61 protein-coding genes, 2 tRNA genes and 1 pseudogene (2 of these 64 only partly in view) are annotated in these 56,753 nt (G+C 31.6%); 26 read left to right on the top strand and 38 right to left on the bottom strand.

Annotated features, from left to right (window positions below):
- The 3 genes in view from DZ67_RS0106420 to DZ67_RS0106430 are tightly spaced (at most 12 nt apart) and all read right to left on the bottom strand, a layout consistent with a single transcriptional unit that may run on beyond the window.
- Positions 1–384 carry the 5' portion of a hypothetical protein gene (locus DZ67_RS0106420; protein WP_024787836.1) on the bottom strand. It extends 33 nt beyond the left edge of the window, so 384 of the gene's 417 nt are visible here — the first part of the coding sequence; it begins with the start codon at positions 382–384; its stop codon lies off the left edge, out of view.
- Positions 374–2,095, bottom strand: coding sequence for a M3 family oligoendopeptidase (locus DZ67_RS0106425; RefSeq protein WP_024790914.1), 1,722 nt, complete (start codon positions 2,093–2,095; stop codon positions 374–376). The genes DZ67_RS0106420 and DZ67_RS0106425 overlap by 11 nt, the downstream gene beginning before the upstream one ends.
- Positions 2,096–2,107: 12 nt before the next feature.
- Positions 2,108–2,689, bottom strand: a complete 582-nt coding sequence (locus DZ67_RS0106430; protein WP_024790915.1) for an aminotransferase class IV — start codon at positions 2,687–2,689, stop codon at positions 2,108–2,110.
- 89 nt (positions 2,690–2,778) lie between these two features.
- Between DZ67_RS0106430 and glnA the strand changes: the two genes are divergently transcribed.
- Positions 2,779–4,245 (top strand): type I glutamate--ammonia ligase, encoded by a 1,467-nt coding sequence (glnA, locus tag DZ67_RS0106435; RefSeq protein WP_024791905.1) that lies wholly within the window; start codon positions 2,779–2,781, stop codon positions 4,243–4,245.
- Between the two features lie 20 nt (positions 4,246–4,265).
- On the opposite strand, the gene DZ67_RS0106440 is transcribed toward glnA, so the two are convergent.
- The 3 genes from DZ67_RS0106440 to cmoB all read right to left on the bottom strand — a co-directional run bounded on the left by DZ67_RS0106440 (position 4,266) and on the right by cmoB (position 7,139).
- Complete coding sequence (locus DZ67_RS0106440; protein WP_024787840.1) at positions 4,266–5,222, bottom strand: aminodeoxychorismate synthase component I; 957 nt, start codon at positions 5,220–5,222, stop codon at positions 4,266–4,268.
- Between the two features lie 7 nt (positions 5,223–5,229).
- Complete coding sequence (locus tag DZ67_RS0106445) at positions 5,230–6,102, bottom strand: aspartate carbamoyltransferase catalytic subunit (protein ID WP_024787841.1); 873 nt, start codon at positions 6,100–6,102, stop codon at positions 5,230–5,232.
- A 146-nt stretch (positions 6,103–6,248) separates the two neighbouring features.
- A complete protein-coding gene (gene cmoB, locus DZ67_RS0106455) occupies positions 6,249–7,139 on the bottom strand; it encodes a tRNA 5-methoxyuridine(34)/uridine 5-oxyacetic acid(34) synthase CmoB (RefSeq protein WP_024787842.1) in 891 nt (296 codons plus the stop codon).
- Between the two features lie 239 nt (positions 7,140–7,378).
- Here cmoB and DZ67_RS0106465 point away from each other — a divergent pair, with 239 nt between their 5' ends.
- The 4 genes from DZ67_RS0106465 (at position 7,379) to DZ67_RS0106480 (ending at position 11,295) form a co-directional block, all read left to right on the top strand.
- A complete protein-coding gene (locus DZ67_RS0106465; protein WP_035907196.1) occupies positions 7,379–8,563 on the top strand; it encodes a M20/M25/M40 family metallo-hydrolase in 1,185 nt (394 codons plus the stop codon).
- Between the two features lie 73 nt (positions 8,564–8,636).
- Positions 8,637–9,017, top strand: coding sequence for a DUF6394 family protein (locus tag DZ67_RS0106470; RefSeq protein ID WP_024787844.1), 381 nt, complete (start codon positions 8,637–8,639; stop codon positions 9,015–9,017).
- 2 nt (positions 9,018–9,019) lie between these two features.
- Positions 9,020–10,651: a potassium channel family protein gene (locus DZ67_RS0106475; protein ID WP_024790917.1), complete on the top strand. Its 1,632-nt coding sequence runs from the start codon at positions 9,020–9,022 to the stop codon at positions 10,649–10,651.
- 20 nt (positions 10,652–10,671) lie between these two features.
- Positions 10,672–11,295, top strand: a complete 624-nt coding sequence (locus DZ67_RS0106480) for a carbonic anhydrase (protein ID WP_024787846.1) — start codon at positions 10,672–10,674, stop codon at positions 11,293–11,295.
- Here the strand turns inward: DZ67_RS0106480 and DZ67_RS0106485 are convergent.
- From DZ67_RS0106485 to DZ67_RS0106540, 12 genes are all read right to left on the bottom strand, one after another.
- Complete coding sequence (locus tag DZ67_RS0106485) at positions 11,292–12,560, bottom strand: N-acetylmuramoyl-L-alanine amidase family protein (RefSeq protein ID WP_024790918.1); 1,269 nt, start codon at positions 12,558–12,560, stop codon at positions 11,292–11,294. The genes DZ67_RS0106480 and DZ67_RS0106485 overlap by 4 nt on opposite strands.
- Positions 12,557–13,648: a nitronate monooxygenase gene (locus DZ67_RS0106490; RefSeq protein WP_024787848.1), complete on the bottom strand. Its 1,092-nt coding sequence runs from the start codon at positions 13,646–13,648 to the stop codon at positions 12,557–12,559. Before DZ67_RS0106490 ends, DZ67_RS0106485 begins: the two co-directional genes overlap by 4 nt.
- Positions 13,645–14,850, bottom strand: coding sequence for a tyrosine--tRNA ligase (gene tyrS / locus DZ67_RS0106495; protein ID WP_035907202.1), 1,206 nt, complete (start codon positions 14,848–14,850; stop codon positions 13,645–13,647). The genes DZ67_RS0106490 and tyrS overlap by 4 nt, the downstream gene beginning before the upstream one ends.
- Before the next feature lie 96 nt (positions 14,851–14,946).
- Entirely contained in the window at positions 14,947–17,067 is a 2,121-nt protein-coding gene (locus tag DZ67_RS0106500) for a RelA/SpoT family protein (RefSeq protein ID WP_024790919.1), read from the bottom strand.
- Positions 17,064–17,267, bottom strand: coding sequence for a DNA-directed RNA polymerase subunit omega (locus DZ67_RS0106505; RefSeq protein WP_024787851.1), 204 nt, complete (start codon positions 17,265–17,267; stop codon positions 17,064–17,066). Before DZ67_RS0106505 ends, DZ67_RS0106500 begins: the two co-directional genes overlap by 4 nt.
- Before the next feature lie 12 nt (positions 17,268–17,279).
- Entirely contained in the window at positions 17,280–18,002 is a 723-nt protein-coding gene (gene pyrH / locus DZ67_RS0106510) for a UMP kinase (RefSeq protein ID WP_024787852.1), read from the bottom strand.
- A 46-nt stretch (positions 18,003–18,048) separates the two neighbouring features.
- A complete protein-coding gene (locus DZ67_RS0106515) occupies positions 18,049–19,209 on the bottom strand; it encodes a murein hydrolase activator EnvC family protein (protein ID WP_024790920.1) in 1,161 nt (386 codons plus the stop codon).
- Positions 19,206–19,991, bottom strand: coding sequence for an FtsX-like permease family protein (locus DZ67_RS0106520; RefSeq protein ID WP_024791408.1), 786 nt, complete (start codon positions 19,989–19,991; stop codon positions 19,206–19,208). The genes DZ67_RS0106515 and DZ67_RS0106520 overlap by 4 nt, the downstream gene beginning before the upstream one ends.
- On the bottom strand, positions 19,978–20,643 hold the full coding sequence (locus DZ67_RS0106525) for a cell division ATP-binding protein FtsE (protein WP_024791409.1): 666 nt from the start codon (positions 20,641–20,643) through the stop codon (positions 19,978–19,980). Before DZ67_RS0106525 ends, DZ67_RS0106520 begins: the two co-directional genes overlap by 14 nt.
- On the bottom strand, positions 20,636–21,739 hold the full coding sequence (gene trmB, locus DZ67_RS0106530; protein WP_024791907.1) for a tRNA (guanosine(46)-N7)-methyltransferase TrmB: 1,104 nt from the start codon (positions 21,737–21,739) through the stop codon (positions 20,636–20,638). The genes DZ67_RS0106525 and trmB overlap by 8 nt, the downstream gene beginning before the upstream one ends.
- Entirely contained in the window at positions 21,739–22,926 is a 1,188-nt protein-coding gene (locus DZ67_RS0106535; RefSeq protein ID WP_024791908.1) for a fibronectin type III domain-containing protein, read from the bottom strand. Before DZ67_RS0106535 ends, trmB begins: the two co-directional genes overlap by 1 nt.
- Positions 22,865–23,800: an RluA family pseudouridine synthase gene (locus tag DZ67_RS0106540; RefSeq protein WP_024791412.1), complete on the bottom strand. Its 936-nt coding sequence runs from the start codon at positions 23,798–23,800 to the stop codon at positions 22,865–22,867. Before DZ67_RS0106540 ends, DZ67_RS0106535 begins: the two co-directional genes overlap by 62 nt.
- A gap of 126 nt (positions 23,801–23,926) precedes the next feature.
- Between DZ67_RS0106540 and rho the strand changes: the two genes are divergently transcribed.
- Both rho and murI read left to right on the top strand, forming a co-directional pair.
- The gene (rho, locus tag DZ67_RS0106545) at positions 23,927–25,243 is read left to right on the top strand and encodes a transcription termination factor Rho (RefSeq protein WP_024791413.1); all 1,317 of its coding nucleotides are present in this window, start codon (positions 23,927–23,929) and stop codon (positions 25,241–25,243) included.
- Complete coding sequence (murI, locus tag DZ67_RS0106550; protein WP_024791414.1) at positions 25,240–25,986, top strand: glutamate racemase; 747 nt, start codon at positions 25,240–25,242, stop codon at positions 25,984–25,986. Before rho ends, murI begins: the two co-directional genes overlap by 4 nt.
- Before the next feature lie 5 nt (positions 25,987–25,991).
- Here the strand turns inward: murI and DZ67_RS0106555 are convergent, their stop codons facing one another.
- Positions 25,992–26,915, bottom strand: coding sequence for a spore photoproduct lyase family protein (locus DZ67_RS0106555; protein WP_024791909.1), 924 nt, complete (start codon positions 26,913–26,915; stop codon positions 25,992–25,994).
- 236 nt (positions 26,916–27,151) lie between these two features.
- Between DZ67_RS0106555 and DZ67_RS10600 the strand changes: the two genes are divergently transcribed.
- Positions 27,152–27,307, top strand: a complete 156-nt coding sequence (locus DZ67_RS10600; protein WP_156919579.1) for a hypothetical protein — start codon at positions 27,152–27,154, stop codon at positions 27,305–27,307.
- Positions 27,308–27,480: 173 nt separating this feature from the next.
- Positions 27,481–27,801 (top strand): hypothetical protein, encoded by a 321-nt coding sequence (locus DZ67_RS0106565; protein WP_024791910.1) that lies wholly within the window; start codon positions 27,481–27,483, stop codon positions 27,799–27,801.
- On the opposite strand, the gene DZ67_RS0106570 is transcribed toward DZ67_RS0106565, so the two are convergent.
- A complete protein-coding gene (locus DZ67_RS0106570; RefSeq protein WP_024791911.1) occupies positions 27,782–28,501 on the bottom strand; it encodes a hypothetical protein in 720 nt (239 codons plus the stop codon). The genes DZ67_RS0106565 and DZ67_RS0106570 overlap by 20 nt on opposite strands.
- Positions 28,502–28,526: 25 nt before the next feature.
- Between DZ67_RS0106570 and DZ67_RS0106575 the strand changes: the two genes are divergently transcribed.
- On the top strand, positions 28,527–28,808 hold the full coding sequence (locus tag DZ67_RS0106575) for a DUF309 domain-containing protein (RefSeq protein ID WP_024791912.1): 282 nt from the start codon (positions 28,527–28,529) through the stop codon (positions 28,806–28,808).
- Here DZ67_RS0106575 and DZ67_RS0106580 read toward each other — a convergent pair.
- The gene (locus tag DZ67_RS0106580) at positions 28,805–29,227 is read right to left on the bottom strand and encodes a phosphoribosyltransferase (RefSeq protein ID WP_024791913.1); all 423 of its coding nucleotides are present in this window, start codon (positions 29,225–29,227) and stop codon (positions 28,805–28,807) included. The two genes, DZ67_RS0106575 and DZ67_RS0106580, sit on opposite strands and share 4 nt — an antisense overlap.
- Before the next feature lie 77 nt (positions 29,228–29,304).
- On the opposite strand from DZ67_RS0106580, the gene DZ67_RS0106585 reads away from it, so the two are divergent.
- Together DZ67_RS0106585 and DZ67_RS0106590 are read left to right on the top strand one after the other, a co-directional pair.
- Positions 29,305–29,381, top strand: a tRNA-Ile gene (locus DZ67_RS0106585).
- Positions 29,382–29,384: 3 nt separating this feature from the next.
- Positions 29,385–29,460, top strand: a tRNA-Phe gene (locus DZ67_RS0106590).
- 183 nt (positions 29,461–29,643) lie between these two features.
- Here the strand turns inward: DZ67_RS0106590 and DZ67_RS0106595 are convergent.
- From DZ67_RS0106595 to ribA, 8 genes and pseudogenes are all read right to left on the bottom strand, one after another.
- Positions 29,644–30,723, bottom strand: a complete 1,080-nt coding sequence (locus DZ67_RS0106595) for an FtsW/RodA/SpoVE family cell cycle protein (RefSeq protein ID WP_035907208.1) — start codon at positions 30,721–30,723, stop codon at positions 29,644–29,646.
- The gene (locus DZ67_RS11310) at positions 30,711–31,187 is read right to left on the bottom strand and encodes a CZB domain-containing protein (protein WP_442911236.1); all 477 of its coding nucleotides are present in this window, start codon (positions 31,185–31,187) and stop codon (positions 30,711–30,713) included. The genes DZ67_RS0106595 and DZ67_RS11310 overlap by 13 nt, the downstream gene beginning before the upstream one ends.
- 24 nt (positions 31,188–31,211) lie before the next feature.
- A pseudogene (locus DZ67_RS11315) lies at positions 31,212–32,066 on the bottom strand (methyl-accepting chemotaxis protein); the annotation flags it as partial.
- Positions 32,056–32,589 carry a PAS domain-containing protein gene (locus DZ67_RS0106605; RefSeq protein WP_024791422.1) on the bottom strand — a complete coding sequence of 178 codons (534 nt, stop codon included), beginning with the start codon at positions 32,587–32,589 and terminating at the stop codon, positions 32,056–32,058. The gene DZ67_RS0106605 and the pseudogene DZ67_RS11315, both read right to left, overlap by 11 nt.
- Positions 32,586–32,963, bottom strand: coding sequence for a hypothetical protein (locus DZ67_RS0106610; RefSeq protein WP_024791423.1), 378 nt, complete (start codon positions 32,961–32,963; stop codon positions 32,586–32,588). The genes DZ67_RS0106605 and DZ67_RS0106610 overlap by 4 nt, the downstream gene beginning before the upstream one ends.
- Positions 32,950–33,144 carry a PP0621 family protein gene (locus tag DZ67_RS0106615; protein ID WP_024791916.1) on the bottom strand — a complete coding sequence of 65 codons (195 nt, stop codon included), beginning with the start codon at positions 33,142–33,144 and terminating at the stop codon, positions 32,950–32,952. Before DZ67_RS0106615 ends, DZ67_RS0106610 begins: the two co-directional genes overlap by 14 nt.
- A complete protein-coding gene (gene rsmG / locus DZ67_RS0106620) occupies positions 33,132–33,668 on the bottom strand; it encodes a 16S rRNA (guanine(527)-N(7))-methyltransferase RsmG (protein WP_024791425.1) in 537 nt (178 codons plus the stop codon). Before rsmG ends, DZ67_RS0106615 begins: the two co-directional genes overlap by 13 nt.
- A gap of 22 nt (positions 33,669–33,690) precedes the next feature.
- Positions 33,691–34,248, bottom strand: coding sequence for a GTP cyclohydrolase II (gene ribA, locus DZ67_RS0106625; RefSeq protein ID WP_024791917.1), 558 nt, complete (start codon positions 34,246–34,248; stop codon positions 33,691–33,693).
- Positions 34,249–34,300: 52 nt separating this feature from the next.
- Here ribA and argF point away from each other — a divergent pair, with 52 nt between their 5' ends.
- From argF to DZ67_RS0106645, 4 genes are all read left to right on the top strand, one after another.
- Positions 34,301–35,230 (top strand): ornithine carbamoyltransferase, encoded by a 930-nt coding sequence (gene argF / locus DZ67_RS0106630; RefSeq protein ID WP_024791918.1) that lies wholly within the window; start codon positions 34,301–34,303, stop codon positions 35,228–35,230.
- On the top strand, positions 35,215–35,586 hold the full coding sequence (locus DZ67_RS0106635) for a DUF2603 domain-containing protein (protein WP_024791919.1): 372 nt from the start codon (positions 35,215–35,217) through the stop codon (positions 35,584–35,586). Before argF ends, DZ67_RS0106635 begins: the two co-directional genes overlap by 16 nt.
- A gap of 97 nt (positions 35,587–35,683) precedes the next feature.
- Complete coding sequence (locus tag DZ67_RS0106640; protein WP_024791920.1) at positions 35,684–36,439, top strand: peroxiredoxin; 756 nt, start codon at positions 35,684–35,686, stop codon at positions 36,437–36,439.
- Between the two features lie 70 nt (positions 36,440–36,509).
- On the top strand, positions 36,510–36,917 hold the full coding sequence (locus DZ67_RS0106645) for a Fur family transcriptional regulator (RefSeq protein ID WP_024791921.1): 408 nt from the start codon (positions 36,510–36,512) through the stop codon (positions 36,915–36,917).
- Between the two features lie 119 nt (positions 36,918–37,036).
- Here DZ67_RS0106645 and pyk read toward each other — a convergent pair whose 3' ends face one another.
- Together pyk and aroF are read right to left on the bottom strand one after the other, a co-directional pair.
- Entirely contained in the window at positions 37,037–38,419 is a 1,383-nt protein-coding gene (gene pyk, locus DZ67_RS0106650; RefSeq protein ID WP_024791922.1) for a pyruvate kinase, read from the bottom strand.
- A 209-nt stretch (positions 38,420–38,628) separates the two neighbouring features.
- Complete coding sequence (aroF, locus tag DZ67_RS0106660; protein ID WP_024787877.1) at positions 38,629–39,687, bottom strand: 3-deoxy-7-phosphoheptulonate synthase; 1,059 nt, start codon at positions 39,685–39,687, stop codon at positions 38,629–38,631.
- 143 nt (positions 39,688–39,830) lie between these two features.
- Between aroF and DZ67_RS11080 the strand changes: the two genes are divergently transcribed.
- Together DZ67_RS11080 and DZ67_RS11085 are read left to right on the top strand one after the other, a co-directional pair.
- A complete protein-coding gene (locus tag DZ67_RS11080; protein ID WP_255327594.1) occupies positions 39,831–40,283 on the top strand; it encodes an exonuclease domain-containing protein in 453 nt (150 codons plus the stop codon).
- The gene (locus DZ67_RS11085) at positions 40,243–40,581 is read left to right on the top strand and encodes an exonuclease domain-containing protein (RefSeq protein ID WP_255327595.1); all 339 of its coding nucleotides are present in this window, start codon (positions 40,243–40,245) and stop codon (positions 40,579–40,581) included. The genes DZ67_RS11080 and DZ67_RS11085 overlap by 41 nt, the downstream gene beginning before the upstream one ends.
- Here DZ67_RS11085 and DZ67_RS0106670 read toward each other — a convergent pair.
- Positions 40,571–42,232 (bottom strand): GGDEF domain-containing protein, encoded by a 1,662-nt coding sequence (locus tag DZ67_RS0106670; protein WP_024790924.1) that lies wholly within the window; start codon positions 42,230–42,232, stop codon positions 40,571–40,573. The genes DZ67_RS11085 and DZ67_RS0106670 overlap by 11 nt on opposite strands.
- Positions 42,229–44,661 (bottom strand): HD domain-containing protein, encoded by a 2,433-nt coding sequence (locus tag DZ67_RS0106675; protein WP_024790925.1) that lies wholly within the window; start codon positions 44,659–44,661, stop codon positions 42,229–42,231. The genes DZ67_RS0106670 and DZ67_RS0106675 overlap by 4 nt, the downstream gene beginning before the upstream one ends.
- A 45-nt stretch (positions 44,662–44,706) precedes the next feature.
- Here DZ67_RS0106675 and mqnE point away from each other — a divergent pair, with 45 nt between their 5' ends.
- Entirely contained in the window at positions 44,707–45,771 is a 1,065-nt protein-coding gene (gene mqnE / locus DZ67_RS0106680; RefSeq protein WP_024787879.1) for an aminofutalosine synthase MqnE, read from the top strand.
- Here mqnE and DZ67_RS0106685 read toward each other — a convergent pair.
- The 5 genes from DZ67_RS0106685 to DZ67_RS0106705 are packed head-to-tail and all read right to left on the bottom strand — an operon-like array spanning position 45,762 to position 50,983.
- Complete coding sequence (locus DZ67_RS0106685) at positions 45,762–46,118, bottom strand: response regulator (RefSeq protein WP_024791427.1); 357 nt, start codon at positions 46,116–46,118, stop codon at positions 45,762–45,764. The genes mqnE and DZ67_RS0106685 overlap by 10 nt on opposite strands.
- On the bottom strand, positions 46,118–49,204 hold the full coding sequence (locus DZ67_RS0106690; protein ID WP_024787881.1) for an ATP-binding protein: 3,087 nt from the start codon (positions 49,202–49,204) through the stop codon (positions 46,118–46,120). Before DZ67_RS0106690 ends, DZ67_RS0106685 begins: the two co-directional genes overlap by 1 nt.
- Positions 49,201–49,581: an SEL1-like repeat protein gene (locus DZ67_RS0106695; protein ID WP_024787882.1), complete on the bottom strand. Its 381-nt coding sequence runs from the start codon at positions 49,579–49,581 to the stop codon at positions 49,201–49,203. Before DZ67_RS0106695 ends, DZ67_RS0106690 begins: the two co-directional genes overlap by 4 nt.
- The gene (locus DZ67_RS0106700) at positions 49,578–50,558 is read right to left on the bottom strand and encodes an Hpt domain-containing protein (protein WP_024787883.1); all 981 of its coding nucleotides are present in this window, start codon (positions 50,556–50,558) and stop codon (positions 49,578–49,580) included. The genes DZ67_RS0106695 and DZ67_RS0106700 overlap by 4 nt, the downstream gene beginning before the upstream one ends.
- Positions 50,558–50,983: a PAS domain-containing protein gene (locus DZ67_RS0106705; protein WP_024787884.1), complete on the bottom strand. Its 426-nt coding sequence runs from the start codon at positions 50,981–50,983 to the stop codon at positions 50,558–50,560. The genes DZ67_RS0106700 and DZ67_RS0106705 overlap by 1 nt, the downstream gene beginning before the upstream one ends.
- A gap of 78 nt (positions 50,984–51,061) precedes the next feature.
- On the opposite strand from DZ67_RS0106705, the gene rplI reads away from it, so the two are divergent.
- The 7 genes in view from rplI to DZ67_RS0106740 are tightly spaced (at most 8 nt apart) and all read left to right on the top strand, a layout consistent with a single transcriptional unit that may run on beyond the window.
- Complete coding sequence (gene rplI, locus DZ67_RS0106710; protein WP_024787885.1) at positions 51,062–51,502, top strand: 50S ribosomal protein L9; 441 nt, start codon at positions 51,062–51,064, stop codon at positions 51,500–51,502.
- Positions 51,502–52,053, top strand: a complete 552-nt coding sequence (gene hslV / locus DZ67_RS0106715) for an ATP-dependent protease subunit HslV (protein WP_024787886.1) — start codon at positions 51,502–51,504, stop codon at positions 52,051–52,053. Before rplI ends, hslV begins: the two co-directional genes overlap by 1 nt.
- Positions 52,050–53,363: an HslU--HslV peptidase ATPase subunit gene (hslU, locus tag DZ67_RS0106720; protein WP_024790926.1), complete on the top strand. Its 1,314-nt coding sequence runs from the start codon at positions 52,050–52,052 to the stop codon at positions 53,361–53,363. Before hslV ends, hslU begins: the two co-directional genes overlap by 4 nt.
- An 8-nt stretch (positions 53,364–53,371) precedes the next feature.
- Entirely contained in the window at positions 53,372–54,253 is an 882-nt protein-coding gene (gene era, locus DZ67_RS0106725; protein WP_024787888.1) for a GTPase Era, read from the top strand.
- Entirely contained in the window at positions 54,250–55,815 is a 1,566-nt protein-coding gene (locus DZ67_RS0106730) for a hypothetical protein (RefSeq protein ID WP_024787889.1), read from the top strand. The genes era and DZ67_RS0106730 overlap by 4 nt, the downstream gene beginning before the upstream one ends.
- Positions 55,812–56,426, top strand: a complete 615-nt coding sequence (locus DZ67_RS0106735) for a hypothetical protein (protein WP_024787890.1) — start codon at positions 55,812–55,814, stop codon at positions 56,424–56,426. The genes DZ67_RS0106730 and DZ67_RS0106735 overlap by 4 nt, the downstream gene beginning before the upstream one ends.
- On the top strand, positions 56,423–56,753 hold the 5' portion of the coding sequence (locus tag DZ67_RS0106740) for a hypothetical protein (protein WP_156919581.1). It continues 92 nt past the right edge of the window; the window shows 331 of its 423 coding nt (coding positions 1–331); it begins with the start codon at positions 56,423–56,425; its stop codon lies beyond the right edge, outside the window. The genes DZ67_RS0106735 and DZ67_RS0106740 overlap by 4 nt, the downstream gene beginning before the upstream one ends.

The following is a 56,753-nucleotide window of genomic DNA, read 5'->3' on the forward strand; positions in this document are numbered from 1 at the left end:
TATTGCAAACGGATTTTTCGGCTTTTGCGGTTTTGGAAGCGTGGCGGCAATATTTATAAATAAAGGAGATTCCCCTTCGGTTATTTGAATAATATTTTCAACAGGAACGCTTACAACACTTCCGAAATTCTCTTCTCCGAATCCGGCTTCGAAAATTAATTTTTCATTTTCGATATATGAACTTTCGAGTGTATAATTTGCCAAAGTAAATATTATTACCTCTTTAAATACACTTGAGATATGTTCCGGAAGGGCAGGATTAAAGTTTATGCCGTTTAAAGAGCATAAGATATTAAAAGGTCTGTTTATTTCAAGCAAAAGAGATAAAATTTCTTTTGCATGTTTTGTTTTTAAATTTCTAAATTCCCGTGTTTCAATTATCATCTATAAGCCTTTCAAATTCGTTTAACATATCTTTTACGAATTCAATTCCGTTTTGCCAGAAACTTTCATCTTCTATATTCAGATCAAACATTTCCAGCTGTTTTTTCGGAGGTATGCTTCCCCCCTGGGAGAGGAATTTAATATATTTTTCTTCAAAATTATTAAATCCCTCTTTATTTAATTTAAACAGTGTAAGAACAAGCAGCTGGGCATATGAATAAGCATAGCAGTAAAACGGGGAATGAATAAAATGAGGGATATAACTCCACCAGATTTCATAATTTTTGGTAAGTGTTACGCTCTCTTTAAACATTTTTTTATTTTCTTCCATCCATAATTTATTATATTCTTCTTCGGATAATTCATCGGCTTCATGTACTTTTCTTTCGAAATTTGTAAATACAATCTGTCTAAAAAGTGTGGCAAAAATATCTTCGAGTTTACCTGCATAAACCCCGATTAACTCTTCTTTTGTGAGTGAATTTTTAATTTTTTCAAATAAAAGCATTTCAGAAAAAATGCTTGCAGTCTCCGCCGTTGTAAGGGGTGTGTCCTGATTGATATATCCGACTTCCCGTGAGAGATATTGATGAATTGCATGGCCTAATTCGTGAGCAAGCGTAAATACATCCCTTCTTTGGGAAGTGAAATTAAGAAGTACATACGGATGCGCTTTTGGTGTGGCCGAGTGGGAAAACGCACCTCCTCTTTTGCCTTCTTTTGGATATACGTCAATCCATTTTTCTTCGAACGCTTTTTTGGCAATTTCATAAAAAGTGTCCGAAAAATCTTTGAAACTCTCAAGCACCAAATTTTTGGCTTCATCAAAAGTAATTTCTTTTTCTTTTATATTCAAAGGGGCGTATCTGTCATAATCGTAAAGTTTATCTAAACCGAGGAGCTGTTTTTTAATACTGTAATATTTTTCCACAATCCATGTGTTTTCATTAACCGTATTAACCAAAGCGTCAACACTTTTTTTAGAAACTCTGTTACTTAAATGTCTCGGAGCTTCGATGTTTTCATATCCCCTGATTTCCACATATTCTATTTTCCAGTCTTTTTTTATCTGATTGTAAATATAGGCTAAAATATGCTGATGGGGTTTGAGTCCGAGTGTAAGGGCGATTTGTGCCTTTTTTCTTTCATTTCTCTCAGGTGAATAGAGTTTGCTTAATATTTCTTCTTCGCTCAGATATTTGCCGTCAAAAAAGAATTTAAGTTTGCTTAAATGCTCATCAAATAGCCTGGAAAACGCCGAAGAGCTTGTCAAATCTTTTTTCATTAATATTTTTTCTTCTTTTTCACTTAGTTTATAATAACTTTCTTCTTGCAAATGAATTAAATAATATTTGTAAATTCCCGAATTATCAATAAATTTTTGCTGTTTATCAATAGGGAGATGAATAAATTCAAGCTCAAAAAAAACCAGATGTTCCTGTGCTTTTGTGGCAATTTCCTGAAATTTTGATAAAAAACTCCCTTTACTTGTATCGGTTGCAAATATAAGATATATATAAGTTAAACTTCTTCCTATATTTTCCAGAATATCTTCGTATTCCTTTAAGACCTCAATAAATTCATCGGCGGATAATGTATAAAGTCTGTTTTTATATTTTTTTTCAAAATCCGCCGCCCTGAAAGAAGCCTCTTTTAAAAATTCTTCGGCTTCGGGTATTGAATTAAATAGTGCACTTAAATCCCAGTTCATTTTTATCCTTTTTTATCTAATTATATCAAATTCCTCTATTTCCTTAAATCCCAAAATTGCATTGATCATTGCCATTTTTTTAAAATAAAGCAAATCGTAAATATGAATATTTTCTTTTTTTATTAATCCTTTTTCAAGCAGCTCTTGCCTTTTTGTGCCTTTTAGCAAAGGATATTTTGGTGTTATCCATTCACTTCCCGTAAAAAAAGCGAGATTTGAAATGGTGGTATCGGTTATAAGAGAGTTTTTTACTAAAATAAATTCATCAAAATCAATGGAAAATGTAGAGTGGAGAATGGAAAATGCTTTTCTGTTTTTATATTTAAAAGGATAATTAAAACCAATTTCTACAATTTTAAATTTTCTAAAATTTCTTTTTTTTATTGGAAAAACTTCAATATTTCTTATTCCATCATATGAATATGTTATTCTTACTCTTGCATTATCTAAATCATTAAAATTTAACTTTTCACTTTTAATTTTTAATTTTTCACTATTAAAAAAATGTTTAAGTGTTTTTTCCATTCTTTTTAGATGATAATTTAAATTTTGAATTTTTCCGTTTTTAACTAAAACTGTTTCAATAAATTCCATTTTTTCTCCATTGATTAAAATTTATACAAAAAATTTTTCACTTTAAATTTTATTTAAAGTATAATACTAAAAACAAAAAAGGAGAGCAAATGGAAAACGCAAAAAAATTTTTACAAGAATGCAAAGAAAAAGAGATAGAATTTATCGATTTCAGATTTACAGATATAAAAGGGGTGTTGCATCATGTGGCTTATGACATAGACAGCATTGATGCTGAAGTGTTGACACACGGTATTCCTTTTGACGGAAGTTCAATTCCTGCATGGCAGCCTATTAACAATTCAGATATGATTTTAAAACCGGATTTTGAAATAGGAACACATTTTGTGGATCCTTTCACAGCTGACCCTACAATGGTTGTTTTTTGTGATGTTTTAAATACAGACGGGACTCCATATGAAAAATGTCCTAGAAGCATTGCAAAAAACGCATTAAAATATATGGAAGAGCAGGGTATTGCGGATGCGGCTTATTTCGGCCCTGAAAATGAATTTTTTGTGTTTGATAATGTAATTATCAGAGATGAAATCAACTCCCAGTGCTACGAAGTTGATAGCAGTGAGGGTGTATGGAATGACTATGCAGATTTTGGAGATGAACTGAATATTGGTCACAGACCGAGAACAAAAGGAGGATACTTTCCGGTGCCACCGGTTGATTCCATGATGGATTTAAGAGCTGAAATGGTGAAAGTTTTAAAAGAAGTAGGACTTGAAACATTCGTTGTTCACCATGAAGTCGGACAGGCTCAGGGAGAAATAGGTGTTAAATTCGGAACATTGGTAGAAGCTGGGGACAATGTTCAAAAACTTAAATATGTTGTAAAAATGGTTGCCCATTTAAACGGAAAAACAGCCACATTTATGCCAAAACCTTTATACGGAGATAACGGTAACGGAATGCATACGCACCAGTCTTTATGGAAAAACGGTAAAAATCTTTTCTATGACGCCAACGGATATGCACATTTAAGCGATGTGGCTAAAAAATATATAGCGGGTGTGTTCGAACATGCGAATGCGGTTGCTGCGTTTACAAACGCTTCTATGAATTCATACAAAAGACTTCAACCTGGATTTGAAGCGCCTAATATTTTGGCTTTCAGTGCAAAAAACAGAAGCGCAAGCTGCAGAATTCCGTGGGGTGCAGGTGAAAAATCTGTAAGAACAGAATTCAGATTCCCTGACAGTACCTCAAACCCTTATTTGGCATTTACGGTAATGATGTTGGCCGGACTTGACGGAATTAAAAATAATCTTGAAATTTATGATGCGGCAAAAGAACCTTTAAATGAAGATTTGTTTGAACTTAGTCTTGATGAAATCAAAGAGAGGGGAATAAGAACGCTTCCAGCGACTTTAAGAGAAGCTATTTATGCCGTTGAAGACGAACTTAAAAATCCCGATAGCTTTTTAAAAGCAAAACTAAAAGACGGAACACAGGTATTCAGCGACGAATTTATAAAAACATATATTGATTACAAATACGAAACAGAAATTATTCCAATTGAAGGAAGACCGCATCCGTATGAATTTATAACTTCATACTCATGCTAATTTTCTCCTTTTTTTCTTTTTTAAAGCGGAATGTAAACTTTATTAATCATCTCTTCATATTCTTGTTTTATATTGCTGTCTATTGTTATTCCGCCGCCGCTTTTATATATATAGTGAGTAGTGAGTAGTGAATAGTGAGTGGTGAGTTGTGAGTTGTGAGTAGTGGGTTGTGAGCTTGGTTTTTCAATATAACGAATTATTACGGCGCTCTCAAGAAATGTTTTTTCATCAGTAATCCCAAAAATTCCGGTATAAAAACCTCTTTCGTAACCTTCAATCCTTTTTATAATTTCAACGGTTTTTTTCTTTGGTGTGCCGCTTATACTGCCGGCAGGAAGTATTTTTAAAATCATTTCAAGCCAGTTTTTCTGCCAGTTATTTAATGTCGCTTCGATTTCGCTGCTAACCTGCAAGAGTTCTTTATCTCCTGCTTTTATTTTATCGATAAAGCGGAATTTATTTACTTTTATATTTTTTCCAATAATACCTAAATCATTTCTTAATAAATCTACAACCATGGTATGTTCGGCCATCTCTTTTTCATTATTTAATATAAGTTTTTTTGCCTGTGGAATATGGGCTTCAATTGTACCTTTCATAGGGTATGTATATATTTTGTTATTTTTTATTTTTATAAATCTTTCAGGAGAAAAACATACAAATTTATTTTTAAAATATAATTTAAAAGGGGCTTTTGCCCAGTAAAATATGCTTAATAAATCCCAGTTTGTCTGAATTTTTGTAGGAAATGTAAGGTTTAAAAGATATGTGTTTCCGTTTTTAATTTCTTCAATTACTTCATTGAAAGCTTTTTTGTATCTATCAAAACTTATCGGATATTTTTTAAAAATAAGTTCTTTTTTTTCAGGTTTTTTAGGCAGTAATTTAAAATTAGGAAAAGTAAAATAGATATTTTTTAAATTTTTAACTTCATCAATAAAAATATTTCCGTCAAAATCTATTAAAAAAAATTTCATTTTTTATTTAACTTAACAAATATTTAAGTATTCCCATTCTCACCGCAACACCGTTTTTTACCTGCTCAAGCACCAAACATCTTTTATCTCTCAACACTTCATCATCAATATCTATATTTCTGTGAACAGGCCCCGGATGCATTATAAAGATATTTTTATCTTTAATTAATTCTTTTGTAATTTTAAAATTCTGGGCATAATCTTCAAGAGAAGCAAATGTGGCGTTTTGATGTCTTTCAGTCTGGGTTCTAAGACTGATTATTGCATCACTTTTTTCAATTGCCTCTTTTAAATTATATGTAGTTTTTAAATGTGTTTTTGGTAAAAACTGAGGGGGACCCACTAAAATAACATTTGCCCCAAACCTACTAAAGAGTTCAATATCGGAATTTGCAACCCTTGAATTTCTGATATCCCCTACGATTGATATTGTTTTGCCTTCAAGTGAATTCCATCTTTGAAGCAATGTAAACAAATCAAGAAGCCCCTGGGTGGGATGCTGGTGGGCTCCGTCGCCCGCATTGATAATGGAGCATTTAACATAACGTGAGAGAATTTTTGGAACACCTGATCGGTTGTGTCTTACCACAATTGCATCTGGTCCCATAGCATCAAGGTTTGCAGCGGTATCGTATAAAGTTTCTCCTTTTGCAGTTGAACTTCTTGCCACATCCAGGTTAACCACATCAGCACCTAATCTTTTTGCTGCAATTTCAAAGCTACTTCTTGTACGGGTGGAATTTTCAAAAAAAATATTTATAATCAGTTTGCCTTTTAAATCGTCTCTTTTTTTTTCATCTAAAAAATTTTTCGCATATGTGAATATTTGTAATATTTCATCTTTTTTTAAATCTTTTGTATGAGTTAAATGTTTTGACATTTAATTCCTTTTTTGTATAATTTTACTATATCTTTAAAAAAAGGAGAAGTTATGGGTTTTGGAACAGTTTTATCAAGTGCATTTATTACAGCTTTAGCTTTTGTTGTTATAATGTATGTTTTACTTTTTAAAAGTTCGCCAGAAAATTAATTTTTCAGTTTTAAATATACGCGCAAGGGGGGTGGATACCCCTCTATTGTTTTACTTTGATCAATACTCAAAAAATGATTTAAACTTTCACCTTCAATCCATTCAGTTTTACGCTGTTCTTTAGTAGTTGTGTATCTTTTCCCTAAAAATTCTATATTTTTAAATTTTGCTTTTTTTAGCCAGTTATAAAGCGTTTTTAAAGTAGGTATAAAATAAACATTTTTCATTTTTGCATATCTTACGGGACTTAGGGCGATTTCTTCTTCTCCTTCAATAATAAGGGTATCCAAAATAACCTCTCCTTTTTCCTTTAGTCCTTTTTTTAATTCTTTTAGCATTGTAATAGGGTCGGGTCTGTGATACAAAACACCCATACAAAATATAGTGTCAAATTTTTTATTATATAATGGGATATGTTCCACTCCTAATAGTTTATATGAAATATCGCTTTTTATAAATTTGTTTATAAATTCAAATTGAAGATTAAATAAAGCACTTGGGTCAAATATTTCTATACTTTTAGGATTCATTTCAAGCATTCTAAAAGCATAATATCCGTTGTTTCCCCCAACGTCTAAAATGTCCTTATTTTCTAAATGTAGATAAGGTTTAATAATATTCCATTTTATATAACTTTTCCATTCTGTATCTATAAAAATATCGTTTATTTTAAACGGCCCTTTTCTCCAGGGCTTTAGCATCTTTGCTATTTCTAAAATTTCTTTATCATCTTTTTCAGTTTCAATTTTAATTACATCATCTAATATATACTTGGAGCTTGGAACTTGAAACTTGGCTACTTTTTCATAAATCGGTTTTATATTTTTCCATTCAAACCATTTTTGCCTTTCTTTTAGTATATCTTCAATATTTAATTTATTATCCATTATACATTCTCCATTAATTGCAGTTTAGACATATTTTTTTCTTTTTATGTTTGAAATTATATATATTGTTATCGCATTTTTTATAATATACTCCATATAAATCATAATTTTCGTGACACTGAGGATAATAATTCAAAGAAACTCCCTCTTTATTTACACATCCAAGGAAAAAAAATGGTAATATAATCAATAGATATTTCATAAAAAAACCTTTTTTTAAATTATACCAAAGGATAAAAATGGAAGTGCTTAAAATATTTGAAAAAATAACAAAAATTCCCCATTGCAGCGGTAAAACAGAAAAATTAAGAGAATTTATTATTGAATATGCAAAAACACAGGGTTATTGTGTAAAAGTGGATAAAGCGGGAAATATTTTGGCTTTCAGTGAAAAACCTGTTATTTGTCTACAGTCCCATATAGATATGGTATGTGTTGGAAAAGCTCCGGATATTGAAATTGAAAGTGACGGAGAATGGATATGTGCTAAAAACTCATCACTCGGGGCTGATAACGGAATAGGTGTGGCAATTATGCTTTATTTAATGAAAAAATATAAAAATATCGAATATCTTTTTACTAATGACGAGGAAATAGGACTTATCGGGGCGTTTAATTTAGAACTTAAAATAAATTCCCCATATCTTCTTAATTTTGACAGCGAAGATGAAAATATTTATATAGGATGTGCCGGAGGGGTTGACGCTGTTATAAACTATCCTTTAAAGAGGGTAAAAAAGAAAGGCTTTTTAGCCGATATCAGTATAGATAATCTCCCAGGTGGTCACAGCGGGGTTGATATACACAAAAATATACCCAACGCCATTAAAGAGCTGGCTTTTGATGTAAATGAAGTTGCGGAAATTAGGGGAGGGGAAAGGAGAAACTCCATTGCCAAAAGCGCGAAGGCAAAAGAATTTTTTGAAAACAGTTACGGCAGAGAAACAGAAATTTTTGACGGGGATTATATAAAATTTTTAAAAAATCTGCCTCACGGGGTTTTGGAATATGACTTTGAATTTAATGTCGTAAATAAATCAATTAATTTAGCAACAGTTGAAAATGAAAAAATAAACCTCTCCCTGCGTGCCAATTCAAATGAAGCTTTAGATGAGGTAAAAGAATATTTAAAATCCAAAGCAGGAGGGGCTGAAATTAAATTTGAAGGAGAATATCCTGCATGGAAACCTGAAATCAGCAAGCTTGCCGAAATGCTAAAAGAACTTACAAATTTTGATTTTAAGGTTATACACGCCGGGCTTGAATGTGCCGTGCTTAAAAATAAATTTCCAGACGTTTCCATGGCATCAATAGGTCCTGTCATAGAAAATCCGCATTCAGTAAGAGAAAGGGTAAATATAAAATCAATTCAAAAAACTGTGGCTACGGTAGAAAAACTGTTACAAAAAGTTACAAAAAATTAAATAAAAATTAATAAAAAACGACCTTTTTTATCTGAAAGAGTATGATAATAATAGAAAATAAAAAAGGTTGCAAATGAATATGTATAAAATTATTTCCGGATTTTTCTTTATTCTTGCCATGACCATCAATTTCGGGTTTTTTTACGGTGACCCCACTGTAATTGAGCAGCACAGCGCCTGGGAGCTTTTTTTTGCAATTATTGTAAATTTAGTCGCCACGACAATGAAACTGGGTGATAAAACTCAGCTAGGAGCTGTTTTGCTTGCAACAAGTCTGGTTGCTGATTTACAGCTTATACTTTCATCCGTGGTTTGGGCTGTATCACTTTACGGTTTTAAAAATTTTGATGTCACGACTGCAGTTACAATAGTGTCACTATCAGGAGGAGCACTGCTTGCAAATATTGTTTCTGTTATTTTATTTATGGCTGATACCATTAAATCAAAAAGATAAAAATGAATAATCAGGCAATCTGGATTATTTTAAAAAAATTAAGGGCTCCTTTTCTGGTTTTACTGCTTACCTTTTCCATTTCTATAGCAGGGCTTATGTTAATTCCTGCGGTGGATAATCAGGGGCATATTTATCATCTTAATTTTTTCGATGCGTTTTATTTTGTAAGTTATATGGCTACTACCATAGGATTCGGGGAAGGTCCGTATGCTTTTACATATCCTCAGAAACTGTGGGTGACTTTTTCAATATATTTAACGGTTATTGGATGGTTTTATGCAATAGGAACCATTGTGGCGCTGATTCAGGACGAATCACTTAAAAAGGCTATTAATATAGGAAAATTTATTAAACAGGTAAAATCTTTAAGGGAAGAGTTTTTTATTGTTTTGGGATATAACAGAATTACAAAAGAGATTATAAACAATTCAGATTTTAGATTTGTTGTTATAGACAAAAGTGAAGTTAAAACAGATGAACTGAATTTGGAAAATTTCAATCCGATTGTGCCTGCTATTGCCGGAGACGCTACAAATGAAATTATTTTAAAATATGCAGGAATAGAGTCAAAATACTGCAGGGGCGTTATATCTCTTTTTGAAAATGATGCAAAAAATATGCAAATAGCCACAATATGTAAACTATTAAATCCAAATGTTGATTTAATTGTAAAAGCCACTTCAAAAAGTCAGGAGGATTATTATAAATCACTTGGGATTAAATATATTAAAAATCCTTTTAAAATAATTTCAGAAAGGATTTTTCTGAATCTCACCAAACCGTATATATGGCTTTTGGAACTTTGGGCTTTCGGGCATAAATTAATGTTGGAAAAAAATGATTTTTTACCCAAAGGCAAATATCTGATTTGCGGATACGGAAGGATGGGACAGGCTTTGGAAAACGGATTAAAAAGAGCGAATATGCAGTTTGATATTTTAAAAATAGAAACAGAAAATTATGAAAAAGAAAAAGGAACGGTAATTTTTGGAGATGAAGAAGACAGAAAATTACTTGAAAAATTAGATATTAAAAATACACAGGCTATAATCGCCGCTACCAATAACGATTTATTGAATTTAACTATTATTAACAAAGCAAAAAAATTAAATCCGTCCATATATACTATTGCAAGGGAAAATTCCCTGGATGATATTACTATTTTTCAGGCTGCTAAAATTGACAGAATCTATGTTTTGGAAAAAATTACGGCCGAATATACAATTACAAATATTTCCAGGCCTTTGGTGGACTCTTTTATTAATGAAATAAGAAAAAAAGAAAACAGCTGGGCCGAGGTAATAGTTAATATGTTAAGAAACATAGCGGGGGACGACCCTCTTTATTACGAAATCACAATAAATAAAGAGAATGCATACGCCCTTATGTTAAAACTTCAAAAAAGAAAAATTACATTAGGCGATATTAGAAAATCAAGGGAAAACAGAAACGAACTTTTACATATTGTTTATCTGCTTTTGAAAAGGGGTGAGAATATTATTCTTATGCCGAGCCCCGATACGGAAATTCAGGAAAACGACAAACTGCTGATTGCTTCCGATAATGAAAATCTGGAAGATTTTGAATATATCATAAATAATATTTATGAGCTTGAATACGTTCTTGGAGAATAAAATTAAAAAAAGGAGAAAAAATGGCAACTAAACTTTTTCAGGGGGTAAAAGAATTTAAAAAAGAGGATTTTGAATCCCATAAAAAACTTTTTAATGAATTAAAAAAAGGCCAGAATCCCCATACTTTTTTTGTCGGGTGCAGCGACAGCAGGGTAGTGCCGAATGTAATTACTAAAACGCTTCCCGGTGAGCTTTTTGTAGTAAGAAATATTGCAAATGTTATTCCCCCCTATAAGGCAAGCGGTGAAACTGCTTACAAATGTACGGCAAGTGCACTTGAATATGCGGTAGAGTATCTGGAAGTCAGAAATATTGTGGTTTGCGGGCACAGTAACTGCGGAGGTTTAAAGGCTCTCTTTTATGATGAGGAAAAATTAAACAAACTTCCTATTGTTAAAAAATGGCTGAGTCTGCTTGATGATGTGAAAAAAAGTGTGGAACATATTGAAGATACAGCTTTTAGGGAATGGGAAATAGAGCATTTGAATATTTTAAAACAGATAGACAATTTAACAACCTATCCGTTTGTTGAAAAACGGTTTAAAGAGGGAAAACTCAAAATTTTTGGCTGGTATTATATAATTGAGACAGGTGAAGTTTACAATTATAATTTTGAAAAAGAAGAATTTGAGCTCATAGTTTAAGGGTTTTTTCTGAAATAATTATATATCCCCATTGCGATTCCTTTTGCAAGATACTGTTCATAAGTAGGATCAAAAAGTCTTTTGGCTTCCAAGGGGTTTGTTAAAAAACCTGTTTCTATGAGAATAGCAGGCATTTGGGTTCCGACTAACACCCAAAAAGGTGCGGGCCTTACGCCTCTATCTATAACGTCTTTGTATTTTTTTCTTAATGAATATAAAACCCCCGCCTGAACGTCTATGGCAAACTTTTGAGACGCTATTATTCTGTCATGATTTAAAAACCCCAAAATTACATTTTGGTCAAGATAATTAAGACCTTTTACCCCTTTGTTTTCTATTTTTGCCACCGAAATAGAACGTTTGTCACGGGTAGGGGAGAGAAAATACGTTGTCACCCCTTTTGTGCTTAAAGAATGATCAGGCGTAATATTACAGTGAATGGAAATAAATAAATCCGCGTGATGGGTGTTTGCAAAATGTGTTCTGTCTCTTAAAGGGATAAAATAATCTCCGTGTCTGGTCAGATATACAATGTAACCCATTTTTTTTAAATCATTATATAAATACTTTGCTATTTTCAAAACCGCAATTTTTTCCATTCTGTGGCCGATTCCTATTCCCCCGCTGTCTTTCCCCCCGTGTCCCGGGTCAATTACTATAATTTTTTGTCTGAATGCTTTTGGCATAACAAGTGTTTTCATTTTTTGCTTTTTATTGTCTGTTAAATAGATAATTAATTTTTTATTTTCTATTTTATATTTGATTTTTTTTGAATAAATGACCACTCTTACCGTAATTTTATTGAACTGCGCCGTTTTTATTTTTATATTTTTTATTTTTTTTGAAAAAGGTTTTGAAATAACAGCATTTGGGATATCGAAAACATTAATATATTTTTTTAAAATAAAATGTTTTACCTTATTGGCCGGTAAAGTAATTATAAAAGGATTTGAAGATATAATTTTTATATAATTTTTTTTTGGTCTGTTATTTGGTGTAATATCTTCTTTTTTTGATTTTTTAATAACTTTTGGCTTTTGGTAGAGTCTTTTATATTTGTTTTCATATTCTTTTACGTCAAAATTCAAATATTTTCCGCATTCAATCAAGTTTTTAAGGGCTTTGATTTCCTGTTTTTTATTATTATCAAGTATAGAGGAAATATAAAGCTGCTGATATTTGTAATAATCTTTGTATGCGCTGTTTACAGAAGAGGTGTTACAGGCGAAAAGAAAAGAAAAAAGAAATATCAAAATAAATTTCATTCTTGAGTGAGCTCTTTTATCAAATCTTTTACATGAATTAATTTATCGGTTTTATATGCGTAAGCACCGCTGAAAAAAAGTCCTAAATTTTCATCACCGAGGTATCCGTCCGCAAGTCTGTCTGCAATACAGTACCCCACTTTTTTTGCCTCTTCACCTCTGTGGCACGGAAAAACACAGTTTGATATACATTTAATTTTTGGCCCTTTTTGTTTTTCAACCAGTTCAATAAGTTTTGTTCTGATTCCCCTTGCCGGGTATCCGACAGGTGATTTCATTAAAACAATATCTTCTTTTTTTGCATTCAAAAGTATTTTTTTCCAGTTTTCACTTGCGTCACATTCATACGTGAGGGCAAATCTAGTCCCCATCTGAACGCCGTTTGCACCTAAATTTAAAAATTTTTCAATATCTTTTTTATCCCATATGCCCCCGGCCGCAATAATAGGAATATTCTTATCCCATTTGTCGACTTCTTCCCTAACATCCGGAACCAGATTTTCAAGCTGGTATTCTTCTTTAAAGCAGTCTTCATATTTGAATCCCTGGTGTCCTCCGCTCAGAGGCCCTTCCACAATTACCGCATCAGGGATTCTTTTATATCTTTTTTCCCATCTTTTGGCTATCAGTCTGAATGCCCTTCCAGTGGAAACTATAGGCACAAGCGCAACATCAGGAAAATCTTTTGTAAATTCTGGCATATCTGTCGGAAGCCCCGCCCCTGTTATTATTATATTGGCCCCGGCAATGCATGAATCGGTTACAACTCTTCCATAATTGTTAATAGCATAAAGCACATTTGCCCCAAGCGGATTACTCCCACATATTTTTCTTGCGTTTTCAAAAATTTTAATCAGACCTTCTTTGGAATAAAAATTTTTTTCATTTAAAGGCCTTCCTTCAACCAGTTCTTTTGCATATTTTTTGTTTTCATAATATCCTGTACCGACAGTGCTTATAACCCCAAGAGCGCCTTCTTTGCTTACATTTCCGGCAAGTTTGTCCCAGCTGATACCAAGTCCCATACCGCCTTGGATAATAGGATGTTTTATTTCCCATTTACCTATTTTAAGAGGCTTTAATTTCATTTGATTCTCACTTTTGCAAATTTTCTTTTTCCTATCTGAAGTATAAATTCCCCGTTTTGTAAATTTATATTGTCATTTATTTTTTCAGAATTTACTCTGACTCCGCCGCCTTTTATATGTCTTCTCGCCTCACTTTTTGAAGAGGCCAGTTTTGTTTGTGTAAGTGCACCGACCACATCAGTAGGATCTAATTCAAATGTCGGTATGTCTTCGGGAATTTCACCTTTTTTGTGAACTTTGTCAAAATGCTCTTTTGCCTTGGTTCCGGCTCCGTTTCCGTGAAATCTGTCAACTATTTCAATTGCAAGCATTTCTTTAATTTCTTTTGGGTTTCTTCCGTTTTTTACTTCGTTTTTTAAGTTTTCAATTTCTTCAATTGATTTGTTGCTTAACAGCTCATACCAATCCCACATCAACTCATCGCTTATTGAAAGAACTTTTGCAAAAATTGTATTTGCATCTTCGGTTATTCCTATATAATTTCCAAGAGATTTACTCATTTTATTAATTCCGTCAAGTCCTACCAAAAGAGGCATCATTATTACGCTTTGCTCTTTGCCTACATTGTATACTTTTTGAAGCCCTCTTCCCATAAGAAGGTTGAATTTCTGGTCTGTCCCGCCTATTTCAATATCGCTTTTAAGTGCAACGCTGTCATATCCCTGGAGCAGTGGATAAATAAATTCGCTTATGGCGATAGGGGCATTGTTTTTAAATCTTTTTTCAAAATCATCACGCTCAAGCATTCTTGCGACCGTGTATGTTGTGGTAAGTTCGACTAATCCTTTTGCACCGAGTCCGTTGAGCCAAACTGAGTTAAAAACAACTTTGGTTTTGTCTTTATCCAAGATTTTAAATACCTGTTCTTTGTATGTTTCGGCATTTTTTTTAACCTCTTCGGGTGTCAGCATTTTTCTTGTTTTGTTTTTTCCGCTCGGGTCTCCTATCTGGGCTGTAAAATCACCAATTAAAAATTGAACGATAGCGCCGTAATTTTGAAAAACCCTCAGTTTTTGCAGGAGTACCGTGTGTCCAAGATGCAAATCCGGGGCAGTCGGGTCAAATCCGGCTTTTATGGTGTAATTTTCACCTTTTTCAAAATAGTTTTTAAGATGTTCTTTTATTCTTTCAAGTCCTATTATTTCGTCACTTCCTCTTTGTATTTCTTTTATGGCGTTTTCCACTTTTTTATCAATATTCATTATTTAATCTCTCCTTTTTTCACTTTGCATTTGTCATCATGGCCGCTCACCACCCCGCCGCTTTGCAATCGGCCGGGCAGACTTTCACCATTTTAATTATTTATTATAGGCATCCTTTTTTGAAACAAATTCTATTATATTGTAATATTTGCTTAATTTTTCTTTTATTGTATCAAAATTTTTTTCGTCAAACACTATTTCGACTTTACAGTTATTTGATTCATTTCCAAGATGGATGGAATGAATAAATATCCCGAAACTTGTTAAAAAATTTATAAATTTTGCAAGTTCCCCTTTTTTATTTTGTAAATTTACAACCAAAATATATCTGTTTTGTTCTTTTTGTATCCATTCCGTAAAAACGGCTTTATCCAGTTTTTTTTCGGCATTATTACAAAATCTGTGATGAATTTCAACTTCTTTCTTGTTAAGTAGGCCTAAAATTTTATCACCGTATTTCGGATGGCAGCAGTAATTAAAAGAAATTTCGTTTATATGTTTGTTTGAAAGAATACGTATATTGCCGAAAATATATTCTTTTAATGTAATATTTTTAAAATAAAGCATATTTCTTTTTCTTATTGTTTTATATATTTTTTTACTTACGTCTTTTAAAAAACTTTCGTCATCTACAATTTTTCCTATATTTTCGCATAAGCCGTTTGCTTTTATCAAAGCCCTTATTTTAATAGTGTCTAAATCAAATATGCCTTTTAGCATGGCAATGGCAAGCTTTCTGTCTATCTCTTTTTCTTTGGCATTGCAAAGTCTTTTTTGTTCGTATTTTGCCTTGCTTGTTTTAAGCGAATTTATCCAGCTGCATCTTGGAATCGGGTTATCGGCTGTTTTTATATTTACAATGTCGCCGGTTTTAAGCTCTGTTAACAAAGAAACCCTTTTTTTATTTATATAGGCTTCAAGAGCCTTGTTGCCTATATCCGTGTGTACGGCATACGCAAAATCAAGTGCCGTGGCCCCCCTTGGAAGGGTGAATGTGTCAAATTTCGGGGAATAAACAACAATGTCTTCGCTGAACAGGTCGTTTTTGGCGAGTTCGTAAAAATCTTCTATGTTTTCGTTGAATTTCAAATCCTCAAGCCATTTTACATTCGGCAAATCGGTGTTCAGTTTATATTTCCAGTGTGCCGCAATCCCAAATTCCGCTTTTTTGTCCATTTTTTGGGTTCTTATCTGAACTTCTATTATAGATGTGCCGTCATATACGGTGGTATGAAGGGTTTGGTATCCGTTTTCTTTTGGAATTGCAATATAATCTTTGAATCTTGAAATTAAAGGTCTGAAATTAAGATGGATAATTCCGAGTGTCTCATAGCATTCAATAGGCTCTTTTACAATAACCCTCACAGCCAGTAAATCAAGAACTTCTTCAATGGAAATGCCTTTTCTCTGCATTTTTAAAAATATTGAATAATAATGCTTTATTCTGCTTTTAATTTCGAAATCCGTTTTTAAAAACCCTTTTTTATACATTAATTCTCTAATTTTAAATGTAAAAGAGTTAAGTTTTTCGTGAAACTCTTCTTTGTGTTTTTTTATATATTCGTCTATTTTATTATATTCTTCGGGTAGTAAATATTTAAAAGACAAATCCTCTATGAGGTTTTTAATAGTGGCAATTCCGAGTCTGTGGGCAATCGGAGCGTAAACCACGAGTGTTTCTTCCGCTATTCTTTTTTGTTTATGGTGTGGCAGGGCCGAGAGGGTTAGCATATTGTGGAGTCTGTCGCAGAGTTTGATAATCAGAACCCTTATATCGTTAACAGAAGTTAAAATCATTTTTCTAAATGTCAGGGCGGATTTTGCAAGTTTTTCATTTGAAGTGGAAGGGGCAAGGGAGTTTCCCCTGATTTCAACTATTTTGGTTAATCCTTCCACAAGTTTAGCAATTTCGTTACCGAATTCATCTTTTATATAATAAATGGTATAATCTGTATCTTCTACAACGTCATGTAAAATCGCAGCGATAATAGGCACTTCTTCATTTATAAAGTAAGCAACCAAAGTAGCCACCAGTATAGGGTGTACAACATAATCCTCACCGCTTTTTCTTTTCTGCCCTGAATGCGCTTTTATTGCGAAATCAAGGGCTTTTCTTATTAGCGGTGTGTCTTTTTTGGATAATAAAAGTTTTTTTGCTCTGTTTACATCTTTTATATTTTTTGCATTTTCAACAAGGTTTAGGAAATCTTCTTTCAAATTTCTTTAACCTTTAAAGCGCCTTTGGCTATTTCAAGTATAGCTATTTCTGTGTATTGTATATTTTTTTTAGGTAAATTTACAAGCGGTTTTGCACCGTTGATGAGTTCTTTTACTCTTTTTGCAATAGCCTGTGATAATAAAAATCTGTCATAATTTACTTTCTCAAGCGCCTCGGCGTTTATTTTTTCTATTCTCATTTTTTTCTCCTTTTACTGTTTTACTATAGAATATTTTGCGTCATTATCATGTTTTAATATCTTTAAGAGATTTCCTTTTTTAAACATATCGCATACGATAATAGGAAGGGAGTTTTCCCTTGCAAGGGCGATTGCCGTATCGTCCATTACCCTGATGTTTTCTTTTAGGGCTTCTTCGTAATTTATCTCTTTTAGAAGTCTGGCATCGGAAAATTTATTGGGGTCTTTATCGTAAATGCCGTCAACTTTTGTGGCTTTTATAATTGCACTTGCCCCTATTTCACTGGCCCTTAAAACCCCGGCCGTGTCCGTTGTGAAAAAAGGGTTTCCCGTACCTGCGGCAAAAATTACCACTCTTCCTTTTTCAAGGTGTCTGATAGCGCGTCTTACTATAAAATTTTCTGCAATTTCCTCCATTTTAATGGCACTTTGAACCCTGACTTCAAGTCTATTGTTTTCAAGGGCTTCCTGCATTGCAACAGCATTAATTACAGTGGCAAGCATACCCATATAATCGCCGGATGTTCTTCTTATAATACCGTCTTTTGCCGCACTTACCCCGCGTATAAAATTACCTCCGCCTATAACAATAGCAACCTCAAAGCCTTCGTTTATTACGCTTTTTATTTCATCTGCAAGATATTTCAGTATTTTTGTGTTTATACCAAAGCCGTCAATTCCGGCCAATGCTTCACCTGAAAATTTTATTAAAATTCTTTTTGTTATTCTTTTCATCGGGGGCCCTTTTTAAAAGTGTATTTTATCATAATTTTACATTTTTTTATCTTAAATTTATTACCTGCAGCGGATTAATAGCTCTGTCTTTGTATGTGACTTCAAATTCAAGTGAATTTTTGACCCTTGCTATGACTTCGCCTTTTTTCACATAACTCCCTTTTTTTATAAGCGGGGATATTTTTGTTAAATTTGCATAAATACTGAATAAATTTCCTTTGTGCTTAATAAAAATTATTTTTTTGTCGCCGTCTTTCCCGACATATATCACTTTACCCGGGAAAATAGTCCTTACAAGGGAATTTGGCTGTGTTTTTATGGTTATTGAATCGTTGTAAATTTTTATTTTGTAAATAGGGTCTATGTATGAACCGAATTTCTTAATTATTCTGCCTTTTACAGGGGGGATTGTTTTAGGGCCTCTATATCTTGTAAGTTTTGGTCTGAAATAGGCACTTCCCACTTTTTTAACGTTTAAAGGTTTTGAAATTTCAATATTGGTGTTTAGCGGTATTTTTTCAGGTATAATTCTCGTTTTTTTTATAATTTTGAGTTCGGCCAGTTTTTTTTGTAAAAATTTTTGTTTTTTAAACATATTCTGGAGTTTTGTCCAATACAATTTTTTTTGTTTTTTCAAAGAGAAAAGAATTTTTAACTGTGTTTTTTTTAAAACAAGCAGTTTTTGCTTTTTCTGCTCTAGCTCTTTTTTCTTTGCCGAAATGTCACTGATTTGTTTATTAATCATATTGATGTTTTTCTGGATGTCTCTGTTTTCTTTTATTAAGTTATTAATTTTTTTTGAATATTTTTTCAGAATTTTTAACGTAAGCGAAGTGTAAATCAAATCGTTTAGCGTATTTATTTTTTTTGAATCTATATAATAATTCTGGCTTATAAAAGAGGTTATTTCGTTATTTATATTTTTCTGTTTTTCCAACAGCCCTTTTTTCAGGTCATTAAGTTCATTTAAAGTTTTGGAGGAATTTTTAAGAGAATTTTGCAAAGTTCCTATCTGTATGTTTAAAGAAGATATTTTTTTATTTATATTATTTAGTTTTTTTTGTGTGTTTATAATAGCCTTTGCGAGTGAATCCAGTTTGAGATTCATTTTTTTTATTGTGTATTTTGTATGGTTAAGGGCTTTTTTGGTCTGGCTCAGATTTGTTGCCTGTAAAAATATAAAAAGAAAAATTAATAAAAATCTCATTTTTTCCTTCCGATAATCACTATAATGGATGATAAAACTGAAATTAATAAAGACACTGCAAACAGCTTTAATAAAATATCTGTAAAACCAATATTGTAATTTATGGACAAATCTTTTATTATTTCATTAAAAAGTGCCGAATTTGTGAAATAATAAATTATTCCGGCACTTATTAAAAATGAAATAAACGAATCTACAAAAGCTATTTTAAAAAGCGCCGCACCTTTAAACCAAAATGGAGCACCGAAAAGCTCCATTATATACATTCTCTCACTGTGCTCGAATTTCCATACTTCAAGCTGCTTGATAATAAGCAAAAATCCCAAAATACCGACTATTATCAAAAAAACATTTGAAACAATTTTTAACAAAAAAAGAAGATTGTATATTTTTGTCTGAGTGGAACGGTATGTCAGCACTCTTTTTATAAACGGCTGACGGGATAAATAATTTTCAATTTCCTCAAGCCTTTTAGGGCTTGGAAGCGTTTTTAGTTTCAGAGAATAAAAATACGGGAATTTAATGCTGTCAAAATCTATGTTTGTAAAATTTTTTTTAAGTTTTTGAATATAGGAGTTTATATTTATAGGCTCTATTTTCTCAATTTCTTTTATTTTTAAGGACTCGACGGGACTGTCGGTTACTATTGCAATGGAATAATTATTTACTATGCTTTTTTGGTATTTTTTTAAAATTTCGGAAAATGTCACATAAAAAAATATACTCAGCAGTATTGAAATTAAAGCTAAAATCAGGCTTATATGGCTTTTAAGAGAGTTCATAAACGTTTCCTTTTTCCAGATGGATATGTTTATATTCTATATTGAATGTCTGGGGAAGCGAATGGGATGCTATTATAACGGTAATTCCCAGTTTGTTTGCCATTATGAAAAGTTCCATTACTAAATTTGCCGAATATTCATCAAGTCCAGAGATAGGCTCATCCGCCAGAATCATAACAGGCTCGTGTATTATCGCCCTTGCAATTGCCGCACGCTGTTGTTCACCTCCGCTGAGTTCAAGCGGATATCTGTCGGCTTTGTGGGAGAGTTTTACTTTCGAGAGCAGATGCATGGCTTTCTCTTCTGCGTCTTCTTTTGAAAAACCGGCTATCAAAAGGGGCAGGGAGACATTTTTTAGGATGTTCCATTCCGGTATTAATCTGAAATCCTGAAAAACAACACCCAGATATCTTCTGAGCTGGGAGAGTTTTGATTTTCTTATTTTATGAAGCTCAAACCCCCCTATGTTTAAAAAACCGGATTCAGGCTTAATTTCCCCGTACATTGATTTAATTAAAGTACTTTTTCCGCTTCCGCTGACCCCCGTTAAAAATACAAACTCCCCACTTCTTATTGAAAATTCGGCGTTTTTTATAACAATTTCGTTTTTATATCCGAGAGTAAGATTTTTTGCAAGAACAAGTTTACCCATGAAACAGCCTTTTTAATTTTAAATGTGCGATATAATTGTCTTTTATGGGGGCGGGAAGTTTAAAATACTCAGGTTTTGCTTTATTCAGGATATATAAATGTTCGGGTTTATTGAAATTTCCTATGGTTGCCCTCAGCAGGGATGAATTTTTATCTATTTTAAATTCTTTTTCTATATGAATAACTGTATTATTGTATATTTTTGGGGTAAAATCGATATTTCTGAGTTTTTTTTCGAAACTGAAATCAAAATTTTCGTTGAGCTTCGGGGAATTTTCCAAAGAATACATATAAATATCATAAATATTTTTTCCCTGTTTAATCCACCTTTCTTCATATTTGCTTGATACGAAATAAGGTATGTTTTTTTTAACTTTCAGTTCGGTTTTTTCAAAATTTAAAAATTCGTTTAAAGAATAGTTAAAATAATTTTCGCTGTCTGTTCTCAGATGTAAAAATCCATGCGGTTTTAGGGTTCTTACAGATTCGTTTATAAAATTTTTGTTTATTACGCGTCTAAGGGGTTTTTTGTCCCATGGAACAGGAAAATGGACATATATTGATTCAAGGGTGTTTGAAGGGATTTTACTTAGGATTATTCTTGCGTCGTGGTTTAAAATTTTCACATTTTGTATATTTTCCAACGTCACTCTTTTTAAAACCTGCTCGATTGAGGGTTTGTGAATTTCTATTCCGAGTATTGTTTTATCCGGGTTTTCTTTTGCTAAATAAAGCAGGTGTCTGCCGCTTCCGAACCCCACTTCCACAATATCAATACCGCTTAAATTATCTGTAATTTTTAAAAGATTAATATCTGGAAGTTTTTCTTTTATTCCTGTTATATTTTCAAAAATTATATTTGAATTATGTAATTTTACAAATGCTAAATACGCTTTTTTTATTTCTTTGATAAGAGGTCTTGTAATTTTATCGTATTTTATTAAAAAGCCGTTTTCTTTTTTTGAAATTTTTATCAAAAACTGGGCATTTTTTGTTTTTACCGCTATTAAATTTTCAGCCTGAAACAAAAATTCCGTATCACCGGTTTTTTGCGGGTATTTTATCTCTTTTAAATTATCAACTACGATATGAGGCATTAAAAAGAAACCTCCACTTTGGCAGGTTTTGAAATAAGCCCGTATTTGTCTATTGCATAAATCTGGTATGTTATTGTCTTGTTTTTATCTATTTGGGTGTCTGTAAATCTGTTGCCGTTTACAAGATATTTTTTTTCTTTTTTGTTAAGTAAATTTCCGAGTTCTTTAACTACCAGATATTTCTCCGCCCTGTTGTCGGGTGAGCTAAAAATAAATTCCACCCCGCTGTTTGTAATATTTGTCGAAACAAGCGGTTTTGCCGGTATATCCAGGGTTTGGCCCATAACTTCCGGGGTTTTGTCAAGCAGTGATTCGGTCTGATGAAGGGTTAGTGCCGTTACTTTATAATATTCCGTGTCACCGTCTTTATCTATTTTGTCTATAAAAAATGTGTTTTTTGTTTTTGCAATCGGCACAAAAATTAAAAATTTTTTCTTATATATTTTATAATATGTCGCACCTTTTACCGGTGACCATGAAAGCTGAATTTTTTTAGGTAAATCGACTGTTGCTTTTATATTCATGACTATCGGAGGTTTGGGATATGTTGAAATTATGAGCTCTTTTGAAGGAGAAGATTTTAAATCATCAAAAGTAACCGCAATAATTCTGTATTTGTAAATTTTACCGTCTTTAAGGCCTTTGTCTATATATTCCACATTATATCTCGGTTTGAGTGTCGCAATATTTTCCCATTTTCCGTTTGTATCGTTAAATCGCTGTATTATATAAGAATTCACTCTTTCATTAGGGTGTGGTCTGAATATTATTTTCACTTCCCCTTTTGTTAAAGGTCTGATTTCAAGAGGAATTACAGGAGCCACGCTCGGAAGGGTTTTTTGCTGGGTTTCCACAGCAAGGGAAGGAATTTTGTTTTTATTGAATGTGGCGATTCTGTATCTATAAAGAGTGTTTGGAGTAAGGTCTGTGTCTACATATAATGTCTGATACGGATTGTTGATAGTAATAATTTTACCCCATTTTTTAGTTTTAAAATTAAATTTCTGTAAAAAATACCCCTTTATTCCTTTTACCGCGTTCCATTTTAAAGCCATTGCGTTTCTGTCGGGATAAGCTTTGAAATTCGTAACTTTCGGTAAATTAGGATTTGATTTTGGAGCCGGTTTATTTACCGCACATCCGGTTATAATCATTAAAGATATCAGCAACAGAGCCCATTTTTTCATAATTAAATCCTTTTGGTAGGTTTTGTTTAAAATCATCAAATATTGGTGCAATTATACTAAGTTTTTTGCCGTTTGGATGAGTCAGGTATAATTCATATGCGTGAAGCATAACCCTTAAGTCCTGATTTTTTGCCCCGTATGTCATGTCTCCGAGTATATATCGTCCAATACGACTCAGGTGAACCCTTATCTGATGGGTTCTTCCTGTAAAAAGTTTTGCGGCGGTTAAATTCTCAAAAACAGGCACAAAAAGCGTTTTGGCGTTTTTACCGTTGTTTATTACAGCCATTTTTATTCTGTTTTTCGGATTTCTTCCAATCGGGGCGTCAATGCATTTTGCTTCTTTTAAAGGTGTGTTTAGAAGCATCAGATAATATCTTCCCATTGATTTGTCTTTTAACTGGGTACTTAAAAATTCGTGTGTTTTATTGTTTTTTGCTATCACCAAAGCTCCGCTTGTTTCTTTGTCGATTCTGTGGACTATTCCGAATCTCTCTTCCCCGGCTATGGTTGAAAGCGAATAATTATTTTGTTTAAGCCAGTCTACAAGAGTTGCCTCTTTTACGCTCGGTGCCGGATGGACCACAATTCCCGGAGGCTTGTTTATAACAATCAAATCATCATCTTCATAAAGAACCGGTATGTCAAAATCGGCTTTTTTTGTTTCTTTTTCCTTTAAAGGTGGGAGTGTAATTTCTATTTTGTCGTTTTGTTTTAATTTAATTCCGCCTTTTTTTGCTGTTTTTTTATTTATTTTAACCAATTCTTTTTTTATTAAACCCTCTACCTGGCTTCTTGAAACATCTAATTTTTCGCTTAAAAATTTATCAAGCCTTTCAACTTTGTCTGCTGTGAAATTTATTAATTTTTCCATTTTCCGTTTTCCATAAATTTTTATTTTACCACTCACATCTCTATAATTATATCAAAACTTGACAAAAAATATAATTTTAATTAAAATCCTGAAAAACTACATTACTACTACCATGCAAGGATATTAATGAGCAATCAGAACAATGTTACCAGTCATAACGGTAATAAACAAAGAACCCATATACCTGTTGAAGGTTATACGATTGAAGAGCTTAGAAGTATGCCGACAGAAGAACTTATAAAAATTGCAAACGGTTTGGGAGTGGAAAACCCTCAGGAATTCAAAAGACAGGATTTAATGTTCGAAATACTTAAAACACAGGTTGCAAAAGGCGGATATTTGCTTTTTACCGGAATTTTGGAAGTAATGCCCGACGGATACGGCTTTTTAAGAAGTATTGGAGGTAATTTTGAAAATTCCGTAAATGACGTGTATGTCTCCCAGACACAGATAAGAAGATTTGCTCTCAGAACCGGGGATATTGTAACAGGTCAGGTAAGACCTCCGAAAGACCAGGAAAAATATTACGCCCTTTTAAAAATAGAGGCGATTAATTATATGCCTCCGGAAGATGCAAAAAAAAGGCCTCTTTTTGACAATTTAACCCCTCTTTATCCAAACGAAAAACTAAAACTTGAATACGAGCCCACAAAACTTACAGGAAGAGTGCTTGATTTGTTTGCACCAATAGGAAAAGGGCAAAGAGGACTTATAGTGGCACCGCCCAGAAGCGGTAAAACAGTGTTTTTAAAAGAAATTGCCCACGGGATTACCAAAAATCACCCCGAAGTGATACTTATGGTGCTTTTGGTGGACGAAAGACCCGAAGAAGTTACCGATATGCAAAGAAGCGTAAAAGGGGAGGTTTTCAGCTCAACTTTTGACAAACCTGCCCAAAATCACGTAAGGGTTGCCGAGCTTGTTATAGAAAAAGCCAAAAGAATGGTGGAAATGGGAAAAGATGTTGTAATTTTACTTGATTCAATCACAAGGCTTGCAAGAGCGTATAATACGGTAACTCCTGCAAGCGGTAAGGTTTTAAGCGGGGGTGTTGATGCAAATGCCCTTCACAAACCGAAAAGATTTTTCGGGGCGGCAAGAAACATAGAAGAAGGCGGAAGTCTGACTATTATAGCAACTGCCCTTATTGATACAGGTTCAAAAATGGATGAGGTTATTTTTGAAGAATTTAAAGGAACCGGTAATATGGAAGCTGTGCTCAGCCGCAGAATTGCCGATAGAAGAATTTATCCTGCAATTGACCTGCTTAAATCAGGAACAAGAAAAGAAGAACTTTTATTGACTCCGGAAGAGCTTGCAAAAGTCTGGGCGATAAGAAACATAATAAGCGAAATGGATGAAATTGAAGCGCTTAAATTAATGTATTCAAAAATGCTTAAAACCAAAAATAATCAGGAATTTTTAAGTGTAATTAATGAATGAAATGCGGAATTTTTGACAGCGGAATAGGGGGGCTCAGCGTCGCCTCTTCCATTTTAAAGGCAAAACTTTTTGATGAGATAATATATTACGGAGATACTGCAAGGGTTCCCTACGGGAACAAAAACGAATCTACAATAATACGCTATTCCCTTGAAGCTATGGAATTTTTAAAAAATTTTAATATAGATTTTTTGATAGTGGCATGCAATACCGCAAGCGCAACAGCTGTGGAAGAGCTTAAAAAAGAGGCTTCTTTTCCGGTGGTCGGTGTGATAGAAGCCGGTGTGAAGGCTCTTGAGAATAAAAACAGAAATTCAAACATTCTGCTTATAGGCACAAAAAGAACCGTTAATTCCGGAAAATATGAAAAACTTCTTAAACAAAAAGGATTTAAAAATATAATTTCAATTGCCACGCCTCTGTTTGTGCCGTTTGTGGAAGAGGGTATAACGGAAGGTAAAATTATAAATGAAGTGTTTGAGCTTTATTTTAAAAATATCGAAAAAGAAAAAATTGATATCGTAATTTTAGGATGTACTCACTATCCTTTTTTATCAAATTCGCTTCAAAAATATTTTCCCAATGCAAAACTTATACACTCAGGTCAGGCAATAGTGGAACTATTGAAAAACGAATATAATCTTACCCCTAAAAAATCCTCTTCAATAAAACTGCTTGCAAGCGACGACCCGGACGGTCTAAGAAACAAAGCAAAAGAATGGCTTGATATAATTGAAAAATAAAAGATTTAATTAAATGATAAAGTCAAGTTTTTTACATATTCAACCAGTTCTTTTTCGTCTTTGTATCTCGCTTCATTGTTTTTTATTTCATACGGATACCATGTTACCTCGCTTAAATGAATCTTTTTAAGACGTTTTAAAAAATCTTTATTCATCCTGAAAGCGCCTGTTTCTATATTGTTTATTTTATTTAAGTTTATATTTTCGCTCAGATATTTTATAAAATTTTTGTAAATTTCTCTGAAGTTTTCTGTTTTTATAATAGGGTCTATTGCAATTTCCACATTATACCCTTTGTTAAGGGTCAAATTCAGGGCTTTTATCCTTTTTTCAAGATTCGGGGCTTTTTTTTCAAATTTTGTTATTTCATTTGGAGAAAGTGAAAATGTCAAAATAAAATTTTTGGGAGGATTGTCAGGAAGTTTTGAAACATTTGCCGATTTTGTGCGGCTTTCTATCAGTAAATCGTCTCTTTTTCTTGCAAGCTCAACCCATTTTTTATGAAACGGGTATATTCCTTCAAACGCCGCCAAATCGCTTTCATAACTTATGGGGATAAATGCGTTTTTCAGTTTTTCGGCTTCTTTTATAAAATCTTCCTCGTTTACAAAAATTACAGGATAACCGCTCGGATACATCCCCCCTATATAGCAGTATTCGCAGTTATAAACGCATCCGAGAATCTGGGTGGAGTAATAAAAATTTTCATAACCTTTTGAATTGCAGAATTTGCTTCCTTTATAAAAGGAAACATTCTCTTTTACTGCCAGAATCAGTCTGTTTTGGGATTTTTGCCAGTTAAAATTTTGACGGCTTCTGTTGAAAATATCTTTATAATGTGTGATTGTTATAACTTTCGGATTGAATTTTTTGATTATATATTCTGTTATTTCATAATTTTGTGCTTTTTTTTCAAGATAAACAATCATCCGTTTCCTTAAATATATATTAATTATTTATGTTATAATAATAGCATAGAAAAGATGTAAAAATAGCAATTTATGATGATAAAAATTTTATTAAATATACTTACAAATGATAATAACAATAAAGTATGTTTAATACAAATAAAGTCTAAAGTATAAAAGAGCGGGTGAAGATTTTAATATAACAATAAAAGCGGTTGATAAAAATTATAATTCTATTAATTCTGGTACAGTTGATAATGTTAAAGGAGTTAGGAAGTGAATTTGCTAAAGTAGATGAAAAAGATACACCAGATAATCAAAGATATATTAAATCTGCTACAACAATTTACGATATAAATGATATAAATAAAACCTGGTTTAAATTTTACTATTTCAGCTTATACAGCAGATAATTATGACACTGCTGTATGGACACCTAATAAAAAAATTAATTTAACAGACGGTAATAATTCATTACAAGAGTGGATTGGAAAAGATATAAATAAAAATATTCAATTCAGATACGGAAGAATAAAAGTAAATAGTATAGCAGGTGTGGAAAAAGAAATTAATACTACCTTTAAATATGAATATTGGAAACGGAGAGCAGAATATTACATTTTCAACCACTCATTCGATTCCTTACGGAGCTAAAATACATTTATCAATTGACAGCTGGTTATGGTATCATCCGTTGGCCAAACCGTATAAAGACCCAAGTTCTTCAAATCTTGACTGTTTAACACATCCTTGTATGAAAATTGATTTTTTAAATGATTCAAGTGCATGGGGAGGTGTGAGTTCCAATGTTGTGGGAAATGAATTCAATGAGTCAAACAGAACCTCAAAAGTCGGTACATCAGAGAAAAATGTTTCTAAAAAAGAGGTTAAAAAATTAAACTGGTAATAAATTCCTGAACCTCTTTTTTGTTTTTTAATACCGGAAAATCTGGAAAATTTTTTTCTTTGATTTTATAAAAGGTTAAAATTTGTTTTAATTTTTCTTTTTGTGATTTTGTAAGTTTCATTTTCTTTTCCGCTTCGCTGAGCGCTGTATAAATATCTTTAAAAAAATCTTCTTTTTTAGGAAGCGTGTCCAAAATTTTTTCTATTGTAGTCAGATGGCTTTTTATTAAAGACGGTATTTCTTTTTCATCAGGTTTTTTTAACGGCGTGTCGCTTACGATTTTGTAAAGCATTATTTCCTCAACGTTTAAAAATTTGTAAGCCGCTTCGAAAAAACCGCTGCTTTCCATATCCACAAGATTATAATAATCCCCTGTTTTATCCACACATATTATTTCAGAGGAGGGTTCTGAGAAGAAATCCGGATAATATTCTTTTTGAGAACATAAATCTTTGATTTTATAAATAAAAAATCCCCGGTTTATTTCGTAACAATTGCTTCCCGCAATACCGAAATTAATGCTGGGATAACGATCTTTTTGTAAAACAACTGCTGTGGAAACAGCGGAATTTATTTTACCGCTTCCTGTGACGGCAAGATTGATGTAACCGTTTCGAAACAAAGAGGAATCAGGCTTTAAACTGAAATGTTTTATAATCTCTTTTGCTTCTATGTAAAGAGCGGTTATAATGTTGAGCATTAAAAAACCTTTTTAAAGGAATTATATGGAAAAACTTGAAATTTTTAAAGAACTGATAATTAAAGAAAAATATTTCGAAGCACATGAAATATTAGAAGCTGAGTGGCATAAAATTAGAAAAAGTGATAATGATTTAAAATGGGCTTTAAAAGGACTTATAAATGCGGCCGTGGCGATGGAGCTTAAAAAAAGAAAAAGAGACGGATATAAGCTGGTTTGGAAAAATTTTGAAAAATATGAAAAATATTACGATTTAGATGAAAATATAAAAAAAACTGCTGAATTTGTCAGAAAATATAAGCCTTAATATTTTTCCCAGAAAAATTCTATCCACTCTTTTGTTTCATGAAAATAAAAGTCAGGTTTGAATTTTGATGCAGGTTTATAAAAAATAGAAACAGATTTGAAAAATTTATCGGGATATTTTGTTTTTAATTTATTCATAACTTCCAAAAAAGTATCACCGCTGTCGCTTATATCATCCACCACTAAAATATTTTTGTAATTTTCCAAATTTGGAATATTCCAGACTTTTGGTTTTGAAAGTTTTGTTGTTTTATCGTAAGAACTTGCATTTATTGTAAAAACTTCTTTAAGATTGAAAATTTCAGCTAAATGATGAGCCAAAGTCATTCCGCCCCTGATTATTGCCACTATTGCATCCGGTTTTGGGATTTGATTTCTTTCTAAATCAATTTTCATTTCTTCATAAGAATAAAATTTCATAAACTTCCTTTTTTTAAAATTATACTATTTTTACCCTTGCATTTAAAAAAAAAAATCGATATAATTTCAATCCGTTTGGGCTCGTAGCTCAGTTGGTTAGAGCAACCGGCTCATAACCGGTTGGTCGCAGGTTCGAGTCCTGCCGAGCCCACCACCTGCCCAGGTAGCTCAGTCGGTAGAGCAAGGGACTGAAAATCCCTGTGTCGGCGGTTCGATTCCGTCCCTGGGCACCACCATTATAATGTAAAATGAAAAGATAAAAATGTAAAATCATTATTTAATATAGTGTCTGGCACTGTATATTGAATAATAAATGATTAATAATGGAAAATGAATAATATAAATAGAATTAGTGTCAATATAGTGTCCTGGTACTATAAAATCAATGAATAATTGATAATGTTATATGCCATTCACTACTTTACCCCGTATGTGTGAATAAAATCTTTTCTTGAGACCAGATTTTCAAGTATTGCAAAAAGTATCATAAAATTAATAAAACTTGTTCCCCCGTGACTTATAAGCGGAAGAGGGACCCCTACCACGGGAGCCAGGTCCATAGTCATTGCCATATTGATAAAAGCATAGGTAAAAATCATTATTCCAACCCCTCCGTACATCACTTTTGCAAAATAATCGTCTTTTAATTTTTCCGCTTTGTCAATAAGATAAGCTATAAGCAGAAAATACAAGCCGATTACAAACAGTGCGCCCAAAAATCCGAATCTTTCAACAAGATAGGCAAAAATAAAATCGCTACTTACAATGGGTAGGAATTTTAAATTTGCCTGCGAGGCGTTTTTTTTGCTTTTGCCTTTAAGCCCTCCGCTTCCGATGGCAATAATCGACTGTTTTACATGGTAACCGGGTTTATTTAGAAAATGTTCGATTCTTTCTTTTTGATAATCCTTCATAAAAAACTTATAATAAACAGGTGCAAATAAAATGCTGAAAATTCCAATGCCGAGCCACACTTTTTTATCTACCCCTATTATAAAAAGAACACCGAAACCTATTATTAAAGTAATAAGAGCGGTTCCCAAATCAGGCTCTTTTACAATTAAAATAAAAGGTATTATTATGTAAACGGACAGCCTTAAAAATTCTTTAAATGAATAAAGAGGCCTGGGCGGGTATTTGTAAATTAAGTATCCCAGCATAAGCAAAAGTGTTGTTTTCATAAATTCTGCGGGTTGAATTGTCGCATTTACCAGTGGTATTCTCAGCCATCTTTTGGCTCCGAGAATTTTTACGCCGAAAATATCAACGGCAATAAGCAACACTACATTCAGCCAGTATATTATCGGGATAAGCCATAAAAGTTTTCTTATCGGTATCAGATATACCGTTATGAATACAAAAACACCTATGCCTATATAAATAAGCTCTTTGTAAAAAAGTTTATGCGAAATTTCGTTTATTAAAACGAGGCTTATTATTATAAAAGGCAGTATTAAAAAAAGAAGAAAAAAATCAAATTTTTTTAAGTATTGCATGGTTTTTCGGAATATTTCTCAAACAGTATATCCATTGTTTTTTCGAGTGATTCGGAGGCATGTTCTATTTCTTTGAAAATTTCTATAATTTTGTCTTTTTGGTTTATGCATGAGTGTTCAGGAATACATTCCGAAGCTCTGTTTGTTAAAGCGTGGATTTTTTTATGCAGTGTGTCTTTAATCTGTTTATATTCAGGATAACAGCCTATTTTGTTTACAGTATCCTGCATTAGCAGCCATCTTCCAAATTCACATTCATTATCTTTTGTTAAAGGAATCTCTTTTTCTTCTACAATTGAATCTTGGGCATTTAACTTATATATCAAATGTGATAATTTGGCTAAATCCATCAATAATCTCAAACTTGCCAAATCCACATATTTTTTGTTTTCAAGCGATTTGTCCCTGAATCCTTCAATCATTGCGGAAACTTCATCCACATCGTCTTTTGACTCTATTGCCATAGATGTTATTTTTTCAGAATTTGACTGAATCTCACTGGTTTCCTGCTGAAGGGTTTTGATTGTTATTGATATTTCGCTTGTCGCCTTTTGTGTTCTCTCAGCAAGTTTTCTTACTTCGTCGGCAACCACCGCAAAACCTCTTCCGTGTTCACCGGCCCTTGCAGCCTCTATTGCCGCATTGAGCGCCAGCAAGTTTGTCTGGTCGGCAATATCGGTGATTAATTCAACAATTTTTCCAATCTCTTCCGTTCTGTTATAAAGCATATTAATGGCTTCGTTTGTATGGGAAATAAAGTTAATAAGTTCATTTAATACATTTGAAAGGTTAATTGTTTTTTGAGAGGATTTATCCGCTCCTTCATAAATTTCGGTTGAAAGGGAATCTATTTTTTGCATAAATTCTTTCAGTTTTTCATCAAGAGAGAGTTTAATTTCGTTTAACTGTTTATTTATTCCTCCCCCTAAATTGTTAAGTTCTATTGCAAGTTCGTTTCTTTTGGTTTCTTTTATTGCCGTTGAGATGGATTTAATCGCTTTGTTTACCTTTTCAACGGTAAATTTGAATTTTCCCTTATATCCTTCAATCGGAATATCCCTGTAATCGATTCCGTTTTCCGCCGCTTCTATGGAATATGAAAGATCTTTTTCAAAAGCCTCAAGCTGATCAAGCAGATTATTCAGTGCCCATGCTGCATCGTGAAATTCTGAATTTTTATTAATATTGGTGATTCTCGGCTGAAAATTTCCGTTTTGTGCTTTTTTTAAAACCTCTTTAATTTTTTCTTTTAAATTATCTTTTTTTTCTTGATTTAAAGTCTGTATTCTTGCCATTATTAAAAAAATCAGTGCAATTAAATAATTTAAAGTTTTAGAGTTCATTGATAATTCCTTTTTGAATTTTTATCATTAATTCATTGAAATTCATATTTTTTGAGCTCAAAAGTTCATTTACGGCATCAACTCCGGCTTCCATCCCCTCGCTTGCTTCAATGGAAAGTAAATTTTGATACAGCGGCTCAATTATATTTTTAAATCCATCTCTTGGCTTTCTTCTTACGGAATAATATCCTATATGGCTTCCGTTAGCGTCAAATGTCGGGGAAATATTTGCCATTACCCAGTAATATCCTCCGTCTTTTCTTAAGTTTTTGACATATCCGAACCATTCTTTTCCGTTTTGAATATGCTCATACAAAATTTTAAATGCACATCTCGGCATATCCGGATGTCTCAGTATATTATGGGGTGAGCCCAATAATTCGTTTTCGCCATATTCGGACAGTTTTATAAATATTTCATTACCGTATAAAATTCTGCTTTTTAAATCTGTTTTACTTACAATAAAATCCTCTTCTTTTAAGATATACTCTTTTTCTATAGGGGTAATTCTTGGCTTTTTCATTTTTCATCCTTTACTTTGATTCCGTCTATTCGGTATTTTACCAAAACTTCTATTTTTTCAAGAGAATCTGCCAAAAAAATTATTTTTGTATCCAATAAATAATTTTCAGCGGTTTTCTGAAAAATTTCAGCTTTTTGCAAACTGTCTGTAAATGCGTATTTTGCGTTTAAATTGGCAATAAAAATCAGCTCTTTTACCGAATTGATTATAACACCGTAGGCAATATCGTTTTTTTTGCAAAAAACAAATGTGTCAATTAATTTATCGTTATATTCAAAAATTATTGTTGTGTTTGAAGGAGTGTTTTTTATTTCTTCAATTGAGCTTACTTTTATAAAATTTTCATTGCTAAAGGGTTTTTCAAGAATCAGCATCGCATTCCCTGCAGTAATATTTTCCGTTTTTAAATTTTGCGTCTTTTTTTAATACAAATGTTTTACACTTTTCACACTGAACGAATTCATTTTCATCATTATCTTTTTTAATTTTTTTATTTGGTCTAAACATATAATAAACAACTCCTATAATAATTAAAAATACAATTATTTTACCCATTGCTTTGCCTTTATAAAAACATAATTTCTGTTTTTTTTATTAATAATTTTAGCATTTATTCCCCCCAGTTCTTCCAAAGCATTGGAACCTTTATATAAAAGTATTGTACCATTTTTATCTAAAAAAGGATTTACCAAATTTAAAAAATCGTCTGTTTTCATAACCGCCCGGCTTGTGATTAAATCCGCTTTGCCGATATCCGATTTTTCCACTCTTTTTGGAATCACTTCCACATTGTTTAAACCTAAGAGTATTTTTATATAATTTAAAAAACTGTATCTTTTTTTTAAAGGTTCAATTAAATACCATTTTGTATTAGGTAAGGCAATTGCTAAGACAAGTCCCGGAAATCCGGCTCCCGTGCCCACATCAGCAGCGGTTTTTGCCTTTTTGATATATTCGAGTGGAAAAAGAGAATCTTCGATTTGGGCAAAAATTTCTTCTTTTGTGGTGTAATTGGTAAATTTATGTGTTTTATTCCATTTTAACAGCTCATTTGCAAATATTTCGTATTTTTTATTCATTTTTTATTATCCTTTTTTTATTTCACAATTTGTGTCCGAGTTTTTCTTTTTTTGTTTTTAAATAAAATTCGTTGTAAGGGTTTGGTTTTACAATTATAGGAATTCTTTCAACCACCTCTATTTCTTTAAAAGCGAATTCTTTTTTTGGATTGTTTGTTAAAAGCCTTATTTTATTAATACCGAAATCTTTTAGGATTTTTTCCACTATACCAAAATCTCTCATATCCGCCTCAAATCCCAACTGATGATTGGCTTCCACGGTATCAAGTCCCGCATCCTGCAGGGCATAGGCGTTTACTTTGTTAAATAACCCTATTCCTCTTCCCTCCTGTCTTAGGTATATTACCATTCCTCCTTTTTCATTTATTGTTTTGAGAGCCTCTTCAAGCTGTTCTCCGCAGTCGCATTTAAGGCTTCCCAGCGCATCGCCTGTTAAACATTCGCTGTGAATTCTTACAATAGGTATTTGGGGTAAATTCTCTGTGAAAATAACCAGATGTTCTTTATCGTTTTCTATGTATGAGCGTATTTTAAATTTTCCGTATCTTGTCGGGAGATTGGCTGTTTGCGAAATTTTCAAAAAAACTCCTTTTTTTGATAAAATTATATCTTAATTCAGATAAAGGATAGAAATGAGACATTTTTTGTGGTTTATAGATTATAAAAAAGAGGAAATAGAAGAAATAATAAAACTGGCGTTTCAGATAAAAAAAGAGACAAAAGCCAAAATTTTTAAACCTTATTTAAAAAATACCCAGCTTGCTATGATTTTTGAAAAAAGTTCAACAAGAACGAGGGTTTCTTTTGAAGCGGGAATAAACCAGCTCGGTGGAAACGGTCTTTTTTTAAGCAGCCGAGATATTCAGCTTGGACGGGGAGAGCCTATAAAAGATACTGCAAGGGTTATTTCAAGAATGGTCGATTTGGTGATGATTAGAACTTTCGGACAGGAAAGGCTTAGCGAATTTGCAAAATACTCACGTGTGCCGGTAATAAACGGGCTTACGGACCTTTGTCATCCGGTTCAGCTTTTAGCCGATTTAATGACTGTGATTGAATTTGAAAAATTTGATTTTCGCAGTCCTGAAAAAATGTTGGTTTCTTATGTGGGGGACGGCAACAATATGGCACATTCCTGGGCAATTTTAGCGGGTATTTTAGGATTTAATTTGAATATAGCGACACCAAAAGGCTATGAAGTGGATAATTTTATTAAAAATAAAGCGCTTGAATTTGCCAAAGTCAGCGGTGCTTTGATTAATTTTTATAATGACCCTAAACTTGCCGTAAAAAATGCAGATGTTGTTACTACCGATACATGGGTCAGTATGGGGCAAGAAAACGAAAAAGAAAAAAGAATAAAAGATTTTAAAGGATATGAGGTAAATAATGAATTAATGACTATGGCTAAAAAAGACGCAATATTTTTACATTGTCTTCCGGCATACAGGGGATATGAAGTGAGCGAAGAAGTGTTTGAAAAATATGAAGAGGCAATATTTGCTGAAGCGGAAAACAGACTTCATGCACAAAAAGGTTTAATGGTATGGTTGAAAAAATAAAAAAAATTTCTCCCAATCCGGCAATAATAAAATGTATGGATTATGAATTAAAAGAAGGCGATAAAAAAAGTTCTCTTTGGATTATAGAAATAGACGATAAAATAAAAGTGGCCCTGAATTTTGAAGAATATATATCATTAATAGAAGGGATGAAAAAACTGTTAAAAGAAAATTTTGATTTAAAACTTGAAAAAGCTATTTTAAGCGAGTTTCCGATTGATTATGACGATGTAAAAGCTGTGGTATTGGAAGAGATGAAGGAACATCCTGATAAAAATATTAATGATGTTGTTAGAAAAATAAAAACAGAACATCCGAATCTGTTTTATGATATAAATGTAGATAATATCTTCTAAAAGAAAAATTTTTTCCTTTTTTTTATTTTTTCCTTGACAAATAAATATTTTTTTAATTATAATTGCAATGTAACAAAAAGTAATAAAGGAGTGCCAAATGGCATGCGAAAAAGATACAAAACAATTGGCTAAAGAAGCCGAAAATAAAACACAAAAAGAGGAGGTAAACATGGAAAATGTTCAAACACAAAGCGGAGTATTGGTATTAAAAGAAATGCCTGAATTTAAAGCGGAAGCTTATAATGCGGAGTCTGGTCATTATACAGAAGTCAGCAGCGAAGATTATAAAGGAAAATGGACAGTAGTATGCTTTTATCCGGCAGATTTTACATTTGTATGTCCAACTGAAATTGCAGCAATGAATGCAGCACTTCCGTTTTTAAAAGAACTTGGGGTAGAGGTATTGGCTGTTTCAACAGATACTAAATTTTCACATAAAAGATTTGTGGAAACCGAACCACTTTTGAAAGATCTTAAACTTACAATTGCTCAGGACCCAACCGGTGAAATCAGTAGAAAATTCGGTGTATTAATTGAAGGTGCGGGACTTGCTCTTAGAGGAAGATTTTTAATCAATCCAGACGGACAAATTGTAGCTGAAGAAGTTCAAGCTCCACCGGTAGGTAGAAGCGTAAAAGAATTTTTAAGACAAATTATTGCTCATCAGCATGCATATAAAACTGGAGAAGTTTGTCCTGCAAACTGGAAACCTGGTAAAAAAACACTTCCTGTTAACACTGATGTAGAACCAATGACAGGAAATGTCGGAGGTTATGTAACAATAGAAGATTTAATAGATGAAAATGATGTAAAAGAAATGGAAGAAATGGTAAAAGCGTTTAAAAACGCTTAATTTCTTCTTTTTCTGTTTTTTAAAAAATATTTCTTTATATGTTTTTTAAAAAACAGAAAGAAAGGTTAATATGAAAAATATAAAAAATATTCTTGATAATTCTACTCTCAAGACAACACCTCAAAGACTCGCTATTTTAAAAGAACTTGAAAATCAGGGGCATGCAAGTATTGAGGAAATTTATGAAAAAATAAAAGAGATGTTTCCAAGCATTTCTCTTGCAACTATTTATAAAAATATTACCTCTTTAAAAGAAGAGGGCATTATAAGCGAAGTTTGCCTGCATCAAAAGCCAAAATACGAATTAAGCAAAGAAGACCATGCCCATTTTATATGTAAAAACTGCGGCAAAGTTATAGATGTGCCTTTGAATAAAAGTATTATAAACGATATAGAGGAAAAATTCCCTGATACACAAAAAGAGCTTTATATTTACGGAATTTGTAAAGAATGCAAAAAAGAAATGAAAAAAAAATAAATTGCCATTGTTTATGCTTCTCATAATGAAAAATTAGCTGGAGAAATTAGAAAAACAATAGAAGAGTTTTTATATAAAAATTTTCCGGAAATAGAATTTTATTTTGATATTGAAATTATTTAAATTTCAATAATCCTTATCATATTTGTAGTTCCTTCTTTTCCCACAATACTTCCCATTGTGACAATAATTTTGTCTTTGGGTCTTAAAATATTGTCCTGTAAAGCAATTTCACGGAATTTATCAATCAATCTTTCAGGATTTTTTATTTTAGGAACTTCAATTATATTTTCAACTCCCCAGACAACTTTTAATTTTCTGCTGGTAACTCTACTGTGCGTTACAGCGATAATAGGAGATTTCGGCCTGTATTTTGCAATACTTTTTACAGTTGTTCCTGAACTTGTGAAACATACAATAGCCTTGGGATTTATACCTTTGTCTAAATCGGAAACACTTGCCGCAATGGCGTCGATGTCTTGGATTTCGTATCTTTTATTATACGGATAAATATATTGGGTTTCAATTATTACTTTTTTCAATGTTTCAACTGCATTAACAGGATATTTCCCAACTGTGGTTTCATCACTGAGCATTACCGCATCGCTTCCGTCCATTACCGCATTTGCCACATCGCTAACCTCGGCACGTGTCGGAAAAGGGGAATTTACCATTGATAAAAGCATTTGAGTTGCCGTTATTACCGGTTTTTTTAATTTATTTGCACGTCTTATTATTTTCTTTTGGATAACGGGGACTTTTTCAAGTCCCACTTCAATTCCCAAATCTCCTCTTGCCACCATAACCCCGTCTGCGACTTCGATTATTTCATCTATATTTTCAACACCTTTTTTTGTTTCAATTTTTGCAAAAACCCAAGGAGATGCATTGTTTTGTTTTAAAATCTGTTTTGCTTTTAATATATCATCTTTAGAGTTTACAAATGAAATGGCGACAATATCTACTTTATTTCTTGCACCAAAAATCAAATCTTTTTTATCTTTTTCGGTAATAGCTGAAATTTTAAGGTCGGAATGAGGAAAATTAACCCCTTTTCTGCTTGAAAGCACTCCTTCATTTTTTACTTCCAGAGTAATGGAATTTTTATCTTTATCTATTACTTTTGTACGGATGCTTCCGTCCGCAAAAAATACATATTCTCCTGTTTTTACGTCATCGATTATTTGAGGATAGCTGATTGTTAAATCATAAACTGTTTTTGGGTTTTTTTTGACAAGTCTTATTTTATCGCCTCTTTTAAGCTCAAGCAAACCGTTAATTTCGCCTATTCTTATTTTGGGGCCGCTTATGTCCTGAAGTATGGCTGTTTTAGAATTTAGTTTTTTTGCAGTTTCCCTTATTTTTAAAATGGAATTTTTATGGGTTTTATGGTCGGCATGGGAAAAATTAAGTCTGAAAACATCAACCCCCTCTTTTATTAAATCTCCGATTTTATCTATCGAAGCAGGGCCGAGTGTCGCTACTATCTTTGCTTTTTTCATTAAAGGCCTTTCATTTGCAGATATTCTTTAATTTCTTTAATAAGTATTTCTTTGGTTCAGGAGCTTTTTTCAGTGCTTCTTTTGCGGTGATTATTGAATCTGTTAAAATTTCCTTTTCCATCACAGACTCCTTTACATAACAGATATTATAACAAAAAATTTTAACAGATTGATATCAAAAATTTATGAAAAAAAAGAAGAAAAAAAGGTTATTTTACTTTTATGCAGTCTGTTTCTTTTTGTGCGTCAAATTCCCACCACTCTTTTTGGCTCCAAGGAATAAGGGTTTTTAGTTTTTTCATTAAAAATTCAAAATCCCTTGGTAATAAAGCCTGGTCTCCGTCGCTTAGGGCTTCTTTCGGACAGTTGTGCATCTCAACAATAAGTCCGTCGGCTCCGACAGCCATACCCGCATAAGCAAGTGCGCTTACGAATTCCCTTTTTCCGGCCGCATGACTCGGGTCTACTATTATAGGCAAATGTGTCATTTTTTGCATTATAGGGACCAGTGTTACATCAATGGTGTTTCTAACACTCGGTTCGTATGTTCTTGTGCCCCTTAGACAGAGGATTACTTTTTCATTACCCTCACTCATAATGTATTCGGCACTCATTAAATGCTCTTTTAGAGTCGATGCAATACCGTTTTTAAGAATAACAGGTTTATCAAGTTTCCCAATTGCTTTAAGAAGCGGGAAATTTTGCATATTTCTAGCCCCTATTTGGATAACATTGGCATATTTATATACAACATCGATATCTTCTATGCTCATAAGCTCAGTTACAATTGGAAGTCCTGTCTGCTGTTTTGCTTCCATAAGCATTTTAAGACCATCTTCGCCGTGTCCCTGGAACGAATAAGGCGAAGTTCTCGGTTTATACGCTCCTCCTCTTAGCATATGGGCTCCGTTTTCTTTTGCAACTTTTGCCAAATATACCACATTTTCTACCGTATCAACGCTGCAAGGCCCGGCTATAATTACTTTGTTTCCTCCGCCGACTTTTACGCCTTCAATGTCAAATACGCTGTCTTCAGGATGGAATTGTCTGCTTGCCCTTTTAAAAGGTGCCGATACTTCCAAAACTTTTGCAACACCCGGAAGTGTGTTAAGAGGTTTTCCGGAGAGATTTGTTTTATCCCCTATAATTCCTATAACCACCTGTTTTTCACCCGGGGCTACGCTTACCTCATGACCCCAGTTTTTAATCTGTTCAATTGTTTTATTAATCTCTTCTTCACTGGCTCCCACCCTCATTACCAATACCATAAATATTCCTTTAAAAATAATTTTTGCAATTATAATGAAGTTTTTCAGTATTGTCAATAAAAAAAACTATTAATTAATAATTTTTTTCCAAATTAGTGTTATTTTAATATTTTAATTGATATAATTTCATAAAAAAGATAAAAATGGATAAAATTAAATTGTTAAAAAACGGAGTGAGTAAAGAAAAATTTTTAAGAATTTTTCAAAAAGATTATCCGGGGTTTGATTTTGAGAGTATGTTTGATGTTTTAAAGTTTCAGGGTCTCCCCTTAATAATAAAAGATGAAAAAGTTTTTTTAAAAACAGCTTTAATTTCTTTTAAAGATACTGAATATGTGGTTGTTGACATTGAAGTAAACAATTCAAAGCCCCAAAGAGGGCAGGTTATTGAAATAGGAGCGGTTAAAATTAAAAATTTAAAAATAACCGACAGTTTTGATTTTTTAATTTATGCAGATGATGTTCCTGTTTTTGTGGAAAGAGTGACTGGAATCAGCCAAAAAATGCTGGAAAATGAGATGTCTCACAAACAAAAACTAAAAAATCAGGCTTTTTTTGGGAGATTCTGTTTTTGTGGCTCATCCTGCGGATTTTGATTTTAATTTTTTGGTTTATCAGTTTGAAAAAGAGAATTTAGGCAAACTTCTCAACAGATGTGTATGTACGTTAACTCTGTCTCAAAAAACCATTAAAGCCAGCCGTTACGGTCTTAAATATTTGATGGAAGAGCTTGATTTGCCTGAAGAAACCCATCACAGGGCTCTTGGAGATGCCAGGACAACTGCGAGGGTGTTTTTAAAATGTCTGGAAAATCTGCCAGAAGAGATACTCAGTGCGGAAGATTTGATTGAATTTGCAAAACCAAGAAAAAATAAAAATAAGCTTAAGAACTGATATAATTTTGATATTCTTTTATTTCTTTGTTGAATAATACCACTTTGTTTCTTCCTGTGTTTTTAGCTTCATAAAGGGCTATATCTGCCAGTTTTATACACTCCCACCCTTTTTTGCATTGGTCAGGATAAATGCTGATACCTATGCTTACGGTTTTTATGATACTTTTTCCGTTGTCAAGTTCAATTTCTGTTTTTTCCATAGTGTTTTTTATTTTTTCGGCAACTTTTTTTGCATCATCGATAGATTTTATGTTTTGTAAAATAATTAAAAATTCTTCACCTCCGTAACGTACGGCTATATCACTTTTTCTGATTGATTTTTTTAAAATTTCTGATAACTTTTCCAATGTTATATCTCCTGATTTATGTCCGTAAGTATCGTTTACCTGTTTGAAATGGTCTATGTCTATCATTAAGAATCCAAGCTTTTTATTTTCCCTGTTTGCAGAAGCTATTAAAATAGGAAGCGTATTTTCTAAATATCTCCTGTTAAAAAGTCCTGTAAGGGGATCTTTGATGGTCTGCTGATGGAGGAGTTCAAGTGTATATTTAGATTCTAAAATAGATGAAATTTCATTTAAATACGCCTTTAAAAACGGCAGCATGTTTTTTATGCTATTTTTTTCATTTTCATTATTTATCATTATTTTTAATATTCCGTTAAAATTGCCGCTGTTTGAAAAAGGAATGCAGATATAATTATTTTCACAAAAATGTCTTTGGCAGATACCCGGATATTTTAAAGAATTTATTTCATTTTTAGTTCTGTAGGCTCTGCATAAAAGAAAATTCTCTTTTACATCGCAGCATTCTTCTTCTTCTGTTTTTTCATATATTATTTCTTTTTTATTGCTGTCTATTCCTATTAAGATAAAATTATTAATTCCTTGATTTTTAATTACATTAATTAATCTGTTTAATACACTTTCGATATTTAAATCTTCCTCTATAAGTCTTTTGAATTTAAAAATTTCACTCAACTGTTCAATTGTCTCTTTTGCATCGTTTAAAGGGTCGGAACTTTTTTCTTTTTCTATAAGGGTTGTATATTTGTTTTCTATAACGCCGAAACTTTCTTTGAGTTTATTTAAAAAATAATTATACGAATTTACAAAATCTTTTGCTTCTCCTTTTAATTTAGTCGATATCTGCTGGTCAAATTTACCTTTTAAAATTTCTTTTGTGCTTTTATTTATATTTTCAAAAATTTCCAGATAGGGATTTAAATAATAATTTACCGTCAATATAATAATTACTAAAGAAATTAGACCTATTGTAATTAATTTTATTAAGGCAATAAATAATTTTTCATAATATTCTTTTGCATCGTATGTAATTTTTATAATATTTTTTTTGTTTAATTTAATGTAAGAAATTATTGTTTTATCTTTTTTATCGTAAATTGTCTTTAAATTCTTATATGTTTTTAATATTGCTATGTTTTTTATATGCGATGAATTGTTTATTATATTTATAAGTTTATTATAATCCTGGGGTTTTGAATTTAGAAAAAGACTTTTTATAAAGTTATTTTCATTTTGAATTACGGTATTTGAAAAATTTAAAAACGAGTAGGTAATTGCAACGGTTCTTAAAGTGGTGGTAATAATCATAATTAAGGCAATAATAAGTAAAATTCTTTTTTTCATGTTAACGCCTTTAATATATTTTCTTTTTTTTCGCAAAAGCCGTTTTCTTTGGAAATGATAAACAAATCTCTTGCTATATTTTTTTGTGTGGATATTTTAACATCTTCGACTCTTATTTTAAAATCGTCCAAAACCTGTAAAATTGTAGAGACTATTCCTTTTTTATCTTCTGTTTTTATTTTCATCGAAGCGTAATTGGGGGAGTGAAAGCAGTCTATTTTTATTTCCCTTTTTTTAAATTTTACTTTTGTTTTAATTTGCTGATTTTCTTCAAAAGCTTTTTTTATGTAATTTTCAATTAAAGGGATATCAAAATCTTCCACATTATCGTTAAATTCTATTTTGAAATATTTAATTTCCCCTATCTTATATATGCTAAGGTGATTAAGCGGCAGTTTTATTTTTTCCAAAAACCATCCGATGGAAAAATTTAATTTGTCTTCTTTTGCCAAATGAATTGTCAAATGTGTTTTGTTTTCGATTTTATACTTAAAATTCTGTGTATCTTTGAGCCACAGGGCTGTTAATAAAATTTCATTAATGCCATTTTGTAAAAACAGCTGATTGGACGGGGAAGTCAAAAGCTGAATTTGAAAAGATTTTGGGAGTTTTTTAAATTCTTCTTTATTTTTAAGAATATTTTCTTTTCTTTTTCTTATGGCTATTTCATTAATTAATTCTTTATGCTTTAGTGCCGTTAATGTATTTTCATAAAGGCTTTTAAGCAGGCTTGCTTTAAAAGGGGTGTATACGTCTTTACCCACGGCCTTGATGTCGGCAATGGTTAAAATATATAAAAGTTTTAAAAAACGTTCGTTTTCCATTGTTTGGGCAAAAGAAAGGATTACTTTGTCGTTATATATGTCTTCTCTTTGGGCCACATTTGACATTAATGTATGATATTTTACAAGTTTAAAAACAGTGTCGGATTCAAACCCTAAATTTTGGGCAAAATTTTTTGCTATTTTGGCACCTATTATGCAGTGGTCTCCGCTTCTTCCTTTTCCGAGGTCGTGAAAAAATGCACTGAATCTAAGAATCGCTTTATCTTTATTTGATAGCCTTTTAAATTCGTCCAGACATTCTATTTCTTTTAACGTATATAATGAATGGATATCCACAGGATAGTGATGATATCCGTCAAACTGTGCTAAAAATTTTACTTTTTCAAAAGGCGGAAAAAGTTTTCTCAGTTTTTCCGCTTTATAAAGTGCAAAAAACAGAGGATATAAATTTTCTTTGTAAAAAAGTTTTTTAACATTTATTTTTTGAAATTTTGTTTCTTTTAAAAGTGAAATTAAAGAAATATCCCATTTTTTAAAATCCGTATCAATCAGTGTTTTTATTAAATCGTTAAATTTTATTTTTACATTAAACCTTGTATATAAGGTTTCCTCACATAAATAAAAATTTTTTTTAATTCTTGTTTCTTTGATTTTCGAAACAGGATATTTATATAAATAAGGCTTTATCAGTCTTTTTATTGTTATATTTGTAATAAGATTTATTTTCCATAAAGCTTTTAACAAATCTTTTATAAATTTTCTTTCCGCTTTTAACCTTGGGGAATCGGTGTATCCTAAATTCAGGGCTATTTCCCTTTGATATTCCAAAATAACATTATCAGTTTTTTTCCTGGCTGTTAAATGAAGGTATACTCTTGTTTTAAATAAAAATTCAAGTGAGCTTCTGTATTCTTTGAAATCGTTTTCATTAATATATTTCGGTATTAAATATGATGTGTTGGGATAATTAAAAAGTACTTTGGTTATCCATAGAAGGGTATTTGAATCCCTTATTCCACCGAATCCGTCTTTTATATTAGGCTCCATTGTAACAGGATATTTTTTATGGCGTTCCAGCATTTCCTCGTATTTGGCCAGAATATAATCTTTTTTGTTGTAATTTCTTATTTTGTTTAATTCATTTTGGGTTTCAACCCATAAAAATTTGCTACCTGTTATAAATCTGCTCTCAAGCATTGCGGTTTTAATGGTTATATCTTCGTTGCTTGCAGGAAATAAATCTTTTATTTCATGAACCCTGTGTCCTATTTTTAGCCCCAAATCCCAAAGCATTATAATGAAATTTTCTATTATTGAATTTATATTGTAGCCTTTGATATTCTTATAAACTATCATTATATCTATATCGGAATAAATGGAGAGCTGTTCCCTTCCGTAACTTCCGAGCGCTATAACGGTAATAGGAATTGAATTCACAGGGGGTGAATAATCATCGAAAGTTTTTTTCATTAAATATTTATAAATCAGCGAGATATAATAATCCATTTTTTTTGTGTGTTTTACAAAGAAATCTTTCCCGCCTTCAATTTTTATATTTTGAAGATAATTTTTTATCTCTTTTTTTAAAATTTTTGATATTTCAAAATCATCGTTACTTGAATAAATCAGCTCTTCCAGTTGCATTTTTGCCTTTTTTGTGATATTTTAACAAAAAAATAAAAAGGATTGGTGTTGATTTTGAAAAAATTGAAAAATCGTGAAAAATTGTCTTTAAAAGAAGCGGCTAAATTATATGATATGGACCTTTTTACCTTAGGGGAAACGGCTAATACAATAAGGGAAAAAAAATTTGGCAAAAAAACATATTTTAATATCAACAGGCATATAAATCCGAGCAATATTTGTAAAGATGTCTGTAAATTCTGTGCTTTTTCCGCCCATAGAAAAAATCCCAATCCCTATACGTTAAGTATTGAAGAATGTGTTGAAATTGCTAAAAACGCTTATGCCAAAGGGGCAAAAGAGGTTCATATAGTATCGGCGCATAATCCGTATGTGGGGTATGAGTATTATATGAATATAGTAAAAGCCATAAGAGGGGAACTTCCAGATATTCATATAAAAGCGTTTACGGCCGCTGAGGTTAATTTTTTTAGCGGACTAAGTGGAAAAAGTTATGAAAAAGTGCTTGATGATATGATTGAAGCCGGCGTTGATTCCATGCCCGGGGGCGGGGCTGAAATATTTGATGAAAAAATTAGGGCTAAAATCTGCAAAGACAAAGTGAGCAGTGAAAACTGGCTTAAAATTCATGAACTTTGGCATAAACGCGGGAAAAAATCAAATGCAACCATGCTGTTCGGACATATTGAAAACAGAGCCCACAGGATTGATCATATATTAAGAATAAGGGATTTACAGGAAAAAACAGGCGGTTTTAACGCATTTATACCTCTTGTTTATCAGCGAAAAAACAATTATTTAAATGTAAAAAAATTTTTAAGCGGGGTGGAAATTTTAAAAACTATGGCAATAAGCAGAATTTTACTTGAAAATGTTCCTAATATTAAAGCGTATTGGGTCACTACGACGCTTAATTTGTCTCTTGTGGCGCAAAATTACGGGGCAAACGATATTGACGGAACGATTGAAAAAGAATCAATTAATTCAGCGGCCGGCGCTAATTCGGCAAACGGTTTGAAACTTGACGAACTTGTGCATCTTATAAAAGACAGCGGATATATCCCCGTAGAGAGGGATAGTTTATATAACGAATTGAAAATTTATAAATAAGAGGCGATTTTATCTAAAAGAATAGACGGATTGATAGGCTTTATTATTACTTCCTTTGCACCTTTGTTTAATGCTTCAACTCTTTTTGAATCGTCTGTAGTTAAAACAATAACCGGTATGTTCATGCATTCCGGTTTTTTGGAAGGAAGAATTTCCAAAAAATCCAATCCTCCCATTAACGGCATTACCAAATCTAAAAGGATGATATCTATGTCCGGGGTTAATTTATTTAATGCATCTATCCCGTTTTCTGCTTCGATAATTTCATAATCTCCTTTTTTTAATATAGCTTCCAATAATTTTCTGTTTGTGGCGTCATCATCCACTATAAGAATTTTTTTTGCCATTATTTAACCTTTTTAATAGAATTTAGAATATTTTCAGGTAACAAATCTTTTATTATTACGTCTGCTTCTATATCTGTATCGCTTAAAGCAATGATTTTTGTATTGTTGTTTTTTAAGGTTGATATTAATTTTTTAATATCAGAATTATTGAACCCGTTTTCTATCAATACAATATTTTTAGCATTTGAATTAAGTAAATTTGACAATTCTTTAATACTTTTTGCAATTTTAGCTTCAGGAATTATGCTTTTTAAATACTGGGCAAGTAAATCTGTATCCGAAGCAATTATAATATTTTCTTCTTTTTGAATGTTTTGTGGATTTTCCTCAATATTTTTTTCATTTGTTTTTTCTGTTTCCAAACCTTTATAATTTTGTAAATTTTCTTCTTTTTCAAAAGTTTTTGAATATTTGTTTTTGGAGACATTTTCAATCACTCTTAAGAGTTCTTCTTTTTTTATCGGTTTTGAAATATAATCATCCATACCGGCGCCTAAAAATCTTTCCCTGTCTCCTTTTAATACATTGGCCGTAACGGCAATAACAGGAGTATGAGGTATTTCTTCTTCTTCTTCAAATTCAAGTATTTCCTGAGTCGCCTCAATACCGTCCATTACAGGCATTTGTGCATCCATAAATATAACGTCGTATTTATCAGAATTTGAAGAATATTTATTAAACGCTTCCAATCCGTTATGGGCTAAATCTGTTTTTACGCCAAGCCCTTTTAAAGTAGTTTCCAATAATTTCATATTAATCGGATTATCTTCTGCAATTAATGCATGAAGTTCATAAATAGGTTTTTCAATTTCAGCTTTTTTTACTTCTCTTTGTATTTTTTCTTTTGTAAACAATGCTGCATTATAGAATTTTGAAGGAACGTTCGGGTCATAAATATTAAACTGTTTAAAATCAAGATTGTCTATTTCTTTTTTATAAGCCAGGGAAGAAATTAAAATTACGGGATAATTTACATGTTCCAATTCTTTAATTTTATCTTTTTCACTTTCTTCATAAAAGATTGTTACAGCGTCAATAATTTCGTTTTTTGACAATTTGTTCAGTTCATTGACATCATTGAAGCCGATTTTATTAATTCCGAAGAAGTTTAAATATTCAAGGCTTAAATCTTTTCTTTTTGTGTCTTTAAAAGTGTTAAGAATAGCAAATGTTAAATTTGAGAATATATTTTTTCTGTATTTAGGTGTTGCATCGGCAATATTAAACCATAAATCAAAATAAAATTTACTTCCTCTGTTTATTTCACTCTCAACCTTTATTTCTCCTCCCATCATTTCAATATAGGATTTAACGATGGTAAGACCGAGTCCTGTTCCTCCGTATTTTCTTGTTACGCTTTCGTCAGCCTGGGCAAATGCTTCAAATATTTTGTTTTTCTGCTCTTCGCTCATTCCTATACCGGTGTCTTTTACTTCAAAATAAATATTTGCCCTGTTTTCCCTGATTTCCTGGAGTCTGACATTTACTTCTATAGTTCCGTTTTTATGTGTAAATTTAATGGCGTTGTTTATTAAGTTGGTTAAAATTTCTTTTATTTTTAATACGTCTCCTCTTACAACAGAAGGAATGTCAGGCGAAATATATGACACGTATTCGATTTCTTTTTGTGCGCAAGGGGTCGTAAATACTTCCAATGTATTTTCTATTTCATCTTCTATTTTAAAATCTATTTCTTCTAATGTTAATTTATTACTTTCGATTTTTGAAACATCCAGAATGTTATTTACTATTTGCAATAGGTTTTCGGCACTTTGAGCGATAGTGTTTATATAATCCTGTTGTTCGGGTGTGAGTTCTGTTGTTTTAAGAAGTTCCAAAAATCCCAAAATACCGTTAAGAGGTGTTCTGATCTCATGAGACATATTTGCAAGGAATAAAGATTTTGCTTTTGAAGCTTCTTCGGATTTTTTAACGGCTTCTTGTGTAATGGCGATGGCTTCTTCTGTAATTTTCAAAGCTTCATTCATACCTTTAGGGGTATTGATATCTATTTGAACATTTTCACCTGTAATAGGTGCCAATTTGTTTAATGTGTTTGATAATGCTTTAATATGTGACCTTATAGTTTTATCGATATAAAAACCTAAAATTAAAATCAATATGGCAATAATAAAAATCACTATTGCAATATTCCTTTTTTTTATAGAATTTGAAATCAGATTGTCAATTTGTTTATTAATATCACCGTTTATCATATTTACGCTGTTTTTAAAATAAGAAATTCTTTTTGTGAAAATATTGAAATAGTCAATTGCGTCAATAGGATAACCTTCAAAGTCATTATTTAAATAATAACCCATATTTGTTTGCTGAATGTAAAAAATAGTATCTTTAATGGCTTTTTCTATTCTTTTAAACTGTTTATCTTTAAAAAATTCTTTTGCCTTTGGATTTTTGCTCAAATTGGTAATTAATATATTTGAATCATGATAATATTTCATTAAAATGTTTTCATAATCCTTGTCACTCATAGGCTTGTCCGCTGTAATATAATATGAACCGAAACCTCTTGTAATACCTGAATATGCAATCATTTTGTCAAGTTCGAGTTTTAAAGCAAAATTCAGTTTTACCGTTTGAGGGAAATGTTGAAATATTTTAGCTTCAGTGTTCAATATCTGATTTTCAAGATTTGTATAATATGTAAAAAAATATGTGTGAATATAATCAGTTGAAAACGAATCTATTTTTTTTCTTATGTTTGGTAAATTGTTTAATAAATTCAAAATATTTTTGCTGTCACTGTAAAATTCGGGATTTTTATTTAAAAATTTCTTCAAATCATATATTGCCGTATCAAAAAGTTTTCTTTTTTGCATTAAAAGTTTTTTTGATTCGGGATAATTTCCCTTTGATACAGCATAAATTGAGCTGATACCTCTTTCCTGACCAAGATAAACAAGTAAATTTTCAAGTTTATTACCCAGTTGCAGATATTTAATGTTTAATGTGTTTGATTTATATGTTTGAAATTGATTATAGAGGTTATAGCCGCTCCAACCTATTAAAATTAAAGACGGCAGCCATATTGCAATTGCCAGTAGTTTTGATAATGATAGTTTCATTGTTTTAACTCCTTAAGATTGATTTTTGCGGGACATTTTAAACTGTTTTTTTTAATTAACATTTGTGCTCTGAAATTGCCTAAATTTTTTGCCGCACATAATAAAAGTCTTGCTTTTTTTATGTCTTTCTCAACACCCCAGCCGTTTAAATATAATTCACCGAGTAAATTCAGCGCCTGCGAAGAAGGTTTGTTAGAATTTATGGATGAATTAATTATCTGTTTTAAATAGCTGCCTGCTTCAATAAATAACGTATTTGCTTTTTGCGGGTCTGAATTTAGCAGATGTTTTGCTTTTTGAATATCTTTAAATGCAATAAAATATAAATTTTGAGAAAAGACAAAAGTAATTAAAATCAATAATATGATTTTTTTCATTTATTTTCCTTTAATATATACTGCAAATCATTTAATGAATCAATTTTTGTATTTAGCAGTTTTTCGATAAATTTTTTATCTTTTTGAAATTTTTGTTCGTCCTGTGTTTCCAGATAAACTCTTATGGTGTTTAAGACTATATTTTTAATTTTCGGGTCTATTTCAATATTTTTATTTTCTGATTTTTTATTTTCTTTTTCTGTATTTTTCTTGTTTGTCAAGGGTGAAATAAAATCATAAAATTTATCTGCCAGATTTTTAATAATGCTGATATCTGTTTCTTTTTTAGCTTCTTCATCGATAGTTTTAAAAATTAAGGCAAGATTTGAAAGTCGTAGATTTAAAGAGGCCCCTTTTAAAAAATGGGCTATTTCGTGTATTTCTTTATAATCATGTTTTTCAATGGCTTTATATAAGGCGTCTTTTTTTTCTTTAAACTGTTTTAGCAAATCGTTAAACAGTTCATCGGTCATGTTTTGGTCTATGCCCAAATCTTCCATAGCGGTATTTAATTCTTTTTCAATTATTTCTTTAATGTTTTCTTTTTTTGCAAATATTTTTTCGCATTCGCTTATGTTGTCTTCAAAATTAAGTTCAATCGGTTTTTCTTCCTCTTCTTCTTCGATAATGTTTACTTCCGGCGTTTGTAAAGCCTCCATTATTTCTTCTTTTGGAAGCACTTTCAATTCGTTTAATTCGTTATCCATTGTCGCATGGGAAAGTTCTTTTTCTTCATTATAGGAAAATTCTTCTATTTTTTTCAGATGAAATATATCCAAATTTTTTAATGTTATCAGATTTTCTTTTGTAATTTTGAAAATATTGTTTTTTATCTGTATTGAATTTTTATTTAAAACGGCCATTTCAAGTTCCAGCTGCGTTATAACCTGTGACATTTCTTCCAAAGCTATATTTAATGTGTTTAACAAATTTTTGCCAAGAGCAATTATTTTTCCGTTTTCATAGACAATTAGCATTATTTTTCCTTTTCTTTCATTTCTTTATAAATTTTTTCATATTTTTCTTTATCTTCTTTTGAAACAGGTCTTCTTGCGGCAATATAACCCGTTTTTATACCGTTTTCATCAAATACCGGTTCAATGAAAGCTTCCACCCAGTAATATTTGCCGTCTTTTCTCAAATTTTTAACAAATCCCCTGAATTTTTCATTTCTCTCCAGCGCATCCCACATCTGTTTAAAAACGGTTTTTGGCATATCAGGATGTCTTATAATGTTGTGGGGCTGACCTATCAATTCCTGTTTTGAATAACCTGAGAGTTTACAAAAAGCAGTATTTGCATATGTAATTATACCTTTTAAATCTGTTTTACTTATTATAGGTCTTCCAAATACTCCAACATCTTCGAATGTGACTTCTTCATCAATAGGGGTAGGTTTCATAATTAAACCTTTGTTAATTTTATTTTTGCTATTTTAACTAAAATTTAGTAAAATGCAAATAAAAAAAAAGGTTTTTTAATGAAAGTGTTATTAATCAAAGATGTAAGAGGACTTGGAAAAGCAGGAGAAATTAAAAATGCGAAAGACGGATATGCAAGAAATTTTTTAATTCCAAAAGGTTTTGCAAAACTTGCAACCCCGGAAGTTATAAAAGAGTGGGAAGAAGAGCAGAAAATAAAAGAAGAAGCTTTAAAAACGGAGCTTGAAAAATTAAGAGAATTAAAGAAAAAAATAGAAAACACACCTGTTGTTATTAAACATAAATTAGGGGCTAACGGGCAGCTTTACGGGGCTATAACAAATAAAGAAATTTCTGAAGTTTTAAAAGAAAAAGGAATAGATGTGGATAAAAAAGATATAGAAGCCAAACAGATTAAAAGCGTGGGGGAATTTAATGTTAAAATAAAATTGGGACACGGTATAAATGCCAATTTAAAACTTATTGTTGAAGGCGAATAATGGAAATAAACTTAAAAGCTACAACAATACTCGGGTACAAAAAAAACGGTGTGGCCGTAATAGGCGGAGACGGACAGGTTACATTTGGACATACGGTATTAAAAGGAAACGCAACAAAAATAAGAACGCTTTACAACGGTAAAATTCTGGCAGGTTTTGCCGGAAGTACGGCTGACGCTTTTATTTTATTCGATATGTTTGAAAACAACCTTCAAAACAGAAAAGGTGATTTGGTAAAATCGGTAATAGATTTTGGAAAAGCCTGGAGAAAAGATAAATACCTAAGGCGTCTTGAAGCCATGATGATAGTGCTTAACCCCGAACATATTTTTATTTTAAGCGGAAACGGAGACGTGGTTGAGCCTGAAGACGGGGAACTCGCAGCTATAGGAAGCGGGGGCAATTACGCCCTCTCTGCTGCAAGGGCTCTGACAAAACACTCAAAATTGTCCCCTGAAGAGCTTGTAAAAGAATCTCTGAGTATTGCGGCGGACATATGTATTTATACAAACCATAATATTAAAATATTAAAAATAGAAGGGCAAAAATGAATTTGACACCAAAAGAGACAGTAAAATACCTTGACGAATATATTGTAGGACAAAAAGACGCCAAAAAAACAATAGCAATCGCTCTTAGAAACAGATACAGACGAATACAGCTTACAAAAGAATGGCAAGACGATATTATGCCTAAAAACATAATGATGATAGGACCGACAGGCGTCGGTAAAACAGAAATAGCGAGAAGAATGGCAAAGATGATGAAACTCCCGTTTGTAAAAGTGGAAGCGAGCAAATATACAGAAGTCGGATTTGTAGGACGTGATGTCGAGAGTATGATCAGGGATTTGGTTAATAATTCTTTTAATTTGGTAAGAGAAGAAATGCAGGAGGCTTCCAAGGAACTGATAGAAGAAAATATAATTGAAGAAATTACAAAAAAACTTTTGCCCCCACTTCCCAAAAATGCGCCCGAATCCAAACAGATGGAATATCAAAACACATTTGAAAAAATGAAACAGAAAGTAAAAAACGGTGATGTCGATCATTTAAAAATAACTATCGAGGTTGAAGAAGGTATTGACGGGGATGACAATCTGCCTCCGGAGATGGTTAAGGCACAGGAAAGCATTGTAAAAATTATAGGAATTTTTAATAAGAATAAAGAAAAAAAGGAAGTAACGGTTAAAGAGGCAAAAGAGCTTTTAAAAAAAGAGGCTGCCGAAAAAGTAATAAGTAAAGAAGAACTTAAAAAAGAAGCTCTAAAAAGAGCGGAAAACGGAATTATCTTTATAGATGAAATTGATAAAATTGCAGCCACCGGAAACCAGAGGCAGGACCCCAGCAAAGAAGGTGTCCAGAGGGATTTGCTTCCGATAGTAGAAGGTTCAACCGTAAATACAAAATACGGATATGTTAAAACAGACCATATTTTATTTATTGCGGCCGGGGCTTTTCATGTAAGTAAACCGAGCGATTTGATTCCGGAACTTCAGGGAAGATTTCCTCTGAGGGTTGAACTTCAAAGTCTTGATGAAGAAGCTTTATATCAGATTCTGACGAAGCCTAAACATTCATTAATTAAACAGTATGAAAAGCTTCTTGAAGTTGAAGGTGTTACTCTTAAATTTACTGAAAGTGCTTTAAGAGAAATTGCAAAATATGCCTTTTTGGCAAATGAAAAAACGGAAGACATAGGTGCCAGAAGGCTACATACCGTAGTTGAAAAAGTCTTAGAAGAGATTAATTTCAGCGCCGATGAATACAATGGAAGGGAATTTATTGTAGATGAAGCTTATGTTAAAAGTAAATTGGACGATATAGTAGAAAATGAAGAAATAACAAAATATATTTTATAAGGAATTTTATGCCAAAAAGTGGCTTCGTAGGTATTATAGGAAAACCGAATGCCGGAAAATCAACATTGCTTAATTGGCTTTTAGGGGAAAAAATAGCTTTGGTTTCCCCTAAGGCGAATGCTTCGAGAAAAAGAGTAAATGCAATTGTCATGTATAAAGACAATCAGATAATTCTTCTTGATACACCCGGACTTCATGAAAAAGAAAAACTCCTTAATAAATTTATGTTAAATGAAGCGCTTAAAGCTTTAAGCGACAGTGATTTAATACTTTTTTTAGCCGACATCAGAGACGATATAAAAGGTTATGAATGGTTTTTGGACTTAAATAAAAAAAATATACCGCATATTTTGGTGCTTACAAAAACAGATTTAGTTTCAAAAGAAGATATTGCAAAAAAAATAAAAGATTATGAAAAAATTTCAAAAGCTCTTAAAATTATCCCTGTAAGTGCCGCTCTTGGAAATGGAAGAGAGGAATTATTAGACGATATTGTTGAATATTTACCGGAACATCCTTATTATTACGACCCGGAAATTATTTCAACAGAAAATATCAGGGATATATATAAAGAACTGATAAGAGAAGCACTTTTTGAAAAATTGGGTGATGAAATTCCTTATGAAACAGATATTTTAATAGAAAAATTAGACGAATATGAAAATTTTGATAAAATTTATGCTACAATTATTGTTGAAAGAGAATCCCAAAAAGGAATGGTTATTGGGAAAAGAGGGAAAAAGATAAAAGAAATCGGAATTTACGCCCGAAATCTTTTAGAAGAATTCAGCTCTAAAAAGATTTATTTAGAGCTTTTTGTAAAAGTTGTGAGAGGATGGAGTAAAAATAAAAAAATGCTTGAAGAACTTGGATATGAGGTAGAAACATGAAATTAAAAGAAAAAATAAAAAATTTTACATCTAATGTTAAGTTTTTAAAAAAATACAATTATGATGTTGATAAAATTATCGGTATAAAAGGCGAAGAAGCTTATATTTTATATGCAGATAAAAAATTATTAAGAATATATAGAGACAGCTTAAAATCCACCCCTTTATTAAATACATATATTCCGATTGAAAATGCCATATTTTATAATTTTGAAATTGATAAAAATATTTTGGAAAAAATAGAACTTGACAAATTTATTGAAACCAAAGTATATGAAGAAACAGGTATTGACGAAACAGAAAAATATGTAATTAAATATAAAATTGTAGATTTGTTAAAAGATGAAAAAAGAGTAATGGTTGAAACGGTAATTGTTTCCCAGACTTTTATAGAAAATCATTTTGAACAAATTTTAAATAAAGTAGGTTATATAGATTATATTTCTTTTCCTGCGTTTTCCTATAAATCTTTATATGAGGAAAAAATTCTTACATTGGCAAATGATATGTTTGTCGTAATTCTTGATGACAAAATATTTATTACATTCTATTCGGAAGGTAAAATTGTAAAAATTGTTACAATTTCCGGCGGACTGGATAAAATATATGAAAAAATATCAAAATTAAATATTGCAAATTTTGATATTGTTGTTTTTCAAAAACTTTTAAAACAAAAAGGGGTAGACCAGAGTAAATATAATTCAAAAGAATTTGTGGTTTACAATGAGCTTATTAAAGAATTTAATATATTTGCAGGCATAATTGAGGATCAGATAAAAAAACTGATAGATATATATAATATAGATAATATTGACAGACTTTTTATTACTACCAAATATGGTAATGTCGAAGGTTTAAACACATATTTTTCAAAATATATCAATATAGATACATTCGATTTTGAATTTTATGAAAATTACAATCTTGACAGACTGCCAATTGATCCCCTTTTATTTTTGGGAATGCTTGAAACACATTATGCTTATAAATATAATGATTTTACGTATAATTTTTCTTTATTTTTGAGAGAACCTACATTTTTTTACAGACCTAGCGGTCAATTTGTATTGAGTGTAAGCGTTGCTACCGTTATTTTTGCAGCCGCCCCGTTATATCTCTATATCGACGGTCTGGTTTATAATCATAAAAACAATATGTTAAATTTACAGATTAATAAATTAAACAAGGAAATTTCTGTCCTTATAGTACAAAAAAACGGATTGGATAATAAAAAGAAATCCATTGAAACCGTAATAAAAAAATTAAGCTATGATATAAAAGAAGATAAAAAATTAATAAACGAAGTTTATAAATTCAAATACTCCTATATCCCTAAATCTCAGGAATTAACAGATATAACACTGTTTATAAATAAAAATAAAGTATATATAAAAAATTTATCATATAAAGAAAATGAATTTATTTTTAATGTTTTTGCCGATAAAGATTCCAATATCGCCAATTTGATAAACGATTTGACAAACAACGGATTTAATGTTTATACAGGGGGTATTGTTTTGAAAAATAAAAAATATATTTCTGAAATTAGGATAAAAGAATGAAAAATAAAAATTTTTTAGACAAATTTTTTGAAAACAAAACAAAAAAAGATGTTTTGTATATTCATATAATTACTATATTTCTGCTTGGATTTATAATTTATTATTTTATTTATCCGTTGGCTTCTTCTTTTAAGAAAAAAGAGGAAAAAAACTATCAAAACAATGTCCAGACTTTAAATCATTTAAAAATACAAAAAAATGTTTATATTACCCAAATTGCAAATTTGCGTAAAACAATAAAAAAACTGGAATTAAGCAAAAATTCTTTACATAAACAAAAGACTTTTTTCGATGATTTAATTTCATTGCTGGATTTTGCAGAATTTAATAAATACAAATGGGCAGAATATGTCAGAAATATTGTATATGATGCAAAAAATGAAGGTCTTAAACTGATGAATTTTGCAAATAGTTTATATAAAGACACAAAACACAGTTATATTAATAAAAAGATGGATATTATAGTGAATGTAAAAGGCGAATATAAAAATTTGATTTACTATATTTACAAATATGAAAATACAAAAGAACTTTTAAGGGTTAATGAATTAAATGCAACCGATAAAGGTGAATATATGATAAAATATACATTGTATGGATACGGAAAATGAAAAAGGTATTATTATTGACAATAGCGGTTTTAGCGTTTGCCTCAAGGCAGGAATATTTGGAATATGCGAATAAATTGGTTACATATAATTTTGAACTAACCAAAATAGGTGACGTAAAATCACCGTTTTTTAAACCTAAAAAATTATTATTTATGAATAAAAAAATAAACAAAAATGTTAAAAAAATAGTGCATATTACTTTGCTTTCTTTACTGAATAACAGTGCATTTATAAAAATAGAAGAATTTATGGGTGATGAAAAGATAAAAGAATATAAAAAATGGGTGAAAAAAAACAGTAAAGTTGAAAACTGTAATGTAGAAAATA

Source organism: Lebetimonas sp. JS138 (genome assembly GCF_000523335.1).
GTDB lineage: Bacteria > Campylobacterota > Campylobacteria > Campylobacterales > Nautiliaceae > Lebetimonas.

Coding starts and splice junctions, on each gene's coding strand:
- aroF (WP_024787877.1), bottom strand. CDS start 39,687: ATGGTATTGGTAATGAGGGTGGGAGCCAGTGAAGAAGAGATTAATAAA.
- DZ67_RS0106575 (WP_024791912.1), top strand. CDS start 28,527: ATGGAAAAACTTGAAATTTTTAAAGAACTGATAATTAAAGAAAAATAT.
- DZ67_RS11310 (WP_442911236.1), bottom strand. CDS start 31,187: ATGGCAATAGAGTCAAAAGACGATGTGGATGAAGTTTCCGCAATGATT.
- DZ67_RS0106480 (WP_024787846.1), top strand. CDS start 10,672: ATGGCAACTAAACTTTTTCAGGGGGTAAAAGAATTTAAAAAAGAGGAT.
- DZ67_RS0106555 (WP_024791909.1), bottom strand. CDS start 26,915: ATGATTGTTTATCTTGAAAAAAAAGCACAAAATTATGAAATAACAGAA.
- DZ67_RS0106445 (WP_024787841.1), bottom strand. CDS start 6,102: ATGTCAAAACATTTAACTCATACAAAAGATTTAAAAAAAGATGAAATA.
- trmB (WP_024791907.1), bottom strand. CDS start 21,739: ATGCCTCATATCGTAGTTGATAATTTAAAAGAGATAAAATACCCGCAA.
- rho (WP_024791413.1), top strand. CDS start 23,927: ATGAGCAATCAGAACAATGTTACCAGTCATAACGGTAATAAACAAAGA.
- DZ67_RS0106425 (WP_024790914.1), bottom strand. CDS start 2,095: ATGAACTGGGATTTAAGTGCACTATTTAATTCAATACCCGAAGCCGAA.
- DZ67_RS0106430 (WP_024790915.1), bottom strand. CDS start 2,689: ATGGAATTTATTGAAACAGTTTTAGTTAAAAACGGAAAAATTCAAAAT.
- DZ67_RS0106605 (WP_024791422.1), bottom strand. CDS start 32,589: ATGAAAAAGCCAAGAATTACCCCTATAGAAAAAGAGTATATCTTAAAA.
- DZ67_RS0106505 (WP_024787851.1), bottom strand. CDS start 17,267: ATGAGAATAGAAAAAATAAACGCCGAGGCGCTTGAGAAAGTAAATTAT.
- DZ67_RS0106675 (WP_024790925.1), bottom strand. CDS start 44,661: ATGCAACTGGAAGAGCTGATTTATTCAAGTAACGATGATTTTGAAATA.
- DZ67_RS0106670 (WP_024790924.1), bottom strand. CDS start 42,232: ATGAAAAAAAGAATTTTACTTATTATTGCCTTAATTATGATTATTACC.
- DZ67_RS10600 (WP_156919579.1), top strand. CDS start 27,152: ATGTTAAAGGAGTTAGGAAGTGAATTTGCTAAAGTAGATGAAAAAGAT.
- DZ67_RS0106640 (WP_024791920.1), top strand. CDS start 35,684: ATGGCATGCGAAAAAGATACAAAACAATTGGCTAAAGAAGCCGAAAAT.
- DZ67_RS0106520 (WP_024791408.1), bottom strand. CDS start 19,991: ATGAACTCTCTTAAAAGCCATATAAGCCTGATTTTAGCTTTAATTTCA.
- hslV (WP_024787886.1), top strand. CDS start 51,502: ATGGAAATAAACTTAAAAGCTACAACAATACTCGGGTACAAAAAAAAC.
- hslU (WP_024790926.1), top strand. CDS start 52,050: ATGAATTTGACACCAAAAGAGACAGTAAAATACCTTGACGAATATATT.
- DZ67_RS0106645 (WP_024791921.1), top strand. CDS start 36,510: ATGAAAAATATAAAAAATATTCTTGATAATTCTACTCTCAAGACAACA.
- DZ67_RS0106540 (WP_024791412.1), bottom strand. CDS start 23,800: ATGGAAAAATTAATAAATTTCACAGCAGACAAAGTTGAAAGGCTTGAT.
- DZ67_RS0106690 (WP_024787881.1), bottom strand. CDS start 49,204: ATGAAACTATCATTATCAAAACTACTGGCAATTGCAATATGGCTGCCG.
- murI (WP_024791414.1), top strand. CDS start 25,240: ATGAAATGCGGAATTTTTGACAGCGGAATAGGGGGGCTCAGCGTCGCC.
- DZ67_RS0106610 (WP_024791423.1), bottom strand. CDS start 32,963: ATGCTGATTCTTGAAAAACCCTTTAGCAATGAAAATTTTATAAAAGTA.
- DZ67_RS0106470 (WP_024787844.1), top strand. CDS start 8,637: ATGAATATGTATAAAATTATTTCCGGATTTTTCTTTATTCTTGCCATG.
- DZ67_RS0106695 (WP_024787882.1), bottom strand. CDS start 49,581: ATGAAAAAAATCATATTATTGATTTTAATTACTTTTGTCTTTTCTCAA.
- rsmG (WP_024791425.1), bottom strand. CDS start 33,668: ATGAATAAAAAATACGAAATATTTGCAAATGAGCTGTTAAAATGGAAT.
- DZ67_RS11080 (WP_255327594.1), top strand. CDS start 39,831: ATGGATAAAATTAAATTGTTAAAAAACGGAGTGAGTAAAGAAAAATTT.
- DZ67_RS0106485 (WP_024790918.1), bottom strand. CDS start 12,560: ATGAAATTTATTTTGATATTTCTTTTTTCTTTTCTTTTCGCCTGTAAC.
- tyrS (WP_035907202.1), bottom strand. CDS start 14,850: ATGAATATTGATAAAAAAGTGGAAAACGCCATAAAAGAAATACAAAGA.
- DZ67_RS0106565 (WP_024791910.1), top strand. CDS start 27,481: ATGAATATTGGAAACGGAGAGCAGAATATTACATTTTCAACCACTCAT.
- DZ67_RS0106705 (WP_024787884.1), bottom strand. CDS start 50,983: ATGAAACCTACCCCTATTGATGAAGAAGTCACATTCGAAGATGTTGGA.
- DZ67_RS0106490 (WP_024787848.1), bottom strand. CDS start 13,648: ATGAAATTAAAGCCTCTTAAAATAGGTAAATGGGAAATAAAACATCCT.
- DZ67_RS0106515 (WP_024790920.1), bottom strand. CDS start 19,209: ATGAGATTTTTATTAATTTTTCTTTTTATATTTTTACAGGCAACAAAT.
- era (WP_024787888.1), top strand. CDS start 53,372: ATGCCAAAAAGTGGCTTCGTAGGTATTATAGGAAAACCGAATGCCGGA.
- rplI (WP_024787885.1), top strand. CDS start 51,062: ATGAAAGTGTTATTAATCAAAGATGTAAGAGGACTTGGAAAAGCAGGA.
- cmoB (WP_024787842.1), bottom strand. CDS start 7,139: ATGGATAATAAATTAAATATTGAAGATATACTAAAAGAAAGGCAAAAA.
- DZ67_RS0106440 (WP_024787840.1), bottom strand. CDS start 5,222: ATGAAATTTTTTTTAATAGATTTTGACGGAAATATTTTTATTGATGAA.
- DZ67_RS0106735 (WP_024787890.1), top strand. CDS start 55,812: ATGAAAAATAAAAATTTTTTAGACAAATTTTTTGAAAACAAAACAAAA.
- DZ67_RS0106635 (WP_024791919.1), top strand. CDS start 35,215: ATGGTTGAAAAAATAAAAAAAATTTCTCCCAATCCGGCAATAATAAAA.
- argF (WP_024791918.1), top strand. CDS start 34,301: ATGAGACATTTTTTGTGGTTTATAGATTATAAAAAAGAGGAAATAGAA.
- DZ67_RS0106465 (WP_035907196.1), top strand. CDS start 7,379: ATGGAAGTGCTTAAAATATTTGAAAAAATAACAAAAATTCCCCATTGC.
- DZ67_RS0106570 (WP_024791911.1), bottom strand. CDS start 28,501: ATGCTCAACATTATAACCGCTCTTTACATAGAAGCAAAAGAGATTATA.
- DZ67_RS0106535 (WP_024791908.1), bottom strand. CDS start 22,926: ATGAAAAAATGGGCTCTGTTGCTGATATCTTTAATGATTATAACCGGA.
- DZ67_RS0106615 (WP_024791916.1), bottom strand. CDS start 33,144: ATGGGTAAAATAATTGTATTTTTAATTATTATAGGAGTTGTTTATTAT.
- DZ67_RS0106700 (WP_024787883.1), bottom strand. CDS start 50,558: ATGCTAATTGTCTATGAAAACGGAAAAATAATTGCTCTTGGCAAAAAT.
- DZ67_RS0106685 (WP_024791427.1), bottom strand. CDS start 46,118: ATGGCAAAAAAAATTCTTATAGTGGATGATGACGCCACAAACAGAAAA.
- pyk (WP_024791922.1), bottom strand. CDS start 38,419: ATGAAAAAAGCAAAGATAGTAGCGACACTCGGCCCTGCTTCGATAGAT.
- glnA (WP_024791905.1), top strand. CDS start 2,779: ATGGAAAACGCAAAAAAATTTTTACAAGAATGCAAAGAAAAAGAGATA.
- DZ67_RS0106475 (WP_024790917.1), top strand. CDS start 9,020: ATGAATAATCAGGCAATCTGGATTATTTTAAAAAAATTAAGGGCTCCT.
- pyrH (WP_024787852.1), bottom strand. CDS start 18,002: ATGAAAAGAATAACAAAAAGAATTTTAATAAAATTTTCAGGTGAAGCA.
- DZ67_RS0106595 (WP_035907208.1), bottom strand. CDS start 30,723: ATGCAATACTTAAAAAAATTTGATTTTTTTCTTCTTTTTTTAATACTG.
- DZ67_RS0106730 (WP_024787889.1), top strand. CDS start 54,250: ATGAAATTAAAAGAAAAAATAAAAAATTTTACATCTAATGTTAAGTTT.
- DZ67_RS0106525 (WP_024791409.1), bottom strand. CDS start 20,643: ATGGGTAAACTTGTTCTTGCAAAAAATCTTACTCTCGGATATAAAAAC.
- DZ67_RS0106580 (WP_024791913.1), bottom strand. CDS start 29,227: ATGAAATTTTATTCTTATGAAGAAATGAAAATTGATTTAGAAAGAAAT.